At 58.1% G+C, this 57671-nt stretch carries 47 protein-coding genes and 1 riboswitch (1 of these 48 running past the window's edge); of the genes, 13 read left to right on the top strand and 34 right to left on the bottom strand.

Translation table 11 applies throughout. The features are described 5' to 3' along the window. The 5 genes from AACV31_RS06060 to dnaB form a co-directional block, all read right to left on the bottom strand. A protein-coding gene (locus tag AACV31_RS06060) for a secondary thiamine-phosphate synthase enzyme YjbQ (protein WP_007764589.1) crosses the window boundary here: on the bottom strand, window positions 1-323 show its 5' portion. The gene continues 100 nt to the left of window position 1, outside the view; only the first 323 of its 423 coding nucleotides appear in the window; the start codon lies at window positions 321-323; its stop codon lies beyond the left edge, outside the window. A gap of 128 nt (window positions 324-451) precedes the next feature. Then, window positions 452-2080 carry a ShlB/FhaC/HecB family hemolysin secretion/activation protein gene (locus AACV31_RS06055; RefSeq protein WP_202623589.1) on the bottom strand — a complete coding sequence of 543 codons (1629 nt, stop codon included), beginning with the start codon at window positions 2078-2080 and terminating at the stop codon, window positions 452-454. A gap of 465 nt (window positions 2081-2545) precedes the next feature. Next, window positions 2546-3739: an aromatic amino acid transaminase gene (tyrB, locus tag AACV31_RS06050; protein ID WP_165156547.1), complete on the bottom strand. Its 1194-nt coding sequence runs from the start codon at window positions 3737-3739 to the stop codon at window positions 2546-2548. A gap of 195 nt (window positions 3740-3934) precedes the next feature. Then, on the bottom strand, window positions 3935-5014 hold the full coding sequence (gene alr, locus AACV31_RS06045; RefSeq protein WP_161589541.1) for an alanine racemase: 1080 nt from the start codon (window positions 5012-5014) through the stop codon (window positions 3935-3937). Between the two features lie 173 nt (window positions 5015-5187). After that, window positions 5188-6594, bottom strand: coding sequence for a replicative DNA helicase (gene dnaB, locus AACV31_RS06040; RefSeq protein ID WP_007764598.1), 1407 nt, complete (start codon window positions 6592-6594; stop codon window positions 5188-5190). Window positions 6595-6714: 120 nt separating this feature from the next. Here dnaB and AACV31_RS06035 point away from each other — a divergent pair, with 120 nt between their 5' ends. Further along, window positions 6715-7698, top strand: a complete 984-nt coding sequence (locus tag AACV31_RS06035; protein WP_161589542.1) for a quinone oxidoreductase — start codon at window positions 6715-6717, stop codon at window positions 7696-7698. Window positions 7699-7879: 181 nt separating this feature from the next. Here the strand turns inward: AACV31_RS06035 and pspG are convergent, their stop codons facing one another. The 4 genes from pspG to AACV31_RS06015 all read right to left on the bottom strand — a co-directional run bounded on the left by pspG (window position 7880) and on the right by AACV31_RS06015 (window position 11291). Continuing rightward, window positions 7880-8140, bottom strand: a complete 261-nt coding sequence (gene pspG / locus AACV31_RS06030; RefSeq protein WP_007764605.1) for an envelope stress response protein PspG — start codon at window positions 8138-8140, stop codon at window positions 7880-7882. 131 nt (window positions 8141-8271) lie between these two features. After that, window positions 8272-9267, bottom strand: coding sequence for a tRNA dihydrouridine(20/20a) synthase DusA (dusA, locus tag AACV31_RS06025; RefSeq protein ID WP_161589543.1), 996 nt, complete (start codon window positions 9265-9267; stop codon window positions 8272-8274). A gap of 90 nt (window positions 9268-9357) precedes the next feature. Next, window positions 9358-10638 carry a conjugal transfer protein TraF gene (locus AACV31_RS06020; protein WP_161589544.1) on the bottom strand — a complete coding sequence of 427 codons (1281 nt, stop codon included), beginning with the start codon at window positions 10636-10638 and terminating at the stop codon, window positions 9358-9360. Window positions 10639-10784: 146 nt separating this feature from the next. Further along, a complete protein-coding gene (locus tag AACV31_RS06015) occupies window positions 10785-11291 on the bottom strand; it encodes a cupin domain-containing protein (protein WP_015742659.1) in 507 nt (168 codons plus the stop codon). 110 nt (window positions 11292-11401) lie between these two features. Between AACV31_RS06015 and zur the strand changes: the two genes are divergently transcribed. Beyond that, complete coding sequence (gene zur, locus AACV31_RS06010) at window positions 11402-11917, top strand: zinc uptake transcriptional repressor Zur (RefSeq protein ID WP_007764620.1); 516 nt, start codon at window positions 11402-11404, stop codon at window positions 11915-11917. Window positions 11918-11996: 79 nt separating this feature from the next. Here the strand turns inward: zur and AACV31_RS06005 are convergent, their stop codons facing one another. The 4 genes from AACV31_RS06005 to AACV31_RS05990 form a co-directional block, all read right to left on the bottom strand. Next, the gene (locus AACV31_RS06005) at window positions 11997-12206 is read right to left on the bottom strand and encodes a CsbD family protein (RefSeq protein ID WP_004388591.1); all 210 of its coding nucleotides are present in this window, start codon (window positions 12204-12206) and stop codon (window positions 11997-11999) included. A gap of 204 nt (window positions 12207-12410) precedes the next feature. Then, window positions 12411-13724: an MATE family efflux transporter DinF gene (gene dinF, locus AACV31_RS06000; RefSeq protein WP_165156545.1), complete on the bottom strand. Its 1314-nt coding sequence runs from the start codon at window positions 13722-13724 to the stop codon at window positions 12411-12413. Between the two features lie 126 nt (window positions 13725-13850). After that, window positions 13851-14459, bottom strand: coding sequence for a transcriptional repressor LexA (gene lexA, locus AACV31_RS05995; RefSeq protein ID WP_007702314.1), 609 nt, complete (start codon window positions 14457-14459; stop codon window positions 13851-13853). 108 nt (window positions 14460-14567) lie between these two features. Next, the gene (locus AACV31_RS05990; RefSeq protein ID WP_004388588.1) at window positions 14568-14936 is read right to left on the bottom strand and encodes a diacylglycerol kinase; all 369 of its coding nucleotides are present in this window, start codon (window positions 14934-14936) and stop codon (window positions 14568-14570) included. A gap of 132 nt (window positions 14937-15068) precedes the next feature. On the opposite strand from AACV31_RS05990, the gene plsB reads away from it, so the two are divergent. Next, window positions 15069-17495 (top strand): glycerol-3-phosphate 1-O-acyltransferase PlsB, encoded by a 2427-nt coding sequence (gene plsB / locus AACV31_RS05985; protein ID WP_007764631.1) that lies wholly within the window; start codon window positions 15069-15071, stop codon window positions 17493-17495. A 269-nt stretch (window positions 17496-17764) separates the two neighbouring features. Here plsB and ubiA read toward each other — a convergent pair whose 3' ends face one another. From ubiA to malK, 5 genes are all read right to left on the bottom strand, one after another. Next, the gene (ubiA, locus tag AACV31_RS05980) at window positions 17765-18637 is read right to left on the bottom strand and encodes a 4-hydroxybenzoate octaprenyltransferase (protein ID WP_041923980.1); all 873 of its coding nucleotides are present in this window, start codon (window positions 18635-18637) and stop codon (window positions 17765-17767) included. Continuing rightward, window positions 18637-19146 (bottom strand): chorismate lyase, encoded by a 510-nt coding sequence (ubiC, locus tag AACV31_RS05975; RefSeq protein WP_007764634.1) that lies wholly within the window; start codon window positions 19144-19146, stop codon window positions 18637-18639. Before ubiC ends, ubiA begins: the two co-directional genes overlap by 1 nt. A gap of 182 nt (window positions 19147-19328) precedes the next feature. Continuing rightward, complete coding sequence (gene malM, locus AACV31_RS05970; RefSeq protein ID WP_032806855.1) at window positions 19329-20276, bottom strand: maltose operon protein MalM; 948 nt, start codon at window positions 20274-20276, stop codon at window positions 19329-19331. A gap of 117 nt (window positions 20277-20393) precedes the next feature. Beyond that, on the bottom strand, window positions 20394-21740 hold the full coding sequence (locus AACV31_RS05965) for a maltoporin (protein WP_161589548.1): 1347 nt from the start codon (window positions 21738-21740) through the stop codon (window positions 20394-20396). Window positions 21741-21783: 43 nt separating this feature from the next. Continuing rightward, window positions 21784-22893, bottom strand: coding sequence for a maltose/maltodextrin ABC transporter ATP-binding protein MalK (gene malK / locus AACV31_RS05960; protein WP_007764642.1), 1110 nt, complete (start codon window positions 22891-22893; stop codon window positions 21784-21786). A gap of 368 nt (window positions 22894-23261) precedes the next feature. Between malK and malE the strand changes: the two genes are divergently transcribed. The 5 genes from malE (at window position 23262) to AACV31_RS05935 (ending at window position 28450) form a co-directional block, all read left to right on the top strand. After that, window positions 23262-24452, top strand: a complete 1191-nt coding sequence (gene malE / locus AACV31_RS05955) for a maltose/maltodextrin ABC transporter substrate-binding protein MalE (RefSeq protein ID WP_041923983.1) — start codon at window positions 23262-23264, stop codon at window positions 24450-24452. Window positions 24453-24685: 233 nt separating this feature from the next. Further along, window positions 24686-26230, top strand: coding sequence for a maltose ABC transporter permease MalF (malF, locus tag AACV31_RS05950; protein WP_165156543.1), 1545 nt, complete (start codon window positions 24686-24688; stop codon window positions 26228-26230). Between the two features lie 11 nt (window positions 26231-26241). Next, the gene (gene malG, locus AACV31_RS05945; RefSeq protein WP_007764669.1) at window positions 26242-27132 is read left to right on the top strand and encodes a maltose ABC transporter permease MalG; all 891 of its coding nucleotides are present in this window, start codon (window positions 26242-26244) and stop codon (window positions 27130-27132) included. A 209-nt stretch (window positions 27133-27341) separates the two neighbouring features. Continuing rightward, window positions 27342-27983, top strand: coding sequence for a glutamate racemase (locus tag AACV31_RS05940; protein WP_165156541.1), 642 nt, complete (start codon window positions 27342-27344; stop codon window positions 27981-27983). 11 nt (window positions 27984-27994) lie between these two features. After that, window positions 27995-28450, top strand: a complete 456-nt coding sequence (locus tag AACV31_RS05935; RefSeq protein WP_165156585.1) for an acyltransferase — start codon at window positions 27995-27997, stop codon at window positions 28448-28450. A gap of 124 nt (window positions 28451-28574) precedes the next feature. Here the strand turns inward: AACV31_RS05935 and AACV31_RS05930 are convergent, their stop codons facing one another. The 5 genes from AACV31_RS05930 to pgi all read right to left on the bottom strand — a co-directional run bounded on the left by AACV31_RS05930 (window position 28575) and on the right by pgi (window position 34388). After that, on the bottom strand, window positions 28575-30671 hold the full coding sequence (locus AACV31_RS05930; protein WP_165156539.1) for a YjbH domain-containing protein: 2097 nt from the start codon (window positions 30669-30671) through the stop codon (window positions 28575-28577). After that, the gene (locus AACV31_RS05925) at window positions 30671-31405 is read right to left on the bottom strand and encodes a capsule biosynthesis GfcC D2 domain-containing protein (RefSeq protein WP_165156537.1); all 735 of its coding nucleotides are present in this window, start codon (window positions 31403-31405) and stop codon (window positions 30671-30673) included. Before AACV31_RS05925 ends, AACV31_RS05930 begins: the two co-directional genes overlap by 1 nt. After that, on the bottom strand, window positions 31405-32040 hold the full coding sequence (locus AACV31_RS05920; protein WP_007764686.1) for a YjbF family lipoprotein: 636 nt from the start codon (window positions 32038-32040) through the stop codon (window positions 31405-31407). The genes AACV31_RS05925 and AACV31_RS05920 overlap by 1 nt, the downstream gene beginning before the upstream one ends. A gap of 68 nt (window positions 32041-32108) precedes the next feature. Next, a complete protein-coding gene (gene yjbE / locus AACV31_RS05915; RefSeq protein WP_015742674.1) occupies window positions 32109-32357 on the bottom strand; it encodes an exopolysaccharide production protein YjbE in 249 nt (82 codons plus the stop codon). A gap of 381 nt (window positions 32358-32738) precedes the next feature. Continuing rightward, window positions 32739-34388 carry a glucose-6-phosphate isomerase gene (gene pgi, locus AACV31_RS05910; protein ID WP_165156535.1) on the bottom strand — a complete coding sequence of 550 codons (1650 nt, stop codon included), beginning with the start codon at window positions 34386-34388 and terminating at the stop codon, window positions 32739-32741. A gap of 553 nt (window positions 34389-34941) precedes the next feature. After that, a riboswitch (Lysine riboswitch) is annotated at window positions 34942-35135 on the top strand. A gap of 113 nt (window positions 35136-35248) precedes the next feature. Here pgi and lysC point away from each other — a divergent pair. Next, complete coding sequence (lysC, locus tag AACV31_RS05905; RefSeq protein ID WP_007764691.1) at window positions 35249-36601, top strand: lysine-sensitive aspartokinase 3; 1353 nt, start codon at window positions 35249-35251, stop codon at window positions 36599-36601. Window positions 36602-36623: 22 nt separating this feature from the next. On the opposite strand, the gene AACV31_RS05900 is transcribed toward lysC, so the two are convergent. From AACV31_RS05900 to AACV31_RS05890, 3 genes are read right to left on the bottom strand one after another with little or no spacing between them, the layout of a single operon-like run. Next, complete coding sequence (locus AACV31_RS05900; protein WP_161589553.1) at window positions 36624-37409, bottom strand: nucleotidyltransferase domain-containing protein; 786 nt, start codon at window positions 37407-37409, stop codon at window positions 36624-36626. A 14-nt stretch (window positions 37410-37423) separates the two neighbouring features. Next, window positions 37424-38650: an RtcB family protein gene (locus AACV31_RS05895; protein ID WP_075199599.1), complete on the bottom strand. Its 1227-nt coding sequence runs from the start codon at window positions 38648-38650 to the stop codon at window positions 37424-37426. 2 nt (window positions 38651-38652) lie between these two features. Continuing rightward, window positions 38653-39786: a slipin family protein gene (locus tag AACV31_RS05890; protein WP_165156533.1), complete on the bottom strand. Its 1134-nt coding sequence runs from the start codon at window positions 39784-39786 to the stop codon at window positions 38653-38655. Between the two features lie 476 nt (window positions 39787-40262). Between AACV31_RS05890 and rtcR the strand changes: the two genes are divergently transcribed. The 3 genes from rtcR to AACV31_RS05875 all read left to right on the top strand — a co-directional run bounded on the left by rtcR (window position 40263) and on the right by AACV31_RS05875 (window position 43326). Next, complete coding sequence (gene rtcR / locus AACV31_RS05885; protein ID WP_161589556.1) at window positions 40263-41855, top strand: RNA repair transcriptional activator RtcR; 1593 nt, start codon at window positions 40263-40265, stop codon at window positions 41853-41855. Window positions 41856-42018: 163 nt separating this feature from the next. Beyond that, window positions 42019-42963 (top strand): ketopantoate/pantoate/pantothenate transporter PanS, encoded by a 945-nt coding sequence (gene panS, locus AACV31_RS05880; protein WP_007764709.1) that lies wholly within the window; start codon window positions 42019-42021, stop codon window positions 42961-42963. 90 nt (window positions 42964-43053) lie between these two features. Further along, window positions 43054-43326, top strand: coding sequence for a DUF3811 domain-containing protein (locus AACV31_RS05875; RefSeq protein WP_007764711.1), 273 nt, complete (start codon window positions 43054-43056; stop codon window positions 43324-43326). A 30-nt stretch (window positions 43327-43356) separates the two neighbouring features. Here the strand turns inward: AACV31_RS05875 and AACV31_RS05870 are convergent, their stop codons facing one another. The 4 genes from AACV31_RS05870 to metH all read right to left on the bottom strand — a co-directional run bounded on the left by AACV31_RS05870 (window position 43357) and on the right by metH (window position 50098). After that, a complete protein-coding gene (locus AACV31_RS05870) occupies window positions 43357-43680 on the bottom strand; it encodes a helix-turn-helix domain-containing protein (RefSeq protein ID WP_075199595.1) in 324 nt (107 codons plus the stop codon). A 2-nt stretch (window positions 43681-43682) separates the two neighbouring features. Further along, window positions 43683-44027 carry a type II toxin-antitoxin system RelE/ParE family toxin gene (locus tag AACV31_RS05865; protein WP_161589567.1) on the bottom strand — a complete coding sequence of 115 codons (345 nt, stop codon included), beginning with the start codon at window positions 44025-44027 and terminating at the stop codon, window positions 43683-43685. Between the two features lie 119 nt (window positions 44028-44146). Continuing rightward, the gene (locus AACV31_RS05860) at window positions 44147-45778 is read right to left on the bottom strand and encodes a Na/Pi cotransporter family protein (RefSeq protein ID WP_105538312.1); all 1632 of its coding nucleotides are present in this window, start codon (window positions 45776-45778) and stop codon (window positions 44147-44149) included. 636 nt (window positions 45779-46414) lie between these two features. Beyond that, a complete protein-coding gene (gene metH, locus AACV31_RS05855) occupies window positions 46415-50098 on the bottom strand; it encodes a methionine synthase (RefSeq protein WP_161589557.1) in 3684 nt (1227 codons plus the stop codon). A gap of 197 nt (window positions 50099-50295) precedes the next feature. Between metH and iclR the strand changes: the two genes are divergently transcribed. Beyond that, window positions 50296-51132, top strand: a complete 837-nt coding sequence (gene iclR, locus AACV31_RS05850) for a glyoxylate bypass operon transcriptional repressor IclR (protein ID WP_015742688.1) — start codon at window positions 50296-50298, stop codon at window positions 51130-51132. A 42-nt stretch (window positions 51133-51174) separates the two neighbouring features. Here the strand turns inward: iclR and aceK are convergent, their stop codons facing one another. The 4 genes from aceK to metA form a co-directional block, all read right to left on the bottom strand. Next, on the bottom strand, window positions 51175-52965 hold the full coding sequence (aceK, locus tag AACV31_RS05845) for a bifunctional isocitrate dehydrogenase kinase/phosphatase (protein WP_161589558.1): 1791 nt from the start codon (window positions 52963-52965) through the stop codon (window positions 51175-51177). Between the two features lie 258 nt (window positions 52966-53223). Further along, window positions 53224-54531: an isocitrate lyase gene (gene aceA, locus AACV31_RS05840; protein ID WP_165156531.1), complete on the bottom strand. Its 1308-nt coding sequence runs from the start codon at window positions 54529-54531 to the stop codon at window positions 53224-53226. A gap of 31 nt (window positions 54532-54562) precedes the next feature. Further along, on the bottom strand, window positions 54563-56161 hold the full coding sequence (gene aceB, locus AACV31_RS05835) for a malate synthase A (RefSeq protein WP_165156529.1): 1599 nt from the start codon (window positions 56159-56161) through the stop codon (window positions 54563-54565). Window positions 56162-56433: 272 nt separating this feature from the next. Continuing rightward, window positions 56434-57363, bottom strand: coding sequence for a homoserine O-acetyltransferase MetA (gene metA, locus AACV31_RS05830; protein WP_105538309.1), 930 nt, complete (start codon window positions 57361-57363; stop codon window positions 56434-56436). Window positions 57364-57671: the final 308 nt, after the last annotated feature.

Genomic DNA, 57671 nt, shown 5'->3' with positions numbered 1-57671 from the left:
CGCCCTTGTCTGACCGGCAACGTTAAGGAAACGCCCAGCGTGGAAGATTTAATATGCGCAGGCATATCGTCCGGCCCCTCAGCGTCATGCTCATATTGCGCGTCCTCAGATACGGCACGGAGGAAATGGCGCTCCATGTCACGACGAACGGACGGATCGCAATTTTCATTCAGCGTCAGTGAGGCTGAGGTGTGCTGAAGCAGCAGATGCAGTAACCCGGTCTGAAGGCGCGCCAGCTCAGGAAGCTGACCGACAATCTCGTCTGTCACCAGATGAAAACCTCGCGATTTTGCGCTCAGTGTCAGGGTCTTCTGAAACCACATACGCTGCTCCCTTAAGAATAGTGATCTTCTAAGTGTGCAGACTGAGCGGCAAAAGGCAAAATTACACAGACGTTATGACGAAAATTTACGCATACGCCTGACCGACGCCAGCCGAAAAAGGCGGGCCGTCAGTATTGCCATTGCAGGGCGAAGCCAAGCGTGACGGGGCTGGTATGCAGTTCTTCTGGCCTGATAAGCGGCACGCCAGCAAACAAATCATAGCCAAATTTGCCTTTGACGCCGCGCACGCCCAGCGCCGCGCCCGCCAGCTGCTTGCCGCTCCAGTAATCGTTTTCCGAGCCTTTCACCTCGCCATAATCCACCCCGAGATAAGGCTGCATCCCCCACTGCGGCAGGTTGAGAGCGATATCGTTGCGCAGATACCAGCCTTTATCGGCATAAATTGTGGTTTCGCCGTCAAAGCCGCGTACCGTCCAGCGGTTGCCGATGGTGAATTTATCCGGCTGCGTCAGACGATCCGGCGACGTCTGCGACATAAAATGCGGTTCGTAGCTCAGCGCAAGGTTGCTGAATCTGAACGGGAACGCGCCGTCGACGCCCAGCGTGATAATACGCGCCTGGGCGTCAGCGTTGCCGACGGCCTCTTCAGCGTCCTCTTGCTCATTAAACCAGGGTGCCGCTTTCTGGTAGCCCAGGTTGCCCTTGATCTGACCGAACGGCAGATACGCCAGATGCTCCAGCGACAGCTTCCAGTTGCTGGTTTTGCGGCGCTGCACCGCAATTTCCTCATCGTTAAGGCGATACACAGAATCGCGGTTGAAGATTTTTAACCCCAGTGTTGTCTTCTGGCTGGCGCTGCGGTAAATCACCCGGCTGAGCTGGGCGCTCTGGTATTTTTCGTCGCCGCTGTAGAGATAACTGAATGCGCCGTCGTGGATAGTCTGGGTGTAACGGTATTGGCTGGCGTAGAGTTCCAGTAACCAGTAGCCCCAGGGAACCGAGTAAAACGCCGAGACGTTATCGCTGCGGTGCCCATCTTCATTTTTAAACGCGCCGCCCCAGGCGACGTAAAACATATCGTTAAGCGAGCTCAGATTATCAAGATAAAGCGCCATCCCGCCCTGCGCGCGCCCGGTATATTTACTGCCGGAATCATCCGCCCAGGCACCAAGCCGCCAGTGTTTGGGTTGGGTACGCGTCACTTCCACCTGCGTCTCGCCCGGTTGCTTTCCGGGGAGCAAATGAATGGACGCACTTGAGCCGGGGATACGTTGTACATTCTCCAGGCCCTGCTCAAGGCCGCGCAAATCGAGTACGTCGCCAGGCAGATCGGGAAAGTTATTTATGGCATGAATGTATTTTCCGCCGTCCCCCTTAAAAACGATATCGCTAATCGTACCCGGCAGAATATGAAGTTTAAGCGTGCCGCTTTTAAGATCCTGCCTGGGAATTAATACGCGCGTCGTAATATAGCCATGCTCTATCAGGCGATTTTGCACCGCTTTATGAATGATTTTAAGCCCGTTAATACCCACACATTTTCCCTTCACGCTGCGTATTACATCCTGGAACGTTATCCAGTGCGCCACCGCGTTTTTATTCTCAAGCTGAATAGCATTAATCGGGTAACAGGGCTGCTCTTCAGGCAGGGCCAGTCCTTCTTCAGGTTTCTCCGTCGTGCTGGAAAGCAACGATTTGCTTTCAGGGGCCAGACTTTCACGACGCGCTTCGTCTTGCTGTTGCTGGTTTAATGCCTGCGTGCTGGCAACGACTTGCGCATTAACCGGTGAATACATGCCAGACAGCAGTAGCAGGAGCGCGGTATATCCGCGTAAACGACAGACATTCACAGTTATTCCTTAATCATCCCTGATTTCTGGCTGGCGGTTTACATTACCGCGCCAGCAGTCCGATGAACTGACGACCCAAAAAGAATGCTCAGGTATATAGCGATGTCCGGATCTCTACAAAATAAACGTGTAAAAAAGTACGAACAGGATGACTAATGAATAAAACAATAATATCTGCACAGAAAATAATAACGGCGTCAGCCCGTTATTACACGTTTAACTAATTGGTCAGAATAATAAATACTCACCAGAAATGCGGCCTGCATTTTCACAGTGAATATCACTCACCTTAAAAGAAGGAGAAAACTTGTTTCACCGGCGTTACAAATTGCCGGGTGACTGATAAGAATTGGCGTAAGGCAGAACCACATCAGAAAGAAAAGCGCTGCCAGGCAGCGCTTTTAAAACACGTTACATTACGGCGGCAAACGCCTGCGCCACCTGTTTTACGTTACGGCTATTGAGGCCCGCCACGCACATGCGACCACTGCTAATCAGGTAAACGCCGAACTCGTCACGCAGGCGGTCGACCTGCGCGGCGCTGAGGCCGGTATAGCTGAACATTCCGCGCTGCTTAAGCAGATAGTCGAAATTACGCCCCGGCACTTCCGTTTTGAGGACATCCACCAGCGCCTGGCGCATCTCCAGAATGCGGCTGCGCATCGCTTCAACCTCGGCGAGCCACTGCGTTTTCAGCGCGGCATCATTAAGCACCGTCGCCACCACCTGCGCGCCGAAATTCGGCGGGCTGGAGTAGTTGCGGCGCACGGTCGCTTTCAGCTGGCCCAGAACTCGCGCAGCGGTGTCTGCATCGTTACAGATTACCGACAACCCGCCCACGCGCTCGCCATAGAGCGAGAAGATTTTGGAGAATGAGTTGCTGACCAGCGCCGGGAGGCCTGCGCTGGCGATAGCGCGAATGGCATAGGCGTCTTCGTCCATGCCAGCGCCAAAGCCCTGATAGGCGATATCCAGGAACGGGATCAGCTCGCGCGCTTTCAGCACCTCGACGACAGCATCCCACTGGGCATTAGTGAGATCCGCGCCGGTCGGGTTATGGCAGCACGGGTGCAGCAGCACGATATCGCGCGCAGGCAGGGTGTTGAGCTTTTCCAGCAATGCCTCGAAACGCACGCCGTTGGTGGCTTCGTCAAACCAGGGGTAAGTGCTTACTTCAAACCCGGCGCCGCTGAAGATGGCCACGTGGTTTTCCCAGGTCGGATCGCTCACCCAGACACGGGACTGCGGAAAGTAGCGTTTAAGGAAATCTGCACCAACCTTCAGCGCGCCTGAGCCGCCCACCGTCTGGATGCTGGCGATACGGCCTGCGGTCAGCGTCGGGTGATCGGCGCCGAACAGCAGCGGCGCAATCGCGCTGCGGTAGTGGTTGAGCCCTTCCATCGGGAGATAAAGCGAGGCGCCGTGCGGCTGCGCGTTAAGGCGCGCTTCTGCCTGAGCCACGGCCTGTAGCTGCGGGATAATCCCCTGTTCGTTGTAATAAAGGCCGATACTCAGGTTTACTTTGTCGCTGCGCGGATCTTCTTTAAAGCGCTCCATCAGCGAAAGGATGGGGTCGCCGGCGTAGGCGTCAACATTCTGAAACACGCTTGGTTCTCCAGATTTACGGTGTGATGTGTCTTCACAATAAACCGGATAGCGCGGCAGATCGAGAGGGATATGGCGGGTGCGCTGCGTTCAGGAACATGGCGGGTGCGCTGCGCTTACCCGCCCTACAGAAGAAGCCCGGTGTTTGTAGGGTGGGTAAGCGCAGCGCACCCACCGTCAGCCATTCACACGCCGTCACTCCAGGTAACGCATCGCCACTCTGGAAGTGAGCCGCGTAACAAGTTCGTAAGCACTCACTCCGGTGATTTCGGCGATACGTTCTACCGGCAGCGCTTCGCCCCACATCACTACCGTGTCGCCTGCTTTCTCGGGCGCATCGGGACCTAAATCGACGCAAATCATATCCATCGCCACGCGCCCGACAATCGGCACTTCGCGGCCATTGACTAACACCGGCGTGCCGGTGGGCGCGCAGCGCGGATACCCATCGCCATAGCCCATCGCCACGACGCCGAGCCGCGTGTCGCGCTCGCTCACCCAGGTGCCGCCGTAGCCGACGGGCTCGCCGGCTTTATGATCGCGCACGGCGATAAGGCTTGAAGTCAGCGACATCGCGGGCTGAAAGCCAAGCTCCGCGCCCCACGGGTGGGTATCGAGCGGCGACACGCCGTAGAGAATAATACCGGGGCGGACCCAGTCGAAATGCGACTGCGGCCAGAACAGGATCCCGCCGGACGCGGCAATCGAGCGCTTGCCCGGTTTGTCGTGCGTGAAGCTGTTGAAAATATCGAGCTGGCGCTCGGTAGCGCCGCAGTCTGGCTCGTCGGCGCGAGCGAAATGACTCACCACGTTCACCGGCTGGCGCACGTTTTTACAGGCCGCGAGCCTGTCGTAAAACGCCTGCGCCGCTTCCGGGCGCACGCCCAGACGATGCATGCCGGTGTCGAGCTTCATCCAGACAGTCACAGGCTCTGACAGCGCCGCCTGCTCCAGCGCCGCCAGTTGCTCTTCGCTGTGTACTGCCGTGTGTAGCCGTTGCGCGGCAATCGTCGGCAGATCGCTGGCGTTAAAAAAGCCTTCGAGCAAAAGAATGGGTTGGGTAATGCCGCCTTCGCGCAGGCGCAGCGCCTCTTCGAGGCGGGCCACGCCGAACGCATCGGCATCAGGGAGAGTACGGGCGGTCTCAAGAAGACCGTGTCCATAGGCGTTTGCCTTCACCACCGCAACCAGTTTACTGGCAGGCGCCAGTTCACGCAGGCGTTGCAGGTTGTGACGCAGAGCGCGGCGGTTTACTACCACAGTTGCCGCTTGCATTGACTTTCCTTGCAGTTATTTTGGTGTATTAACTTTTAAGCTACAGACAATTTGGCGTTATTGGCGCAGCGAGTTTGGGTGCGGCCAGCGCGCAGCCACCGGAGCGTACTGAAGTACGTGAGGATGGCGAGCACTGCCCAAGCCCAAAATCGCAAGTGAAATAGCCAAATTAATTATTCGTCGTCGTACTGGGGACCCGCGTAGTTATCAAACCGCGACCACTGCCCGTTAAACGTCAGGCGCACCGTGCCTATCGGGCCGTTACGCTGCTTACCGATAATAATCTCCGCGATGCCCTTTAAGTCGCTGTTTTCGTGATAAACCTCGTCACGATAGATAAACATAATCAGGTCGGCGTCCTGTTCGATAGAGCCGGATTCACGCAGATCCGAGTTTACCGGACGTTTATCGGCGCGCTGCTCCAGCGAGCGGTTAAGCTGCGAGAGCGCCACCACAGGCACCTGAAGCTCTTTGGCCAGCGCTTTCAGCGAGCGGGAAATCTCGGCGATTTCCAGCGTACGGTTATCGGAGAGCGACGGCACGCGCATTAGTTGCAGGTAGTCGATCATAATCAGGCTTAAGCCGCCGTGCTCGCGGAAAATACGGCGCGCGCGTGAGCGGACTTCCGTCGGCGTCAGGCCCGAGGAGTCGTCTATATACATATTGCGCTTCTCAAGCAGGATGCCCATGGTGCCGGAAATGCGCGCCCAGTCCTCGTCATCGAGCTGACCGGTACGAATACGCGTCTGATCCACGCGGGAGAGCGACGCCAGCATACGCATCATGATCTGCTCGCCGGGCATCTCAAGGGAGAAGATCAGCACCGGTTTATCCTGCAGCATCGCGGCGTTTTCGCACAGGTTCATCGCGAACGTGGTTTTACCCATCGACGGACGCGCCGCTACGATGATCAGATCCGAACGTTGCAAGCCCGCGGTCTTTTTATTGAGATCCTGATAACCCGTATCAACGCCCGTCACGCCGTCATGCGGCTGCTGGTAAAGCGATTCGATACGCGCGACGGTGGCTTCGAGGATCTGATCGATACTCTTTGGGCCTTCGTCTTTATTGGCGCGGTTTTCGGCTATCTGGAACACGCGCGATTCGGCGAGATCCAGCAGATCTTCGCTGCTGCGGCCCTGCGGATCGTAACCGGCGTCGGCAATCTCATTGGCGACAGAAATCATGTCGCGCACGACCGCGCGTTCACGCACGATATCCGCATAGGCGCTGATGTTGGCGGCGCTTGGCGTGTTTTTAGAAAGCTCCGCGAGATACGCAAAACCGCCGACGCTTTCCAGCTGTCCCTGGAGCTCCAGCGATTCGGAAAGCGTAATCAGATCGATGGGTTTGCCCATCTCCTGCAGGCGATGCATTTCGGTGAAGATCATGCGGTGCTGGCGGGTATAAAAATCCTCGGCCACGACGCGCTCAGCCACATCGTCCCAGCGCTCGTTATCCAGCATTAAACCGCCCAACACCGACTGTTCCGCCTCCATGGAATGCGGCGGCATTTTCAGCCCGGCGACCTGCGGGTCACGCGGTTCAGTAGGTTTGTTGAAGGGTTTATTTCCTGCCATAGTGAATGGAGTTACCAAAAATCATCATCAGAGAGAATGAGGAGTGTATCTGATCTGAGTCGTTTTGTACTCAGTTTGCACGCTCCCGCGTTCATGCCCGACACTTAACAAGGAGTTCCTATGGCGACGCGTATTGAGTTCAGCCAGCATGGCGGACCAGAAGTGTTAAAAGCGGTGACGTTTACCCCGGCCGCCCCGGACGAACTGGAAGTGCAGGTGGAAAACAAAGCCATCGGCATCAACTATATCGACACCTATATTCGCAGCGGTCTCTACCCGCCTCCGGCGCTCCCGGCGGGCCTTGGCACCGAAGCCGCGGGCATCGTGACGAAAGTCGGCAGCGGCGTGACGCACCTGAAACCGGGCGATCGCGTCGTCTATGCGCAGTCGGCGCTCGGCGCTTACAGCTCGGCGCATAACGTGCCGGCGGATAAAGCCGTCGTGCTTCCGGATGTCATCTCCTTTGAACAGGCGGCGGCCTGCTTTTTAAAAGGGCTGACGGTTTTTTATCTCCTGCGCAAAACCTACGAAATCAAACCCGACGAGATGTTTCTGTTCCATGCCGCGGCGGGCGGCGTCGGGCTTATCGCCTGCCAGTGGGCGAAAGCGCTGGGCGCGCGGCTTATCGGTACTGTCGGTTCTGCGGAAAAAGCCCAGCGGGCGAAGCAGGCGGGCGCCTGGCAGACCATCAACTACCGTGAAGAAAGCGTGCCTGAAAGGCTGCGTGAGCTGACCGGCGGCAAAAAAGTCCGTGTGGTTTATGACTCGGTGGGCAAAGAAACCTGGGAGTCGTCGCTCGACTGCCTGCAACGCCGGGGGTTGATGGTGAGCTTCGGCAACTCCTCCGGCCCGGTCACCGGCGTGAATCTCGGGATTCTTAACCAGAAAGGCTCGCTTTACGTCACCCGGCCGTCGCTAAACGGCTATCTGACCAACCACGCCGAGCTGGAAGAAGCCAGCAACGAGCTCTTTTCGTTGATTGCCAGCGGGGTTATCAAAGTGGAGGTGGCGGAAGGCCAGAAGTTCGCGCTCGAAGACGCCGCACGCGCCCATAAGACACTGGAGAGCCGCAGTACGCAAGGCTCCAGCTTATTGATTCCGTGAAAGAATTAGGGCTTCCCGCAGGAAGCCCTTTCTTTTTTATTGTTCGCGCCGCATGTAGGGTACAGCGCTGATGAATTCGGTAACTCGGCTGACATAGTGACAGATAGACTTAGCAAAGAACATGCTTTGCCGCCCAAAGCGGGCCGGAAAGTTGCGAGGTTGTGATCAACCCCGCAACTTATTAGTAACGCCAGCGATTCGTCCGGCTGTAACGTGAGGTGCGACGATAATCCGGCACTTTCGGCGCCTTCACCGTGCGGATCACCCACACCACCGCCACCGCCAGCAGCAGCCACGGCAGCACTTTTATCATCAGCGCGAATATGCCGCCGAAAAACATCACCAGCGTCGCCACCATCAGCGCGGCGATAATCCCCAGCAACGACACGCCGGTCGCCAGCAGCATCAGGAAGAAAGCCACCACAAACAGCAGTTCAAACATTGTCGTTCTCCTTAAAAACGTTATGCCCTGCTATTACAAGTTTCGTGCCAGAATTAACTTATTGAATTAAAAAGAAACGCCCCAGGCGGGTACCTGAGGCGTTAGTGAAATTGACCATATTCTGGCGAATCTTAACGTTTATCGGCCACCAGCTTTAGCGCCTGCTCCAGCACGTTAATACCGGCGCCGGGCTTGTGGGCGTTTTCGCTGAGATAGCGGCGCCACTGTCGCGCGCCAGGAATCCCCTGGAAGAGCCCCAGCATGTGGCGGGTGACATGGCCAAGATAGGTGCCTTTCGCCAGCTCGCCCTCAATATACGGATACATCGCGCGCACAACAGCCACCGGATCGGCATCCGGCGTATCAAGCCCGAAGATTTCGCGATCGACCGACGCCAGCAGGCCTGGATTCTGATACGCCTCGCGGCCCACCATCACGCCGTCCATATGCGCCAGGTGCGCTTTCACGTCGTCCAGCGTTTTGATGCCACCGTTGATAGACATCGTAAGCTGCGGGAAATCGCGCTTTAACTGGTAAACGCGCGGGTAATCCAGCGGCGGGATTTCGCGGTTTTCTTTCGGGCTCAGGCCAGAGAGCCACGCCTTGCGCGCATGGATAATAAAGGTGTCGCACCCGCCCTGCTCCGCCACGGTGCCGACGAAATCGCAGAGGAATTCGTAACTGTCCTGGTCGTCGATGCCGATACGGGTTTTGACCGTCACCGGAATGGACACCATGTCGCGCATCGCCTTCACGCAGTCAGCGACAAGCTGCGCCTCGCCCATCAGGCAGGCACCGAAACGGCCATTCTGAACGCGGTCAGACGGGCAGCCAACATTGAGGTTAATTTCGTCATAGCCGCGCGCCTCGGCGAGCTTTGCGCAGTGCGCCAGCGCCGCCGGATCGCTCCCGCCCAGCTGCAACGCTACCGGATGCTCCTCATCGCTATAGGCAAGATAGTCGCCCTTGCCATGGATGATCGCGCCCGTGGTGACCATTTCGGTATACAGCAGCACCTGCGATGAGAGCTGGCGCAGGAAATAGCGGCAATGGCGATCGGTCCAGTCGAGCATCGGCGCGATGGAAAAGCGATGGGCGGGAAAAGCGTTACGGGATGTGGACGTCATAATAGCTAAGCGAGTCGAAGTTCGGGCTGAAAAAGGGGCGCTACTATAGCACAAACTTCAGGCAGGGGCGCATTGCGCCCCTGCACACGGTCAGAAGGTCAGGCTCAGCTGCGCGCCTGCGCCCCAGGTTTCGTTTTCACCAACGATGCCGGTCAAATCGACATGCACGCGGTTAAACGGCGCGAAGCCGACACCCGCGGTAAACACATCGCTCTCGTTATCCTTCACGTCTGCCCGATAACCGGCGCGCACCGCCAGCCAGTTAAGCGGACGCACCTCGGCCCCGACGCCGACGAACTGCGAGTTCTCTTCGCTCTTAAAGCCTTTGGTTTCCGTCAGATCGCCATCGGCGCTCAGCGTCACCATGTCGTTATGCCAGGCCACGCCTGCAGTAACCAGCGGCGAGATCTGATAGGTATCTTTATACCCGTTGACCTCTTTGGTCTCGATATCGCGCGACACCAGGTTCTGCCCGCTCACGCCCACGGTCCAGTTAGGGCCGAAATCCGCCGCCACGCCGGCGTCGACGTTGAAACCGTTGTCGTCGTTGCGATAGCGCGTGCTGTTCAGATCGCCGCTGTCATAGTTATAAATCGAGGCGGTGTAGTTATAGAGCCAGGTTTTTTGCAGCTTCGGCGTGACGCCGACAGAGACCGGCACGTCGCCCACCTGGAACCGGTGCGCAAACGCCACGCCATAATCGGAAACGATCGCCGCGCGGCCAAACGCCGTAGAGGTCAGGCGATCGGTGATGGTGTCTGAGCCGTTGATTGCCGCGTTAATGATTTGGGTTCCTGCGTAAACGTCGTCGTTCTGGATCCGGCGCAGGTAGTCGATGTCACTTTGATCCACGCGGGTGCTGATGCGGGCATGCGCATAGGCTTTCGCCACAAACGCCACCGCGAGCACATCGCTCGGGATACTCACTGCGATGCCGCCCGCCGCGCGTGCGCTTGCCGTTTTACCGCGCAGGTATTCCAGCTCGTCGCCAAGCTCGCCCGCCGCGCCCTGGAACTGGCGCAGTGTGCCGATCGGATCGGCGGCGATATCGCCAGGCGTCAGGCTGTTCACGACATCGCGGTAATAATCGACGCGATCGCTGATATGGTCGATCTCATCTTCAAGATTGTCTTCGTCGGTAATTTGCGCCTGTAAGGCCGGAAGAATAACGGTAACGTCATCTTCCGGTTGAGAGCGCGCCAGCAGCGCCGGGTTAATCAGCACGCCGCTGCCGTAATCGGCTGACGCCACGCCGGTGCCACCCATTGCATCGTTACGGGCCTGCGCCCAGGTATTTGCCGCACTCGCCTGATTGGCCATCACCAGAGAAAGGGCGACGGCTGCCACTGAAGGTTTGATTATATTTTTCACTGTTTACCTGCTTATTAGCAACATGAAGGACATCCTCTGTCGGTTCATGACAGAGACGATTTCTGTTGTGAAGAACGCACTACGCCAGAGGTTGAGGCTTTAACTCAACGGCAATGCCGGGCTCGTTTCGCGATCGCCCTCATTATTTATAGATTAGGGTTCTTAATTCGTGTAGGTAAGCCGTCGTGCGGGCCAAAAAATTGTGGCGGGTGGTCTATCCACCGATCCGGGCGGGTGGCCGCATAGGGGCCATTAAGCGGGTAGTAAATTCGGTTTTCCGGTTTATTCGCCTCGCCCACGACCAGTAGCCGCACTTCGCTGTCGGTATTATTGATAAAGGTGTGGCAAAGGCCGGTACCCGCCGGGAAGCCGACGCTGTCGCCCGGCTTTAAAGGCCACAGCTCGCCATTGAGCCAGACCTCCGGAAACCCTTCGAGCACATAAACAAACTCTTCTTCACTGCTTTCCGCATGGGGGTAAGAGGTACGACGCCCTGGCGGCAGGCGCTCATGGTGAATGCCAAGCCGCGTAAGCCCGGTGCGTTTCGCCAGCGGCGCGCCGATAGACATTAATTCATTGCTGTCGGGGTAGCCCGCGTCGTCGTTACCTTCCACATCCTGCCAGTGACAAATACATTCAGGCCGCGTTTGCATATAAACCTCCAGAGAACATTCCCTAAAAAGGTATAACACAGCCGGGATGTCGGTGTTTTGGCAGGTTCATGATAAAGTGATGACTCAGACCCAACTCATAGAGGATGCCGATGGATACGACGATTACGCAGGAAGTTCTGGCGCAAGCTGAAAAGCTCTGCCAGCAACGTAATGTGCGCCTGACTCCGCAGCGCCTCGAAGTGCTGCGCCTGATGACCATCCAGCCGGGCGCCATCAGCGCTTACGATCTGCTCGATTTATTGCGTGAAACGGAGCCGCAGGCAAAGCCGCCGACCGTGTATCGCGCGCTCGATTTTCTCCTGGAGCAGGGGTTTGTGCATAAGGTGGAATCCACCAACAGCTATGTGCTTTGCCATCTGTTTGATAACCCGGCGCATACTTCAGCGATGTTTATCTGCGACAGATGTGGCGTGGTAAAAGAAGAGGCAGCAGAAGGCGTGGAAGATATTATGCATGCACTGGCGGCCAGAATGGGCTTTGCGTTGCGCCATAATGTGATTGAAGCGCATGGGCTGTGTGCGGTGTGTGCGGAAGTTGAGGCGTGTCGCCATCAGGGACAGTGTGGTCACGACCACAGCATTACCGTGAAAAAGAAAGGACGTTAAATGAGGGTGGGTGGTACATCCTTGTACCGTTGGGCAGGGCAGCCTCAGAGGGAAAATACCGTTTGAGGTGGTGGCCCGATTACCAGCGGTAATCGTGGCGGCTTTCCCAGTCAGTCACTTCCTTGTCGGCCTCATCTTTTGCGTAACCGTAACGTTCCTGGATTTTACCTACCAGCTGGTCACGTTTCCCTTCGATGATGGTCATATCATCGTCGGTTAATTTACCCCATTGCTCTTTCACTTTACCTTTGAACTGTTTCCAGTTACCGCCAGCTTCATCTCTGTTCATAGACGTCTCCTTAACATTCGGTAGTGAATCAGTCTCACAGGTTTTCCTGTGGGGGTTCAGCTCGGGTCATGTCATCATTTGCTGAACGTACTACTCAGTTTAGACGTCAATTTCACCTCTGGCGGGATATTCAGAATCTTTAACCATAACGAAGCGCTGGAACCGACGATTTTTCTCTTGTCCGCAGCGATGTAATTCCAGCGATCACGCTGAATCCAGCAAGCGACCGCGACGCCATAAATAACCGAGCGACAGCCCGCGCAGCGCCAGAAAAACGGTAAGCGCAAGCCACAATCCATGGTTGCCAAGCCGCGGCAACGTCAGGAGCGTCAGGCCAAAGCCGAGCGCCGCGACGCCCATACTGTTGCGCATCTCCGCCCCGCGCGTCGCGCCGATAAACATCCCATCCAGCAGATAACACCAGACGCCGACCACCGGCAAAATCACCTGCCAGAAGAGATAGGGCTGCGCCAGCGCCTGCAATGACGGCAGTGAGGTTAACAGCGACACAATATACTGACCCGCCACGGCATAAAGCAGCGCGAATGCCAGCGCGACCATGCCCGCCTGGCGGCACGCCGCGCGCCAGACGCTGTGCAACTGCGATTTATCCCGCGCGCCGAATGCCTGCCCGGCATGGGCTTCCACCGCATACGCGAAGCCGTCGAGCGCATAAGCCGTGAAGGTTAACAGCGTCATCAGAATGGCGTTAACGGCGACAATATCGCTGCCAAGCCGGGCGCCAAACACGGTGACCGAGGCAAAGCAGATCTGCAACAAGAGCGAGCGCAGCATGATGTCGCGATTAAGCTTAAGCAGCCTGCCGATGCCGCCGCGCCATGCGGTTTTCAGCATCGACAAGGTAATGCCGCGCAGACGCAGCACGCGGGCCGCCATCATCAACCCGATGCCGAGCGTCACATATTCCGCTATCGCCGTCGCCAGCGCCGCGCCCTGGACGTTAAGGCCAAGCCCCATGACGAACCAGAGATCGAGCGCAATGTTAAGCAAATTCCCGACCACCAGCAGGATAACCGGCGCGCGGGCGTACTGAACACCGAGCAGCCAGCCCAGCAACACCAGGTTGGCAAGCGACGCGGGCGCGCTGAGCCAGCGAATCTCCAGAAACCGTCTGGCCTGCGCCAATACGGCGTCGCTGCCGCCGGTAATATGCAGCGCCAGATGAATGAGCGGCTCGCGCAGCGCGATAATCAGCCCCCCGGCAATAAGCGCCAGCGCCATGGGCTGCACCAGCGCGCGGGCCAGCGCTGCCGGATCGCGCGCGCCAAACGCCTGGGCGGTTAACCCGGTGGTGCTCATACGTAAAAAGAGCAGCAGCATAAACAGGAAGCTGGTGGCCGTCGCGCCAACGGCGACGCCGCCCAGATAGACGGGGCTGTCGAGATGACCAATCACGGCGGTATCCACCAGGCCCAGCAACGGCACGGTGATATTGGAGAAAATCATTGGCAGCGCGAGGCGCCAGAGAGCTTTATCGGTAGGAGTGAGAAAAGGCATATGGCGTTCCGATGCCGTTACGCGAAGAAGGAAAAGTATAAAGCGCATGAGTTGCGCGGAGGAGCCATTACCGTAACCGGGGCGGGCCAGTTACGGTAATGCGGCGTCAGGAAGCCGGGAAGGGCCTCAGAGCCATTCGCCGTTACGGATCACGCCGACCGCCAGACCTTCGATAGAGAAGTTATGCTCGCGCAGATCGACAACGATAGGTTTGAACTCGTTGTTTTCCGGCAACAGCTCAACGACATTACCCTGTTTTTTCAGGCGTTTTACCGTTACTTCATCATCAATACGCGCGACCACAACCTGGCCGTTGCGCACATCCTGCGTTTTATGAACCGCTAACAGGTCGCCGTCCATAATCCCGATATCTTTCATCGACATCCCGCTAACGCGCAGCAGGAAATCGGCGTTCGGCTTAAACAGGCCTGGATCAACCTGATAGTGGCCTTCGATATGCTGCTGCGCCAGCAGCGGCTCGCCCGCGGCGACGCGCCCCACCAGCGGCAGGCCGGTTTCTTCTTCCTGCAGCAGACGAATACCGCGCGACGCGCCGGAGACTATTTCAAGTACCCCTTTACGCGCCAGCGCCTTGAGGTGTTCTTCCGCCGCGTTTGGCGAACGGAAACCCAGACGCTGCGCGATTTCCGCACGTGTAGGCGGCATGCCGGTCTGGCTGATATGATCCCGAATGAGATCAAACACCTCTTGTTGCCTGGTAGTTAATGCTTTCATTCCGCCCCCTGGGTGCATATACAGTTATGCTGTGAGTATATACAGCTAAAGGTGATTTTAAAACCATAACCGGTTAAAAAAGCGCTTCTTTCGCGATTTCTGGAAAACTTATCGCAAATGCTGCCAGAGCAGCGTGACCCACACGACCAGCGCGAGGATAATCGACAGCAGGACCGCGGCGGAGCCCATATCCTTGGCGCGCCCCGAAAGTTCATGAAATTCAGGGCCGATGCGATCGACCACCGCTTCGATGGCGCTGTTGAGTATTTCAACGATCATCACCAGCGTTACGGAGCCAATCAGCAGCACGCGGGTGATCGGGTCTACATCCAGCCAGCAGGCGATAAGAATGGCCGCTATCACGGCGACCCCTTCCTGGCGAAATGCAGCTTCATTTTTCCAGGCGGCGCGTAATCCCTTCCAGGAATAGCCGGCAGCGTTAATAATTCGGGTTAACCCCGTGGTGTTATTGGCCATGACAAGAAACCTTTTTTAAATTCAGGCGTCAATGCTAATGCGCTTCGATAAAGAAGCACCACAGAAATTCTATGGAGTTTCTGATATTCTTGCGCCGCAATTGCATTATTAACCAGAGGCTTTACATCGTTTATGTCCGGTTGGCCACGAATTTACTACAAATTACTTAATTTACCATTAAGCGTGCTGGTAAAAAGCAAGTCCATCCCGGCGGCGCCCTGCCCCGAACTTGGGCTCGATACGTCACGCCCCATCATGTATGTGTTGCCGTATAACTCGAAGGCGGATCTCCTGACGCTGCGGGCCCAGTGCCTGGAGCACGATCTGCCGGATCCGCTGGAACCGCTGGTTATCGACGGCACCGAACTGCCGCGCTATGTGTTTATCCATGGCGGCCCCCGCGTGTTTACTTACTACACGCCAAAGGAAGAGTCGATCAAGCTGTTCCACAACTATCTCGATCTGCACCGCAGCAACCCGGACCTCGACGTCCAGATGGTGCCGGTGTCGGTCATGTTCGGCCGCTCGCCGGGGCGCGAAAAAGGCGAGGAAAACCCGCCGCTGCGCATGCTCAACGGCATTCAAAAATTCTTCGCCGTCTCCTGGCTGGGCCGCGACAGCTTTGTGCGTTTCTCACCGCCTGTGTCGCTGCGCCGCATGGCGACCGAGCACGGTACCGATAAGCGTATCGCCCAGAAACTGGCCCGCGTGGCGCGGATGCATTTCGCCCGCCAGCGCCTCGCCGCCGTCGGCCCGCGCCTGCCTGCGCGCCAGGATCTCTTCAACAAGCTGCTCTCGTCAAAAGCTATCGCTCGCGCCGTTGAAGACGAAGCGCGCACCAAAAAAATCTCGCACGAGAAAGCCCAGCAGAACGCCGTCGCGTTAATGGAAGAGATCGCCGCAAACTTCTCTTACGAGGCGATTCGCCTTACCGACCGCGTGCTTGGTTTTACCTGGAACCGTCTCTACCAGGGCATTAACGTCCATAACGCCGAGCGAGTGCGCCAACTGGCCCACGACGGCCACGAGATTGTCTATGTGCCCTGCCACCGCAGCCACATGGACTATCTGCTGCTCTCTTACGTGCTCTATCATCAGGGGCTGGTGCCGCCGCATATCGCCGCAGGCATTAACCTGAACTTCTGGCCCGCCGGGCCGATTTTCCGCCGTCTGGGCGCGTTCTTTATTCGCCGCACCTTTAAGGGCAACAAGCTTTATTCTACGGTGTTTCGCGAATATCTCGGCGAGCTATTCAGCCGTGGCTACTCGGTCGAGTATTTCGTGGAAGGCGGGCGCTCGCGCACCGGTCGTCTGCTCGACCCGAAAACCGGCACGCTGTCGATGACCATCCAGGCGATGCTGCGCGGCGGTACACGCCCGATTACGCTGGTGCCGATTTACATTGGCTATGAGCATGTGATGGAAGTGGGCACTTACGCGAAAGAGCTGCGCGGCGCCACCAAAGAGAAAGAGAGCCTGCTGCAGATGCTGCGCGGCTTAAGCAAGCTGCGTAACCTGGGCCAGGGTTATGTGAACTTCGGCGAACCGCTACCGCTGATGACCTTCCTGAACCAGCACGTGCCGGAGTGGCGCGATTCCATCGACCCGATCGAAGCCGTCCGCCCGGCGTGGCTGACCCCGACGGTGAATGAGATTGCCTCACAGCTGATGGTGCGCATCAACAATGCGGGCGCGGCTAACGCCATGAACCTGTGTTGTACCGCGCTGCTGGCGTCGCGTCAGCGTTCGTTAACGCGCGAGCAGTTAACCGAACAGCTGGATTGCTACCTGAGCCTGCTGCGTAACGTGCCGTACGCCTCAGATGCCACGGTGCCGGACGCTACGGCGACGCAGCTCATCGAGCACGCGTTGCAGATGAACAAGTTCGATGTCGAGAAGGATACGATCGGCGATATCATCGTGCTGCCGCGCGAGCAGGCGGTGCTGATGACCTATTACCGCAATAACATCATGCATATGCTGGTGTTGCCTTCGCTTATCGCCGCTATCGTGACGCAACATCGTCGCATCAGCCGTGAAGCGGTGCAGCAGCAGGTTGAACTGCTGTTCCCGATGCTGAAGACGGAGCTGTTCCTGCGCTGGGAAAAAGAAGAGGTGTCAGCGGTTGTCGACGCGCTGATCAATGAGCTGGCGCAGCAGGGGCTGATCCTTGCCGACGACGTCTGGCTACAGGTGAACCCGGCGCGCTCCCGTACGCTGCAACTGCTGGCCGCAGGCGTGCGCGAAACGCTGCAACGCTACGCGATCACCTTCTGGCTGCTGAGCGCTAACCCGTCCATCAACCGCGGAACGCTTGAGAAAGAGAGCCGCACCGTGGCTCAGCGTCTTTCCGTGCTGCACGGCATTAACGCGCCGGAGTTCTTCGATAAAGCGGTGTTCTCAACGCTGGTGCTGACCCTGCGTGATGAAGGTTATATCAGCGATACCGGCGATGCCGAACCGGCGGAAACCATGAAGGTTTATCAGATGCTGGCGGAGCTGATGACGTCCGATGTGAGGCTGACAATCGAGAGCGCGGCGGCACAAGCGAGCGCGTGATTAAGCGTAATCGTTGGCAGTGAAAAGGCGGGGAAACCCGCCTTTTTTATTGGCGCGCAGCGTGGCGGCTGGCATTGATGGCGATCGTTGATGCTGGCGGGTGCGCTTCGCTTACCCGCCCTACGGATTATCAGGACGGTCATTGATATCAACGGCGGTTACCCGTCCCGGATCGTCTTCTTAGCGGTTATCGTAGGGCGGGTAAGCGCCAGCGCACCCGCCGTCACAGCACTACCGCGAATAAAAAAACGGGTTTCCCCGCTTCTCTTTCAGAATTTCAAATAACTCAGCGCCAGGCCAATAAATACTAACAGCCCTACATAGTTATTATTCAAAAAGGCGCGGAAACAGGCGTCGCGGTCGCGTCCGGCAATGATTTTCTGCTGCCAGATAAACAGCGCGCCTGCGCCTGCAAGGCTTGCATAATAAAACGCGCCCAGCCCGTTCAGCCAGCCCACCACGCCCAGCAGCGCCAGCACGGCAATCTGCAATAGCCCGATAATCAGCTTATCGTGGCGTCCGAAAAGAATAGCCGTCGACTTTACGCCGATTTTCACGTCATCGTCGCGATCGACCATCGCGTATTCGGTGTCGTACGCCACCGCCCAGCAGATATTCGCGAAAAACATCAGCCAGCAGCTTAACGGCAGCGACTCGCTCACCGCGCAAAACGCCATCGGAATCGACCAGCCAAACGCCGCGCCAAGCACGACCTGCGGCAGATGGGTATAGCGCTTCATGAAAGGGTACATCCAGGCCAGCGCCAGCGCCGCGACCGAGAGCAAAATGGTTTTCACATTCAGCGTCAGCACCAGCAAAAACGACAGCAGCACCAGGATGACGAACAGATTGCGCGCCTCTTTTTCGGTCACATCGCCGCTCGGCAGAGGCCGGTGCGCCGTGCGCTTCACGTGCCCGTCAAATTTGCGGTCGGCATAATCATTCACCACGCAGCCTGCGGCGCGCATCAGCCAGACGCCCGCCACAAACACCGCCAGGATCCACAGCGGCGGCACGCCGGGCGACGCCACCCACAGCGCCCACAGCGTCGGCCAGAGCAGCAGTAACGCGCCGATCGGCTTATCGGTGCGCATCAGGCGGTGATAGGCGAGCAGCTTATTCTGCGTCAGGCTCCACTCCATTATTTTTCCTCTCCGTACAAGGGTGATGCGGGTAAAAACAGTTCGGTCAGCAGCAGCGGCTTGCCGGACAGCCTCAACAGGGAGCGACGCCCCCAGAGCGCCTCGCTGCGGCCCGGCTGGATAAAGTCACGCGTAAGGGTGGATGAGGTAAACAGATAACGACCCAGCGGCGTGGTGCCAAGCTGCTGCAACGCCAGTTCTGGCCCACACAGTGTAGACTCCGGCACCAGCGTGCGCCCGACCAGCCACGGTACGCCGTCGCCGCACAGCAGGATTTCGCGCAGCCAGTAGCGCGGCTCATGAGGTAAAAATGCCCCCTCTTCCTCCAGCGCCTCAGGGCCGACAAAGCCTTCAAACAGCATCTCGACCGTCACGCGATCGCAAAAACTCTCGAAACGGCGGGTCATGGAGTCTTCCAGCATCAGCCAGTCGAGCAGTGCGCTATCAAGCGTGCTGATATCGTCAAAAAAGGACAACGCGCGCAGTTGTCTCAGCGCGGGATGGGACATGCGTGACTCTCCGGGGCCAAAAGTGGACGTATTGTAACGCAGAACCGGCAAAACGGGGGCGGGGAAACAAGGAGTACGAACAAAAGCGCAACATGGGTGCAACAGAACGGCATGCTGCGCCAGGAAAAAAGGTGCGCGCAAGCGCACCAGGTGTTGCAAACATCAGCAGCGTGGGGAGACTGTCACCCCTTGCCTTTTACGCTGCTGATAAAAGTCTGACGAGCCGTGGTGGAGCCGAGGCGCTCAGCTTCATCCAGCAGTTTCAGCGCTTTATCGACATCGCCTTTAGCGACGGCGTCCTTAATGGCGCGATTGAAATAGGCTTCGGTGTCGTTAAGTACCGGTTCGCGCTTCGCGGCGGGCGCTGGCGCAGCAGCCGGTGCGGCAGGCGCCGGAGCGGAATAGGCGGTTGCAGGTGCTGCGGTGTTGCCGACCGTCACAGACGACGGGCCGGAGGAGCCAAACAGCGGGCCGACCAGAACGCTGGATGCGGAGTTAGTGCTTACTTTCACTTTAAGCTTGCCGTCAGGCGTGTGACGGGCCACTGGATCGGCGATATCCGGCACGGCGTTACCCACCCCTTTGGCGTAAGCCTTCGCCGGGTTGGTCATGGTCGTCGTCTTCTGCAGATCCTGCGGCGTGGTAAAGACCAGCAGATACAGTTTCTGCTGTCCCAGCGCTGGCGTCAGCTTGATGACGCCTTCGAGGCGGTCTTCAGACACCACGCCCGGCTCCTGATAGGTAAAATAGCTGCTCGGGAAGTAGGCGGCAGGCGTTAAGTTCTGATCCAGCACCAGCACGTTCGGGGCATAAATGCCGGTCTGCTTGTTCGCAAGGCTGGTAAGCGTAATGGTCAGTTCGCCGATGTTCGCCGGCACGCTATAGGCGGCGACTTTACCGGTAATGCCCGGTACGTTGAGGGTCTGCCCTACGGCGGCGAGATCGGTCGTCTGGGTCTGCGACTGCGCGACAGGCGTCCAGGTCAGGCGCTGTAACTCACCCGCCGGAACAGACGGCGCGGCGGAGGTGTTCTGCGGCACGATATTCACATCAGCGAAACTGACGGCGGGCAGGCCTGCAAGCAGCCCTGCGCTTAAGCATAATGCGACGAGACGTTTTTTCATTTTTATTACCTCGGATGGAAAGGGAAACGGTAGCCAGGCAATAGCGCGCTTCCCGAAAATCGGTACTTTTCAATGAGGGTTAAGAGGGGCTTGCGCCCCTCTTGTTACTGCAATTACGCGTGATTACCACCAGATTTCCATCTGGGCGCCGAAGCTCCACTCATCGCTGTCGCCGCGACCGAAGCTGCCACCGTTAAAGCCATCTTTAACCGCGTAGCCATAGTTGGCGTTATTGCTCGGGTTGCCCTCACGGTCATAGCCCCATTTTTCATCCCACTTGGCATAGGTTGCGAACACACGCAGCGCCGGGCGAGACCAGATGCTGTCGCCTGCCTGCCACTGTTGCGCCAGGGTGATTTTGTACTGGTTGTTGGTTTCGTCAGTACGCTGGGATTTCACGTTGTCATAACCAACTTCCAGCAGGGTGCTCATGATAGGCGTCCATTTGAACATCGGGCGCACGCCTACGGTCCACCAGCGGGTGCCGTTGTTGTTATCCCAGTCGATGTCCTGGTACATACCGACATACATCATGTCCCAGCGATCGCCCATGGAAATTGAGCCGTGGTCGATTAAACGCAGCATGTGACCGTTGTTGTTCTGCGCATACGCGAACTTAGGATCGGTGTCGCTGATGCCAATGCCAGAACCCTGAGACAGGCCTTTACCCTGAGAGGTCAGTGCGTCTGTCGCATACTGAACGACAAATTTGTTAAAGCCGGTACCGATAGTCTGAACGTGTTCTGCGGTGAACATCCAGCCATCTTTGGTCGCGTCGTCAGCCAGATAGTAGTCGTCACGCGCGTTGGCACGGCCGTAGTCGACACCCAGTTCCAGCGTACCGCCCGGGTTCACTTCCAGGCTGCCTAAGCGAACGTCAAAAACGTCGTTAGCCGTGCTCTTGTTATAGTCATAAATGCTGTCGCTCTGGAAGGTTGCGGAGCCGCCAGCTTCAGAGGAGCGGGTTGCCGCAACAGAGAGCTTACCAAAGCCCAGATCGACGTTTTCAAGACCTGCGCCCGGGCCGGAGATATCCCAGTAGTAGAAGTCGATCATGTGAACGTCGTGACGCTGATAGAAGCGTTTACCGGCCCAGATGGTTGAACCCGGCAGCGCGTCAATCAGGTTTTTACCCTGTACGTTAGCTTCGCGGAACGCCGGGCTGGTCGCTTCCCAGTCGTTCTGCTGCGCAACGGAATAGGCCACGTTAGTATCGAAATAGAAGCTCTTGTCGCCTTCTTTCCATACTTCCTGACCGAACTTCAGTTCCGCATAGGTTTCACATTCGTTACCCAAACGGTATTTAGCGCCGGCACCTGTTGCCTGGAAGCACTGCTGTTCGCCACCACTACCGGTCCAGCCGATGCCGGAACGGGCGTAACCTTTGAAGTCCACAGCGGAGGCCTGAGCGGCGAAGATGCCCGCCATCACGGCCACAGCCAGAGGGAGTTTACGCAGAGTTATCATCATTCTATCTCCTGAGATCATTGCTTTTCTTTGTAAGCGGGGGCGCTTAAACGCCCGGCTCTTTATGCAACCGACGACAGGCGGTGCCATCTTCCCGAAAAAGATGACAACGCTCCGGCGGCAAGCCGATAGCGAATGTGGCGCCCTCTTCTACCAGCACGACGTCATTCTGGCGGTAGACCAGGTTCTGACGCAGCGCAGGGATTTGGATATGAATCTGAGTCTCATGACCTAACTGTTCGACCACCTGCACATCGCCTTCAAGCGTTACATCGGCGATATCGCTCGGCAGGAGGTGTTCGGGGCGGATGCCAAGGGACATGTTGGCCCCCACCTGAACATGGGTACTTTCCACCGGCAGCCAGACCAGCTGGCGGTTCGGCAGTTCCACCTGCACCTGATCGATAGCGGTGGCGGTGACTTTCACCGGCAGGAAGTTCATTTTCGGCGAGCCAATAAAGCCCGCGACGAAGCGATCGGCCGGGTAATGATAGAGTTCCAGCGGCTTGCCCACCTGGGCGACGCGGCCTGCGTCCAGCACCACGATTTTGTCAGCGAGCGTCATCGCTTCGACCTGATCGTGGGTGACGTAAATCATGGTGCGCTGAAGGCGCTTATGAAGACGGGAGATCTCAATACGCATCTGCACGCGCAGCGCGGCGTCCAGGTTTGAGAGCGGCTCATCGAGCAGGAACACGGAAGGCTCCGCCACCAGCGTACGGCCAATAGCCACACGCTGACGCTGGCCGCCGGAAAGCGCCTTCGGGCGACGGTCCAGCAGGTGCGCCAGTTGCAGCACTTCCGCCACCTGCGTGACGCGCTGGTTGATGGTTTCTTTACGGGCGCCTGCCAGCTTCAGGCCGAAAGACATGTTTTCGGCCACGGACAGATGCGGATAGAGCGCGTAAGACTGAAACACCATCCCCACGCCGCGCTCGGCAGGCGGCACGTCATTCATACGCTTGCCGCCAATATGCAAATCGCCGCTGGTGATGGTCTCAAGCCCGGCAATCATACGCAGCAGCGTTGATTTTCCGCAGCCCGACGGCCCGACAAATACGACAAACTCGCCTTCGGTAATGTCGAGGTTGATATCTTTCGACACCACAACGTCGCCCCAGGCTTTTGTTACGTTGCGAAGCTGAACGCCTGCCATTCCCTTCTCCCTTGTTTACTTCACCCGATTTCACGGGAAAAACACGTTGACGGCACTATGCCCTTCAGATGAAGGCAAGCCATCCTCCACCCCTGCCTTTTTTATGGGGGAGGAGACGGGAGGATGAGGGGGCGGCAGCTGTCCTGCGGCCGGGCGGCCCCCGGCGATTTTCGTGATGCAAGCGGCAAAAAACGCAGCGGTTTTCTGTGCGCGGGGCCACAGAAAATCCACTTATGTTACGTAGATCACACTACGAAGCGGTGGGGCGTAGAGGAAAGGAGGATGAGAAGCGCTTGCCAGATGCCCAGACTGTTACACGTAAAGCCAATACGTGTATCCACGCGCAAACCACTAAAAGGATAGGAGTTATGAAAATTAAAAGCGGCGTACGCCTCCTCGCCCTCTCAGCGCTGACGACGGCGCTCTTTTCTGCCTCTGCTCTGGCCAAGATCGAAGAAGGTAAGCTGGTTATCTGGATCAACGGTGATAAAGGCTATAACGGCCTGGCCGAAGTGGGTAAGAAGTTTGAACAAGACACCGGCATTAAAGTCACTGTTGAACACCCGGACAAACTGGAAGAGAAATATCCGCAGGTAGCGGCAACCGGCGACGGCCCGGACATTATCTTCTGGGCGCACGACCGTTTTGGTGGCTACGCGCAATCTGGCCTGCTGGCGGAAATCACGCCGGAGAAAGCATTCCAGGACAAGATTTATCCGTTCACCTGGGACGCGGTGCGCTATAACGGCAAAATCATTGCCTACCCGGTTGCCGTGGAATCGCTGTCGCTGATCTACAACAAAGACCTCGTACCAAATCCGCCGAAAACCTGGGAAGAGATCCCGAAACTCGATAAAGAACTGAAGGCGAAGGGCAAGAGCGCGCTGATGTTTAACCTTCAGGAACCGTACTTCACGTGGCCGATTATTGCCGCTGACGGCGGTTATGCCTTTAAGTTTGAAAACGGCAAATATGACGTGAAAAACGTCGGCGTCGACACCGCGGGCGCCAAAGCGGGCCTGAACTTCCTGGTCGAGCTTATCAAAGATAAACACATGAACGCTGACACCGACTACTCCATCGCGGAAGCGGCGTTCAACAAAGGCGATACCGCCATGACCATCAACGGTCCGTGGGCGTGGGCCAACATCGACAAGAGCAAAGTTAACTATGGCGTGGCGCAGCTGCCGACCTTCAAAGGCAAGCCGTCTAAACCGTTCGTCGGCGTGCTGAGCGCGGGTATCAACGCGGCCAGCCCGAACAAAGAGCTGGCGAAAGAGTTCCTGGAAAACTACCTGCTGACCGATCAGGGCCTGGAAGCGGTGAATAAAGACAAACCGCTGGGCGCCGTCGCGCTGAAATCTTACCAGGAGAAGCTGGAGAAAGATCCGCGCATCGCCGCCACCATGGCGAACGCGAAAACCGGCGAAATTATGCCTAACGTGCCGCAAATGTCTGCGTTCTGGTATGCCGTACGTACCGCGGTAGTGAACGCCGTCACCGGTCGTCAGACCGTCGATGAAGCGCTGAAAGACGCACAAACCCGTATCGCCAAGTAAGCGATAGCGGCAAACGGCGGGTGGCGCTTCGCTTACCCGCCCTACCAAACCATTCACAGAGACAGACGGTGGGTAAGCGAAACGCCCCCACAAACGCCAGGTAGGGTGGGTAAGCGTAGCGCACCCACGAACACAAGCAGGCGGGTAAGCGAAACGCCCCCGCCACACCCTGTAAAGAGTTGCATCGTGGCACGGCCACACCTACGTTTTCATCGTTGTTGAGGATTATCCCCATGGATGTCATTAAAAAGAAACACTGGTGGCAAAGCGACGCGCTGAAGTGGTCGGCGATTGGTCTGCTGGGCTTACTGGTGGGTTACCTTGTCGTTTTAATGTACGCACAGGGGGAATACCTGTTCGCCATCATGACGCTGATTTTAAGCTCGGCTGGCCTCTATATTTTCGCGAATCGCCGCGCCTATGCGTGGCGCTATGTGTATCCGGGGCTCGCGGGCATGGGGCTGTTCGTGCTCTTCCCGCTGGCCTGCACCATCGCCATCGCCTTTACCAACTACAGCAGCACCAACCAGCTCACCCAGGAGCGCGCGCGTGACGTGCTGATGGACCGTAAATACCAGGCGGGCGAAAGCTATGCCTTTGGCCTGTATCCCGCAGGCGAGCAGTGGCGACTGGCGCTCACTGACGGTGCCAGCGGCAAATACTTCCTCTCAGAGCCGTTTAAATTTGGCGGCGAGCAGAAACTGAAACTTACCGCCGCGCCGGCCCTGCCGGAAGGCGAACGCGCCAGCCTGCGCGTGATCACTCAGAATCGCCAGGCGCTGAACCAGATAACCGCCGAACTGCCTGACGAAAGCCAGCTCGTCATGAGTTCGCTGCGCCAGTTCTCCGGCACCCGTCCGCTCTATACGCTCGCCGGTGACGGCACGCTCACCAACAACCAGAGCGGCGTGAAGTACCGCCCGAATAATGAGATTGGCTTTTATCAGTCGGTTAACGCCGATGGCCAGTGGGGCGATGAAAAGCTGAGCCCCGGTTATACCGTGACGATTGGCTGGGATAACTTCTTACGCGTCTTTGCCGATGAAGGCATTCAAAAGCCGTTTATGGCGATTTTCGTCTGGACGGTCGTCTTCGCGGCGCTGACCGTCGTGCTGACCGTGGCGGTCGGCATGGTGCTGGCGTGCCTGGTGCAGTGGGAATCGCTGAAGGGCAAAGCCATCTACCGCGTGTTGCTTATCCTCCCCTATGCGGTCCCGTCGTTTATTTCTATCCTGATTTTCAAAGGGTTGTTCAACCAGAGTTTTGGTGAGATCAACATGATGCTGAGCGCGCTGTTTGGCATCAAACCGGCGTGGTTTACCGACCCGACCACGGCGCGCACCATGATCATTATCGTTAACACCTGGCTTGGCTACCCGTACATGATGATCCTGTGCATGGGGCTGCTGAAAGCAATTCCGGACGATCTGTATGAAGCCTCTGCGATGGACGGCGCAGGCCCGTTCCAGAACTTCTTTAAAATCACGTTCCCTTTGCTTATCAAGCCGCTAACGCCGCTGATGATCGCAAGCTTCGCGTTTAACTTTAATAACTTCGTGCTGATCCTGCTGTTGACCAACGGCGGCCCGGACCGCATCGGCACCACGACGCCTGCGGGCTATACCGACTTGCTCGTGAGCTACACCTGGCGTATCGCCTTTGAAGGCGGCGGCGGTCAGGACTTTGGCCTCGCAGCGGCTATCGCCACGCTTATCTTCCTGCTGGTGGGCGCGCTGGCGGTCGTGAACCTCAAAGCCACGCGCATTAAGTTTGATTAAGGAGATCCCACATGGCTATGGTTCAACCCAAATCGCAAAAGCTGCGTCTGCTGGCGACACACCTGCTGCTGCTGGCCTTTATCGCCGCCATTATGTTTCCGCTGTTGATGGTCGTGGCGATTTCGCTGCGCCCCGGCAACTTCGCGACCGGGAGCCTTATCCCGGATCAAATCTCCTGGGAACACTGGCGGCTGGCGCTCGGTTTCAGCGTAGAGCACGCCGATGGCCGCGTAACGCCGCCGCCGTTCCCGGTGCTGCTGTGGCTGTGGAACTCGGTGAAAATCGCGGTCATTACCGCGGCAGGCATCGTGGCGCTCTCCACTACCTGCGCCTATGCCTTCGCCCGTATGCGTTTCCCGGGTAAAGGCGCGCTGCTCAAAGGCATGCTGATTTTCCAGATGTTCCCGGCGGTGCTGTCGCTGGTAGCGCTCTACGCGCTGTTTGACAGGCTCGGCCAGTACATTCCGTTTATCGGGCTTAACACCCACGGCGGCGTGATCTTCGCCTATCTGGGTGGTATCGCGCTGCATGTCTGGACTATCAAAGGCTATTTCGAAACTATCGACGGCTCGCTTGAAGAAGCGGCGGCGCTGGATGGCGCGACGCCGTGGCAGGCGTTCCGGCTGGTGCTGCTCCCGCTGTCGGTGCCGATCCTGGCGGTGGTGTTTATTCTTTCGTTCATCGGCGCGATTACCGAAGTACCGGTCGCCTCGCTGCTGCTGCGCGATGTCGACAGCTACACCCTGGCGGTGGGCATGCAGCAATATCTCAACCCGCAAAACTACCTGTGGGGCGATTTCGCGGCGGCGGCCGTGCTGTCAGCCATCCCGATTACCGTGGTCTTCCTGCTGGCGCAGCGCTGGCTGGTGAGCGGCCTCACGGCGGGGGGCGTTAAAGGTTAAGCCTCTTCATCGTTATTTTGCCACTGTAGTACCATTGTATCCCTGACTAAGAAGTCACTTTTGGCGGCCCTCGTGCCGCCTTTTTTTATGCGCGTTTGCCCAGCCCGGACGTTAAAAACGTCACGAGCGTCTATAGTTAAAGGTTCAGGTTTCGCCTGGCCCGTAAGAGGCCCGCGCATCGTAACGCTTACTGATAACAGGGAAAGAAAATGAAAATAGCCTGCCTGCATACGGCGCAAAGCAACGTGGCGGTTTTTGATGAGGCTGCCCGCGCGCTGAATCTTCCGCAAGACGCCTTAACCCATAAAGTGATGCCGCACCTGCTCGAACAGGCGCAAGCCGCAGGCGGCGTCACGCCCGAGATTGAAAAAGAGACGATAGCCGCGCTGGCGGATCTGCGCACCGACGCCGACGTGGTGCTGCTGACCTGCTCGACGCTGGGCTCGGCTGCCGATTTCCTGGCGCAGGATCCAGGCATTATGCGTGCTGACCGCGCGCTGGCGCAGGCGGCGGCCACCGCCGGACAGCCGGTGATGGTGCTCTGCGCCGCGCCGACCACGCTGCACCCCACCGCCGCGCTGTTTCGCGCCACGCTCGCTCCTACTACGCCGCTTGGGGTTGAGATTATCCCGGACGCCTGGGCGCTGTTTCAGAGCGGCCAGCACGAGGCTTTTCATCAGCGCATCGCCCAGGCCGCTGAGCAGGCGTTCGCGCGCGGCGCAGGTTGCGTGGCGCTGGCGCAGGCTTCCATGGCGGGCGCGGAGCGTTATTTCAGCCATCCCAAACTGCTCACCAGCCCACGCGCCGCGCTGGCGCAGATTGTCGCGCGCGTTGAGCGGGAGCGCGCGTGATGACGACGCCCGTGCCTGAACTGCGCGAAGTGGCCGTGCGCGATGTGACCGTCGGACGCGACGTGGTGATTTATCAGCCCGCCAATGTGTATGGCTGCGAGCTGGGCGATGAGGTCTTTATCGGCCCGTTTGTAGAGATCCAGCGCCATTCCCGCATCGGGCGCGGCACACGGGTGCAGTCGCATACGTTTATTTGCGAGTACGTGACCATCGGCGAAGCGTGTTTTATCGGCCACGGGGTGATGTTCGCCAACGATATGTTTCGCGACGGCAAGCCGGATCCGAACAGCGAAAACTGGGGGCGGATTGTGATTGGCGATGGCGTATCGATTGGCAGCAATTCGACCATTCTCGCGGTGTCGATTTGCGACGGCGCGGTCATTGGCGCAGGCAGCGTGGTGACAAAGTCGATTACCGAGAAAGGGGTTTACGCCGGCAACCCGGCGCGGTTGTTGCGGCGGCTGTAAGCGTAAAATCGTGTGGCGGGTGCGCTGCGCTTACCCGCCCTACGAAATCCCCGAGGGTGGTTACTTTGTAGGGTGGGTAAGCGAAGCGCACCCACCGTCCCCTGGACCTGATCCCACCGTACGCTTACCGGAAATTCAGGCTCTTATCGCTGGTCATGCTGTAGAGATCGAACTTACGGCCCAGCATCTGGCCGCCGTCACGGGTGAGCGGCGTCCAGCCGATCGCGGCGCGGCTGCGGGTCGGGCTGGTGGTGAAGAGATCAAACGGCACCGACACATAGACGCCTTTGGTGAAATCGCCCTCGCCGTACTCTTCCGGCGACACGTTAGTGATAGTCGCGTACGCGCCCACCACAATCCCGCTGTCGAAGTGCTTCGAGACTTCCAGCGTGCCGCCTTTATCCCCCGCCAGATACTGTCCGACGCTCGCTTTAATCAGCACATCCTGCGCAAACGGCGGCGTCCAGTACGCGGTCAGGTGACCGGTTTTCACGCTGTAGTCGGTAAATTTCATCATGTTCTGCGGGCTGGTCCAGTCACGCTGCTTCACGTAGTTGCCATTGACGCCAAACGCCCAGTTGCTGTCCACCGGACGCCACAGCACTTCCGCGCCGGCACCGGCATACATGGTTTCCAGATAGCCTGCGTAGATCTGGCCGTAGAAATCGCCGCCCAGATGCTGGAAGTAGTTCGCCTGCAGGTTGTTAACGTAATAGTTGTTCTCCACGTATTCACGCACGCGGGTACGCACGCGCGGCAGCGGCGAGCGGTCTTTCGGGTCGGTGTAGCTGAACTTGTCGTAGTTATTCGCCAGGTTCACAAACACGCTGCCGGAGGTCAACAGGTGGTCGGTCATCCACCAGTCGGCGGTGCCCATCAGGCCCAGCTGATACATGTAGAAGTTTTCCGGGCCGCCGATGGACTGGTTCAGCACTGGGTTGATCGCGACGTTAAAGCGCGATTTCTCGATATACCAGCCCTGCTCCGGGTTTTCCGCTTCAACCGGCGTCATGCGCTGCTGCGCGAGCGGCGTCTCATGGCCAAGCGGTTCGCCTTCCAGATGACGCTTCAGGCTCGCCACGTCGGTTTCCGTGGTGACCTGCGGCATATTGAGCCGCGTTTCGGTCACGCGGATGCGGTTCACGCCTTCCGGCAGGTCATTCATGATAATGCGGTTGGCGCGCTCGATCCCTTCGCGCGAATCACGGTATTTATACTGCTCGCCCGTCACGTAGAGCGTATCGCCCTTCACCTGAATCTGCGGGTCGTTCAGGCCCGCGTTGTATTTCAGCGAGGTGAGCTGGTTCGCCACCACGCTGTGTTGCAACATCGCGTCCTGCGGCTGCGGATCGTACTCAGGGCGGCGGTTATCGTTATAGGACGGGCGCAGATCGTTAAAGTTGGTGCGCAGCGTAAAGCCGAACATCACGGTGTTGCCGCGCTCGTAGCTCAGGTTAACGTCCGCCCAGTCGGCGACGCGATAAATCGCGCCCACGTTGAATTTGCTTTTCTGATCGATTTTGCCCGCGAAGTCCTGGGTGTAGTTGTTGCCTTCATACTCCAGCTTCAGGCGCAGCGGCTGCCACGGCGTCTGGTATTCGATACCGCCGAAAATCGCCGCCGGGCCGTGGAACATGGTGCTGCCGTCAATCGAGCCCGCGCGCTGGTAGCTCGGGTCGCGGTAGCAGAATTTATCGTCGTACTGGCAGAACGGGTTCTTCACGTTGCCGTTCGTTCCCAGATAACCCCAGCCCAGACCGAGCGAGAAATCAAACGGGCCCCAGGCTTTGCTGGCGACAAGATATTCGGCGTCAAACAGCCCCGTACCGCCGATATCGCGCGCGCCCACCGCCACCTGCGGCAGCCAGTAGCCCTCTTCCCACAGGCGCAGCTTGAGATCGAACGCCTTATCTTTGTAGGTCTGATCGCCGGAGAACGCATCCACGTTAGAGTATTCACGGGTACGCACGTCGGTGTAGCGCAACGTGGTTTCAAGCCACGGGAAAAGCTGAATGGAGGCTGAGTAATAGCGATACTGATCGTTATCGTGATAGTTAAGACTCAGCTCACCCTCGCGCGCCATGCGCGCCGTCGGCGTCTGCATCAGGCCGACGCCGCCGAAATCTGTCTGCGAAGGGCCGACCGGCGCCGGATACGTTTCGGCATGACAGGCGGAAGCGACCGCCAGCGCCAGCAGGCTGAAGTAGTAATGTTTTTTCATTAATCCGGCACCCGATGCGTCAGAGAAGAGATGATTTGCTCGTTCAGCCCGTCATACGCTGAGGTAAACGTATGGTCAGCGAAGCCGACATACAGAATGCTGCCGGGCATCGGCTCAACGTGGCGCTTATTCCAGTACGCCACCGGCACCTTTTCCACGCGCCCGGTCGGCTGAATCAGCCAGGCGTAGCTGCGCTCGGCGCCGCTCAGACGGCTGACCTCATCCAGGTAATCGGTCACTGGCTTACCGGGGGTAAACGTTTTTTTGCCAGGCGCGCTGACAAGCCCGACGAGCGTAATGGTGGACGGCTGCGGGCCCACCCATAACTCGTAGTCGCCTTCCAGCGGCGGGTTATTGTGTGGACGCACCCGCACGCGATCCGGGTCGAGGATCACTCTCTGACGGCCTGTCACTTTGATGGCCTGTAACTGCTGGCGCACGCCATTAATCGCCGCGCCGTCATCGCCGCTTTCTTCTGCGGCAAGAGACGCCAGGCGATTGAGCAGCACCTGATGCTGCGCCTGCGCCTCAACGCTTGCCTGACGTTCGCTGATAACCGCGCCCAGCCACCAGCTGCCGGTTAACTGCGGTTGAGAAACCAGATCGGCGAGATGTTTCGCGCCGGAGACTTTTAGCGGCTGTGCATGGTCCCGATAAACGGTAATGGTGCCATCGGCGAAAGCGCAAAAGCTGCCGAGGCTAAATATCAGCGAAGCGATAAGTGTGGTTTTCATTATTTCGCTGCCTTCAACAGAATGGTGGTGACCGGAAAATAGCCCGCACCCAGATATTGTTTTGACTGACGAATCTGTCCATCGCTGTCCACCCAGAAGCGGTTGTGCCAGGTGGCGGCTTCTGTGGTCACTTCTTCATCCAGAATGCGCACCGGCGTGATGTCGCTGCCCACTTTCAGGGTATCGGTACCGTCCCAGGTGAAGGTGGAACGGGCGGTGGCGTAACGCACCTGATGACGCTCGGTCCAGCCCATAGTGCGGGTCCAGCTGGCGCCGTCGATAATCTGGTTGGCATGCACCAGCGGGTCGGCGGCCAGATTATTGATGTCTATCAGGTTGTCGGCGAGGCTTAAGGTTTTAACGACGCGCCCGTGCTGCGTCACGATGGTCGCGCGGTCCTGCGTCACCCATTTTTGCTGGCCGTTTTCAGAAAAAGCGAGAACCACAAAGAGTTGCGGGCCGTTATTCAGCGTCATGTACTGGCTGGCGTAGGGCATGTTCTGGATATCGTCATCCGTAAGCTGCACGCCATCCGGGCCGAAAATACTTTGCCTGAGTGAGTTGCCGAGTCCCTTGGTCGTGGTGGAGCAGGCCTGAATCATCAGGCACATCAACACAATCGCGAGTCGCTTCACGATATTTCCCCAAAAAAAGTCAAAATAACCACACCGTAGTGTGGTTATGGTTAAAGCCCCCGAAGGGTTTACTGAGTGGTCGTGCTGGTGGTGGTGGTGGTAGTGGTCCCGGTATTGGAACCATCGCCGCCGCCGGTGGCGGCAAGCGCCACACCGACAACTGACCCTACAGTGCTTGACGCGCTGGCGCTGGAGCTGCCAACCGACACGGAGGTCGCTGCTGAGCCTGCCGCTTCACCGACGCTAACCGGTGCAGCCTGGGCTGAGACAGCGCCAAGCGCTGCAATGGCGAAAACGCCACTAAGGATTTTCTTCATATCAATTTCCCTTCATTGAATGAATGGAGATTTACCCGAAAAGCTTTTCAGGCGCTTCCGAGTATACACAACAACCTCTGTCGGTTTACGACACAGGGAAATAGGCACAGGGTTTTAGGATAATTAGACAAACCGCGCAGGATGGCGTAATGGATTTTATATAAATCCCCTGTTTTTCAAGTTGTTATAATATATCCCTGCAAAACGGAAATCCGGTTTATCTGAAAGGCTTCAGACGTGTAGAGGCCAGACAAGGCGATTTTCGGATTAACCTCAAGATTAAAGAGTAGCGGGACGCGGGCGAACAACAAGATTTATCTGAGAAAAAAATGCCGGCATATTGCCGGCATCATTACGCTTATTTTTCACGCTTATTTAAAATCAGCCGCGCCAGGCTTTATAACGGTTAATTAAGCCGTTGGTCGAGCTGTCATGGCTGTCGACTGATTTATCATCGCCCAGCTCCGGCAGGATGCGGTTAGCGAGCTGTTTGCCCAGCTCCACGCCCCACTGGTCGAAGGTGAAGATATTCAGAATCGCGCCCTGGGTGAAAATTTTGTGCTCATAGAGCGCAATCAGCGCGCCCAGGCTGAACGGGGTAATTTCACGCAGCAGGATGGAGTTGGTCGGACGGTTGCCTTCAAACACTTTGAACGGCACCACGTTTTCCAGCTGTGCCGGATCTTTACCCTGATCGCGGAACTCTTGCTCTACGACGTCACGGGATTTACCGAACGCCAGCGCTTCGGTCTGGGCGAAGAAGTTAGAGAGTAGCTTCGGATGATGATCAGACAGCGGGTTATGCGTGATGGCCGGCGCGATGAAATCGCACGGGACCAGTTTGGTGCCCTGGTGGATCAACTGATAGAACGCGTGCTGGCCGTTGGTGCCCGGTTCGCCCCAGATAATCGGGCCCGTCTGGTAATCCACGGCGTTGCCGTCACGGTCAACGTATTTGCCGTTGGATTCCATGTTGCCCTGCTGAAAGTACGCCGCGAAGCGGTGCATGTACTGGTCGTACGGCAGAATCGCTTCGGTTTCCGCACCAAAGAAGTTGTTGTACCAGATGCCAATCAGCGCCAGCAGCACCGGCAGGTTTTTCTCAAACGGCGTGGTGGAGAAGTGTTTGTCCATCTCGTGCGCGCCGGAGAGCAGCTCGACAAAGTTGTCGTAACCTACGGACAGGATGATAGAGAGACCAATCGCCGACCACAGGGAGTAACGGCCGCCGACCCAGTCCCAGAACTCAAACATGTTCGCCGTATCGATACCGAAGTCGCCAACCGCTTTCGCGTTGGTGGAGAGCGCCGCGAAGTGCTTCGCTACGTGCTTTTCGTCACCGGCGGTTTTCAGGAACCAGTCGCGCGCGCTGTGGGCGTTGGTCATGGTTTCCTGGGTGGTGAAGGTTTTGGACGCCACCAGGAACAGGGTGCTTTCCGGGTTCACCTTTTTCAGCACTTCGGCGATGTGGGTGCCATCGACGTTGGAGACAAAATGCATGTTGAGGTGGTTTTTGTACGGGCGCAGGGCTTCGGTCACCATGAACGGGCCGAGGTCAGAGCCGCCGATACCGATGTTCACCACGTCAGTAATAGGCTTGCCGGTGTAGCCTTTCCACTCGCCGGAAATAATCGCCTCGGAGAATTTTTTCATCTTCTCCAGCACGGCGTTCACTTCCGGCATCACATCTTTGCCGTCAACCAGAATCGGCGTATTGCTGCGGTTGCGCAGCGCCACGTGCAGAACGGCGCGGTCTTCGGTGCGGTTGATTTTCTCGCCGGAGAACATGGATTTAATGGCGCTCGCCAGATCGGTCTCTTTCGCGAGATCCAGCAGTTTGCTGAGCGTTTCTTCCGTGATGCGGTTTTTGGAGTAGTCCACCAGCATCTGATCGTTGAAGGTGGCGGAGAATTTACCGAAGCGGTCAGCGTCTTTGGCGAAGAGGTCTGCGAGGGTGACCTCTTTCATCGCGTCGAAGTGATTTTGTAGTGCCTGCCAGGCAGAAGTCTGCGTTGGGTTGATGTTTTTCATAGCAATACTCTTGTGATTTGAGAATTGTGACTGCGGTCGATTGTAGCGCCAGTCACTGAAATTGTGATGATTTTTATCATAAGGCCGGACGCCAGCCTCCCAGGCGACAAGAGAAAAGTATAGTCGTTATAAGTTATTTTCCTGGCAGCCTGCGTAATATGAAAAATCCCCATGACCGTATCGTTGACAACCCCCCGGCCAACCCTTTATTTATGAATAAGTACCGGCCCGACGCGCCCTGCGCACGCCTGGCCGGTCTTTTTTCCGCGGTTTCAGCAAACGTTCACGCAGCCTGAAGCCGCCAGTGACGCCCGCTTTTTGTTTTCCGTGTTGCGGCGATAAGACAACCGCACGGCGTCAGCGTTTTTCAGAGGAGTTCGGGGTGTGGCAAGGCGGTAAGCGAGCGAATCCCGAGCAGAACATAAACACGATTTTCAAACGGTTTGGGGTTACGCGAAGGCGGCGACGCAGCGAATCCCCGGGAGCATACAAAAGTATGTGACTGGGGTGAGCGAGGAAAGCCAACACACGCGTAGCCACAAACAGGAAGAAAATCAAAGGAAGAGGCGCGTCGGCCAGGTAACGTGTGCGAGGAACCCGTCCCACGACCACACGTGAGGGGGAACGACGCCGAGGTGGCGTGCTGTCTGGTAAGGCGCGTCATCGGCTGCAGGGGCTGAATCCCCTGGGCTGTCACCCGAAACGACGGCAGTCGAACGTTTCGCAAGGTGGAGCGCTTCTGGGTGTATCGTAACGTTGGTGTTGTCCTCCTGCGTCCGCCCCTTTGCTGCGCTTTCCTTGTGCCCAGGCTGAACAGATTCCGCCATACATGATGAATGGCGCCCTGACACGAGGTTGTTATGACAGATTCTTTAGTGGTCGCTAAATTTGGCGGCACCAGCGTGGCGGATTTCGACGCCATGAACCGCAGCGCCGATGTCGTCCTGGACGACGGCCACGTCCGTCTGGTGGTGCTTTCCGCTTCCGCCGGGATCACTAATCTGCTGGTGGCGCTGGCAGAAGGACTCGAAGCGACCGAGCGTTTTGTGAAGCTCGACGCTATCCGCAAAATTCAGTACGACATCCTGGAGCGCCTGCAAAACCCAACGGTGATCCGCGAAGAAATTGACCGTCTGCTGGAAAACATCGGCACGCTTTCAGAAGCCGCGTCGCTCGCGACCTCAACCGCGCTCACCGACGAGCTGGTCAGCCACGGCGAATTAATGTCCACCCTGCTGTTTGTCGAGATCCTGCGCGAGCGCGGCGTGGACGCGCGCTGGTTTGACGTGCGTAAAGTGATGCGCACCAGCGACCGCTTCGGCCGCGCCGAGCCGGATGTCGCGGCGCTTGCCGAACTCTGCACGCAGCAACTCGCGCCGCGTCTGGCGGAAGGGCTGGTGATCACCCAAGGGTTTATCGGCAGCGAAGCCAAAGGACGCACCACCACGCTTGGCCGTGGCGGCAGCGACTATACCGCCGCCCTGCTCGCCGAGGCGCTGAAAGCGCGCCGCGTGGATATCTGGACGGATGTGCCGGGCATTTACACCACCGATCCGCGCGTGGTGCCCGCCGCGAAACGCATTGATGAAATCGCGTTTGAAGAAGCCGCCGAGATGGCGACGTTCGGCGCGAAAGTGCTGCACCCGGCGACGCTGCTGCCCGCCGTGCGCAGCGACATTCCGGTGTTTGTCGGCTCCAGTAAAGATCCGAAAGCGGGCGGCACGCTGGTGTGCAACAAAACCACCAACCCGCCGCTGTTCCGCGCGCTGGCGCTGCGCCGTAAGCAAACGCTGTTGACGCTCCATAGCCTGAACATGCTGCACTCGCGCGGTTTCCTCGCGGAAGTGTTCAGCATCCTGGCGCGGCATAATATTTCGGTCGATCTCATCACCACCTCGGAAGTGAGCGTGGCGCTGACGCTCGACACCACCGGCTCGACCTCGACCGGCGACACGCTGCTCACTCAGGCGCTGTTGACCGAGCTCTCCTCGCTCTGCCGCGTGGAGGTGGAAGAAAACCTGGCGCTGGTGGCGCTGATTGGCAACAACCTCTCTAAAGCCTGCGGCGTCGGCAAAGAGGTGTTTGGCGTGCTGGAGCCGTTTAACATCCGCATGATTTGCTACGGCGCGTCGAGCTATAACCTCTGCTTCCTGGTGCCGGGCAACGATGCCGAACAGGTCGTCCAGAAGCTGCACCAGAATCTTTTTGAATAAGTAAAAAAATGGCCTGACATTGTCAGGCCATCACCGTTTCATAAAGCAGCTTATCTAACAGACTCGCCTGCGCTTTTTCGCTGTGCGGCAGCTCAGGCGGGGTTTCGCCGCGCGCCAGTTCTGCGGCGATAAACGCGTGTATCCGCGGCATCGCCGCGCCATACTCAGCCTCGCCCGCACGCTGCTTTCTCGCCAGCAGTACGTCGATTTCTTCCCGCAGCAGCGGATCGCTCACCGTGCCATCCAGCAGCGTGCGAAAACGCATCGGCGGCGCGCCCTTACCGGCTTCCACCCAGCGCACCGCCAGCAGCGGGCGCAGCACGTAGAAATATTTCTTCAGTCGCACCGTCTCGCCCTGCAAATAACTGTGAAAGTTTTTGCGGGCCATTGAGTAGTAGTGCCAGCGCGCCCGTTCAGCCGAGAACCAGAGCGGCACCTGATCGCGCAGCGCGCCGATTGTAGTCTCATCCTGCCGGTAGACTATCGGCGAATCGAGCCACTCGATAAGCGTCGGGTTCGCCCGCTTGAGCAGCCCGAGCGCTTTGCGCCACTCCCAGCCGCAGACGTCGAGCGTGTCGTCGATGGGCAGTTCGATAACATCGCGCGGCGCATCGACCCGTAAATACCACTCCGGCGGATGCACATAGAGAAAGCGCACGTCGTAGTCGCTGTCCGGCGAGGCAAAGCCCCAGCCCCGGCTCCCCGATTCGCAGGCGTAAAGCACCTTCACGCCATACTTTTTCTCCACCTCGTTTAACACCTGCCGCACGCGCTCGCGCATGGCGGCATCCACACCATTCAGTTCCATGTTGTTACCCTTCATTATCCTTTAACGCATACCACCTGACGCAGCGTATGCACGATCTCCACCAGCGACGATTGCGCGGCCATGACGGCCTCGATGTCTTTATACGCCATCGGGATCTCATCGATCACCTCGCTGTCTTTACGGCACTCAACGTGCGCCGTCGCGCGAATGTGATCTTCCACCGTGAAGCGTTTTTTCGCCGCGGTACGGCTCATGGTGCGCCCTGCGCCGTGGCTGCATGAACAGAAGCTCTCTTCGTTACCCAGCCCGCGCACGATAAAGCTTTTGGCGCCCATGGAGCCCGGAATGATCCCCATCTGGCCTTTCTGCGCCGATACCGCCCCTTTGCGCGTCACCAGGATCTCTTCGCCAAAGTGCGTCTCTTTCTGCACATAGTTATGGTGGCAGTTCACGGCCTCCTGCTGCGTCATAAACGGCTTTGTAATGATGGCAGAGAGCGCCGCCAGCACGCGGTTCATCATCACTTCACGGTTCTGGCGCGCGAAATCCTGCGCCCATTCGACCGCCTCGATGTAATCGGCGTAATGCTTGCTGCCCTCTTCAAAATAGGCGAGATCGCGGTCCGGCAGATTCGCAATGTGTCGCTGCATATCTTTCTGCGCAAGCCCGATGAAATGGGTGCCGATGGCGTTACCCACGCCGCGCGATCCGCTGTGCAGCATCACCCAGACGCGCTCCTGCTCATCAAGGCAGATCTCGATAAAGTGGTTACCCGTACCGAGCGTTCCCAGATGCTGATGATTATTGGTTTTCAACAGGTTGGGATATTTATCCGTCAGGCGCTTAAAGCGCGATGCAAGCGGCGCCCAGTGATGATCCACATCCTGCGGCGTGTTCGACCACGCGCCTTTATCACGCTGACCGCGTCCTGTGGTGCGCCCGTGCGGGACGGCCTGCTCGATGGCGCTGCGCAGCCCGCTCAGGTTATCCGGCAGATCGCGCGCCACCAGCGACGTGCGCACCGCGATCATCCCGCAGCCGATATCCACACCTACCGCCGCCGGGATAATCGCCCCTTTGGTCGGGATCACGCTGCCGATGGTCGAGCCTTTACCCAGATGCACATCCGGCATCACAGCGAGATGTTTAAAAATAAAAGGCATTTTCGCCGTTTTCAGCAGTTGCTCACGCGCTTCCGGCTCTACCGGCACGCCGTGGGTCCACATTTTTACCGGCGCGCCGTTAGCCTGCGCCAGCGTCTGATAGTGATTTTCTTGCATTGTCATACCCCTTTAATCTGTACCAGCCCGTGCAGCACCTGATCCAGGCCGCCGAATACGGAGATCTTATCGATACGCTCCGCCACTTTTTCCAGGGTTTCGAGCTCTTTCAGTCGCAGCGCGACCGGGTTGTTTTCCATCACTTTCGCGGTGTTCAGCAGCGAACGGGTCGCGGCGGTCTCTTCACGACGGCGGATAACATTGGCCTGCGCGGATTTCTCCGCTTCCACCAGCCGCGACAAAATCGTTTTCATGTCGCCCGGCAGCACGATGTCTTTTACGCCGGTCGAGGCCACTTCGATACCAAACGGCGCCATGCGTGCGATGACCTGCGCGCTCACTACGTCGTCGATAACCTGTTTATTTTCCAGCAGCTCATCGAGCGTGCGGGTGCCGACCGCCTCGCGCAGCGCAAACTGCAGCTCGCGGTATAAATGCTCCAGCGGTTTAGTGAGCTGGCTGTAGGCCTGCAACACCTCCTGGTAGCGCCAGTTGGCCCCCAGATTAATGCGCAGGTTCACTTTATCTTTGGTCAGGATCTCCTGACCGGACACTTCCATCGCCTGAAGGCGCGTATCGATGACTTCCGCCTCCACCAGATGGTTGATTTTCCAGTACGCGCTTAAGCCTGGCGGCAGCAGCGGCTGGGTGACGCCGTCGATTTTCAGCACGCCCACGTGCCAGGCGGGCACATTGACGGTCAGGATGGCGTCGCGCCCTTTCACCGCCGCATCGCGACCGCGCGGTTGCAGCACCGCGGTCATTATCTCCGTCGGCACCTGCACGTCGCTGGTATCCATATGCGCGGCACGCAGGCTGTCGCCGTCGCGCCAGAAGAGACGGCGCGCGCCTGGCGGGATAATTTCCACCAGCACGTTATTGCGCCACAGCGCCGCGGTTTCGTTATCGGCGGTATCGACCGCCAGGCAATACGTCTCTACCCATTCTGGCTGAAAACGGCGCAGATAGTCGGCCAGTTCAGGCGCCACGTCGCCGCTGTTCATCTCCACCAGCGTCACGTCCGGTTTGTTAAACCACGGCAGGCGATGCTCGCCCGCTTCCAGCACCTGATAAAAATCGCCCTGTTTTGCCAGTAAACCCAGCTGGCCCTTACGAATCGTCACTTTGTTATTCATTTTTTTCCCTTACTGTTGTGGCTGACGCGAATAACGGCGCGAAGCGGGAGGGGGAAGCAACCTCTGTTCCGGTCTTTTCTGCCTGCCGCCCGGCGCCGTTACCGGCGTCAGTGTGTGGCGGTCGCTAACGACTCAACCGCCGGGGTACTGCTTCTAATGTTTCTCTGGAAGGAGAACGAAAATTCAGGAGTCGAACCTGATAAAACCGACAGTTTTCCGCGTCATTGCACTGGCGGAACGCCCCCTGGATAACGTGTTACCGTTCCTGGTGCGCCGGCGGGGTCATAAGCCCCTGCATACCCAGCGTGCTGACAACGTCATAATTGCCAGAAGCGTGCCAGTTTCGCTTAAGGGAAAAATAAATTTTTAATCTATTGATTATTAATGATTAAATATTTAATGCGATGCGCGACGGCCATAACAGAAAGGGTTATGATTTATCTTTCCATATCGTTATTTATCTTTAAGGATAAAACATGCAAAAGCGTCGCGTGGTGATTGGCATGTTGGGCACCGTGCTGGACCGGCGCGGTAAACGCGCCAACCGCTGGAATAAATGGCGCCCGTCCGTCGCGCTATGCCAGCAGCCCGGTTTACCTGTCGACCGCTTTGAACTGCTGTATCAGGCGAGTGACGTGTCGCTCGCAGAGCGGGTCATGGAAGATATCGCGATCGTTTCCCCGCATACCGAAGTGCGCCCACACACCGTGGTGATGGACGATCCGTGGGATTTTGAGGAGGTGTACGCCGCCCTGCTGGATTTCGCCACGCGCTATCCCTTTGATACCGATAACGAAGAGTATCTGGTGCATATCACCACCGGTACGCACGTAGCGCAGATCTGCTGGTTCCTGCTGACCGAAGCGCGTTATCTCCCGGCGGCGCTGTTACAGACCAGCCCCGATCGCCACGGCGAGGATGAAGAGCAGAAAACCATCGGCACGGCGTCGGTCATTGACCTTGATTTAAGCCGCTATGCCACGCTGACGAGCCGTTTCCAGCGCGAGCAGCAGCAGTCGATATCGTTTCTCAAATCCGGCATCGATACCCGTAACGCCACCTTTAACCGCCTGATCGACCAGATCGAGCGCGTGGCGCTGCGATCCACCGCGCCCATTCTGCTGACGGGGCCGACCGGCGCGGGGAAATCGTTTCTCGCAAAGCGCATTTACCAGCTGCGCCAGGCGCGGCATCTGGTACAGGGAAAGCTGGTGTCAGTGAACTGCGCGACGCTTCGCGGCGATAACGCGATGTCGACGCTGTTTGGCCACGTGAAGGGCGCTTTTACCGGCGCGCAACAGGCGCGGCCAGGGCTTTTGCGCGAGGCCGACGGCGGCGTGCTGTTTCTGGATGAGATAGCCGAGCTGGGGCTCGATGAGCAGGCGATGCTGCTAAAAGCGATTGAGGAAAAAACCTTTTTCCCGTTCGGCTCGGATAAAGAAGTGCAGAGCGATTTCCAGCTGATCGCCGGTACGCACCGCGATATGGCGACGTGGGTCGCTGAAGGGCGCTTTCGCGAAGATCTCTACGCGCGCATTAATATGTGGGCCTTTGCGCTGCCGGGCCTCGCCGAGCGCCGTGAGGATATCGCGCCGAACGTCGAATATGAGCTACAGCGCTTCTCGGCGCAGCAGCAGACGCAGATCCGTTTTGATAAAACCGCGCGTGAAAATTATCTCGCCTTCACCTGCTCGCCACAGGCGCGCTGGCCGGGTAACTTTCGCGAGCTGGGCAGCTCGGTGGCGCGCATGGCGACGCTTGCCGAACAGGGGCGTATTACCGACGCGTTAGTCGAGGAAGAAATCGCCCGCCTTAGCGCAAGCTGGCGGCCGCTCGCTAGCCCCGCCGCCGCGCTGCCCGTCGATACCGCGACGCTCGATCTCTTCGACCGCGACCAGCTGGCGGCGGTTGTTGCCGTGTGCCGTCGCAGCGCCTCGCTCTCGGAGGCCGGACGCACGCTGTTTGCGGTTTCGCGCCAGAAGAAAACCACCCCCAACGACGCCGACCGCCTGCGTAAATATCTGGCGCGCTTTGGGCTGAGCTGGGAGCAGGTTAAAGCCCCTGAATGAGGGCTTTTCATCATAATTTGTTTGAATAACTTTCCTTCGCACGATAAACAATACCAATGGCCGGGCTCGATCCCGGCCTGTTTATAACGACACAACACAACATTCTCTCCCGGCGGATGCCGCGTTACGGCGACGGCTCACTACGGGGTGCAAGGAAAACACGATGCTCGCGACACTCACCCGGCTGTTCCCGCTCTGGGCGCTGCTGCTCTCGGTTATTGCTTATTACACGCCCTCCACGTTTACGCCCATCGGCCCGTGGGTCAGCACGTTATTGATGCTGATTATGTTCGGCATGGGCGTACACCTGAAACTCGACGATTTTAAACGCGTGCTGTCGCGGCCCGCGCCGGTAGCGGCAGGGATTTTCCTGCACTATCTGGTGATGCCGCTGGCCGCCTGGCTGCTGGCGATGCTGTTCCATATGCCGCCGGATCTCTCCGCCGGAATGGTGCTGGTGGGGAGCGTGGCGAGCGGCACGGCGTCTAATGTCATGATCTATCTGGCGAAAGGCGATGTGGCGCTGTCGGTGACTATCTCGTCGGTTTCAACGCTGGTGGGTGTGGTGGCCACGCCGCTGCTGACGCGTCTCTATGTTGACGCGCATATCCAGGTGGATGTGATGGGGATGCTGCTGAGTATCCTGCAAATCGTGGTGATCCCGATTGCGCTCGGGCTTATCGTGCACCATCTGTTCCCGCGCGTGGTGAAAGCGGTGGAGCCGTACCTGCCCGCGTTTTCGATGCTGTGCATTCTGGCGATTATCAGCGCCGTGGTGGCGGGCTCCGCTTCGCATATCGCGTCCGTCGGGCTGATGGTGATTGTGGCGGTCATTCTGCATAACAGCATCGGCCTGCTCGGCGGTTACTGGGGCGGACGCCTGTTTGGCTTTGACGAATCCACCTGCCGGACGCTGGCGATTGAAGTGGGGATGCAAAACTCCGGGCTCGCCGCCGCCCTCGGCAAACTCTATTTCTCGCCGCTCGCGGCCCTGCCTGGCGCGCTGTTCTCGGTGTGGCATAACCTCTCCGGCTCGCTGCTGGCGGGCTACTGGTCCGGCAAACCGGTGGACGGAAACGAAAAAAACGCGCAGCGTACCTCGCGCTGATCAAATAAGCCCGGAAAAACCGGGCTTATTTACTGAGTTACCTGCGGCGTTGCGTTACACTGGCGGCTCACCCCCTGAGGAGTCGCCCTTATGTCCCTGCCCCGACTGACCCAGAAAGAGATGACGGAAAGCGAACAGCGCGAGTTAAAAACCCTGCTCGACCGCGCCCGTATCGCTCATGGCCGCCCGCTCACGAATTCGGAAGCCAACCACGTCAAAAAAGAGTATATCGACAAGCTGATGGCGCAGCGCGAACAGGCGGCGAAGCAGACGCGCAAGCAGAAAAAAGCGCAGTCGTATAAACCGGATAGCGACGCGACCTTTTCATGGTCTGCCAGCACGCACGTGCGCGGCAGACGTTAGGCCGCCATCGCCAGCGTCTCCCGAACGGTGTTATGCCGACGGATAGACCAGGCGCATAGTCCCGCGTGCCTGTGGTGCTTCGCCGACGACGATACTGATATCCTGTCCCAGGCGCATCAGGCAGGCCATCATTTTCGTTTCACTGATGCCGCGAAACTGGCCGCGCAGGAGCTGAGAGAGTTTCGGCTGGGTCATTCCCAGAAGGCGGGCCGCCTCCTGTTGAGTTAAGCCGCGCGCTTTGAGAATGTCACTAATCGCCATCGCCAGCTGCGCTTTTAGCTGCATCTCCTCGGCGTCGATAAGCCCGAGATCGTCATAAACATTTCCATTACTGCATTCAATGTCTGCTGTCATTTTCAGCCTCCGGCGTGACGTTGCGCAGCTTTCAGCCGCTGTTCAATTTTTTCCATCTCCGGTCGGGGCGTGGCAATCCCGGAAGGGGATTTTTTCTGGAATACATGCAGGACATAAATCGCCTCGCCCAGACGAACGGTATAGACCGCCCGAAAGGCATTCCCCTGATAATCCTCCACGACCTCAAGCACACCCGCGCCGCCAAAACCTTTAAGCGGCCTGGCCTGCGGATGGCGTCTGCCCTGCTGCGCAAGATAAAGCGCATAGCCAAAAAGATCCTGTACATCCTCCGGCAGCGCCTGAAGATCTTTTCTGGCCTGCCCGACCCAAAACAACGGTTTTATCATGTAGCGTTCCCTCTGATTATACCTATATGGGTATAAAAAACAGCGTCCGGCCTTCACGATAAAATAAAAAACCCCGCCGTCAGCGAGGTTTTTTGTCATCTTACGGCATGTCTTCCAGATTATTCTTCCAGCCGCTCCTCATCGTCGTCCGGCTGTTCGAGAATACTGTAGGCCACAGCGCAGAACAGCGAATTCAGGCGCTTCATATCGCCAAGTAACCCCAGATGCAGGGCGCTGGTTTCAATACTCTGCACGTTTTGCTGATGCAGCCGGTCCACATGCGCATGGGCGTAGCGGCGGTTGAGGATGCGAAAACGGTGTTTGTGGCGCCGCAGGCGTCGGGCGCTCGGTACGTCGCCGGCGAAAAAGACCGACAGGCTGAGCTTCAGGTTGGCGGTGAGTTTCTCCAGCAGGGTATCCAGCTCTTTCACGCCTTCGGGTGAAAACGCGCGGCGCGCGGCCAGCGATTTGTTCGCCACTTCGCTGCCCATGCGTTCAAGAATATCCGCCGCCTGTTCGAGGTTCAGCGACATCTCGATGATTTCCGCCCAGCGTTTCGCCTCTTCTTCCGCCAGATCTTCTTTCGGCATGCGCGCCATATAGAGCTTAATGGCGGTGTAGAGCACATCCACGTCGTCGGCGAGCCGTCGCAGCGTTTTCTCCTGGCGCGGTTCGCCGTGCATCACTTTGCCATAGACCTCCAGCATCTGCTCCAGCACGTCGCCGATGCGCAGCGTTTCGCGCGCGGCGTTGGCAAGGCCCAGCGCCGGCGTGTCCAGCGCGCTCGGGTCAAGGTGCCGGGGCTTCATGCGCAGATCGGTTTCCGGGGTATCCGGAATAATGCGCTGGCAGAGCCGCGCCATCATGCCCGCGAAAGGCACCATCACGAGGCAGCGGATGAGGTTGTAAAAGACGTGGAAATAGATAACCAGTTCCGACTCTTCCACCGGTAGCCTGTGCAGGGTTTGCGCCAGAAGAGGCACGAAAGGAAGCACCAGCAGGCTGCCCACCAGCTTAAACAGCAGGCTGCCGAGCGCCACGCGCCGCGCCGCAGGGCTGGCGGCGCCGTTATTGAGCATCGCCAGCAGGCCGGAGCCGAGGTTTGCGCCAATCACCAGACAGAGCGCGACCTGAAATGAGATGACATCCGTGGCGGTGAGCGTCGCGGTCAGCAGAACCGCCGCCAGGCTTGAGTAGCTGATGACCGCGAATACGGCGCCTATCAGGGCGTCGAGCATGATATCGCCGGTGAGCGAGGCGAAAATCACCTGCACGCCGGAGGCCTGGGTGATGGGCGTGACCGCCTGCACGATAAGCTCCAGCGCCTGCAAAATCAGCCCAAGGCCGATAGCAACGCGCCCCAGCTGGCCTGCACGGCTCTGTTTGCGGCCAAGAAAGAAGATGACGCCGATAAAAATCAGCAGCGGCGAGAGCCAAGAGAGATCGAACGTCAGCACGCGCGCCATGAGCGCCGTACCGACATCAGCGCCGAGAACAATGACCAGCGCGGGCGTCAGCGCCACCAGATCCTGCGCGACAAACGAGGTGACCAGCAGCGTGGTGGCGTTGCTGCTCTGCACCAGCGCCGTCACGCCAATGCCCGCGCAGAAAGCGAGCGGTTTTTTCTCAACGCTGCGGCTGAGTACGCTTCTTAAGCGCGCGCCGAAGACGCGCATGACGCCGGTACGCACGATGTGAGTGCCCCAGACCAGCAGCGCCACAGCAGAAAGCAGGTGTAACAGCGTTAACACGGCTTCTCCTTATCGTTGTGTTTTCCCAGGAAGCAGACACGATGCCGCTCCTTTGATGAGTATAAGTAATTAACCAGAGGAAGTATTGGAAGGTGGGGATATCAGGAGGCCGCCAGGCGGGTGATGATTGAGGGAACGGCGGGTGTCGAATGGGCGCGGGAACGGCGGGTGCGCTGCGCTTACCCGCCCTACATGTTCGCCTTACGGGTTTCATCCGTTGTAGGGTGGGTAAGCGGCGCGCACCCACCGCGTATTCCTCTTACGGGTTTAATCCGTTGTAGGGTGGGTAAGCAGCGCGCACCCACCGCGTGTTCCTCTTACGGGTTTAATCCGTTGTAGGGTGAGTAAGCTCAGCGTACCCACCCTGCGTGTTCCTCTTACGGGTTTAATCCGCCGTAGGGTGGGTAAGCGGCGCGCACCCACCGCGTGTTCGCCTTACGGGTTTAATCCGTTGTAGGGTGGGTAAGCGCAACGCACCCACCGCGTGTTCGTCTTACGGGTTTAATCCGCCGTAGGGTGGGTAAGCGCAGCGCACCCACCGCGTGTTCCTCTTACGGGTTTAATCCGTTGTAGGGTGGGTAAGCGCAGCGCACCCACCGGAAAGCGGATGGCGCTGCCAGGCAAGAATGCCGGACGCTAATCCGCGTCGTAGCCGAGGTTCGCCGCGAGCCACCGCTCCACCTCGCTCACGCTCATCCCTTTGCGCCGCGCGTAATCCTCCACCTGGTCGCGCTGGATCTGCGCTACGGCGAAATATTTGCTTTCCGGGTGGCTGAAATACCAGCCGGAAACCGACGCCCCCGGCCACATGGCGTAGGATTCGGTGAGCTTCATGCCGATGCGGTTTTCCACGTCGAGCAGTTCCCAGATGGCCGATTTCTCGGTGTGCTCCGGGCAGGCCGGATAGCCAGGCGCCGGGCGGATGCCCTGATAGTTCTCGCGGATGAGCTCCTCATTGCTGAGGTTTTCATACGGCGCGTAGCCCCACAGCACTTTACGCACGCGCTCATGCAGATACTCGGCGAACGCTTCCGCCAGACGGTCCGCCACCGCTTTCACCATGATTTTATTGTAATCATCGTGCTGCGCGTCGAAGGCGTCCGCCAGCGCGTCCTCCTCCAGCCCGCCGGTCACGGCGAACGCGCCGAGGTAATCGGCTTTGCCGCTGTGTTTAGGGGCCACAAAATCCGCCAGACAGTAGTTCGCAAAGCCCACTTTCTCGGTCTGCTGGCGTAAGTGATGACTTACTGACAACACCTGCGTGCGCGTCTCGTCGCGGTAGATTTCGATATCGTCGCCGACGCGATTCGCCGGGAAAATGCCCACCACGCCGCGCGGCGTCAGGGATTTTTCGGCACTCAGTGTGTCGAGCATCTCGTTGGCGTCTTTGAACAGGCGTTGCGCCTCTTCGCCCACAACCTCATCTTCCAGAATGCGCGGGTATTTCCCGGCCAGCGACCAGGTCATAAAGAACGGCGTCCAGTCGATGTAATTACGCAGCGTCTCGATGCTCGCCACCACCTCTTCCACGCCCAGACGGTGCGCGGCGGGCGGCGTGTAGCTTTCCCAGTCGAACGCCAGATCGTTTTCACGCGCGGCGGCGAGCGTCACCGGCGGCGTGCGCGGCTTTTTGCGCCCGTGCTGAATACGCACGGTTTCATACTCTTTGCGGGTGCGCGCGACGAAGTCGTCGCGCAGCGTGTCGGAGAGCAGCGAAGAGACCACGCCCACGGTGCGTGACGCGTTCTGGACATAAACCGTCGGTCCGCTGTAGTTCTGCTCGATTTTCACCGCCGTATGCGCTTTCGAGGTAGTCGCGCCGCCGATGAGCAACGGCAGGGTAAAGCCCTGGCGCTCCATCTCTTTCGCCACGTTCACCATCTCATCCAGCGACGGCGTGATAAGCCCGGAGAGCCCGATGATATCGGCGTTCACTTCACGCGCCGTTTTCAGGATTTTATCCGTCGGCACCATCACGCCGAGATCGATAATCTCGTAGTTATTACACTGCAACACCACGCCGACGATGTTTTTGCCGATGTCATGCACGTCGCCTTTCACGGTCGCGAGCACGATTTTGCCGTTGCTCTTGCCCACTTCCTTACTGGCCTGAATGTATGGCTCCAGGTACGCCACGGCCTGCTTCATGACTCGAGCGGATTTCACCACCTGCGGCAGGAACATTTTCCCCTCGCCGAACAGATCGCCGACCACATTCATGCCATCCATCAGCGGGCCTTCAATCACCTGAATAGGACGTTCCGCCTGCTGGCGCGCCTCTTCGGTATCCTGCTCGATAAACTCGGTAATGCCTTTCACCAGCGAATATTCGAGGCGTTTTTTGACATCCCACGAGCGCCACTCGGCCTGCTGAGCGTCAGCGGCGCTGTCCGCTTTGCTGCCGCGGTATTTTTCGGCAAGCGCCAGCAACCGCTCAGTGCCGTCGTCGCGGCGGTTAAGGATGACGTCTTCCACCGCGTCGCGCAGTTCGGCGGGCAGATCGTCGTAAATCGCCAGCTGTCCGGCGTTAACGATGCCCATGTCCATGCCGTTGCGGATGGCGTAGTAGAGGAACACGGCGTGGATCGCCTCACGAACCGGGTCGTTGCCGCGAAACGAGAACGAGACGTTGGAGACGCCGCCGGAGATCAGGGCATGCGGCAGCTCGCGTTTAATGTCTTCACACGCGCCGATAAAATCCTGCGCGTAGTTGTTGTGCTCATCGATGCCTGTCGCCACCGCAAAGATATTCGGGTCGAAAATAATATCTTCCGGCGGGAACCCGACTTCTTCGGTGAGGATGTTGTACGCCCGGCGGCAGATTTCAATTTTGCGCTCGCGGGTATCGGCCTGGCCCACTTCGTCAAACGCCATCACCACCACCGCGGCGCCGTAGCGGCGCACCAGTCTGGCGTGGTGCACAAACGCCTCGACGCCCTCTTTCATGGAAATTGAGTTAACGATGCCTTTGCCCTGAATGCATTTCAGGCCTTTCTCGATAACATCCCATTTCGAGGAGTCAATCATGATTGGCACGCGGGCGATATCTGGCTCGCCCGCGATGAGGTTAAGGAAACGCACCATCGCCGCTTCGGCGTCGAGCATCCCCTCATCCATGTTGATATCGATAATCTGCGCGCCGCTTTCGACCTGCTGACGCGCCACATCCAGCGCTTCGCTGTATTTCTCTTCTTTGATTAAGCGCTTAAATTTGGCCGAGCCGGTGACGTTGGTGCGCTCGCCGACGTTCACAAACAGGGAATCGTCGCCGATGTTGAGCGGTTCAAGGCCCGCCAGGCGGCAGGCGACGGGGATCTCCGGCAGTTTACGCGGCGGTAAGCCCTCCACCGCGCGGCTCATGGCGGCGATATGCGCCGGCGTGGTGCCGCAGCAGCCGCCGACGATATTTAAGAAGCCCGATTCCGCCCACTCGCGGATTTGCGCGGCCATCACGTCAGCGTCTAAATCATATTCGCCAAAGGCGTTCGGCAGGCCCGCGTTGGGGTGCCCGGTGACGTAACACTCGGCGATGCGCGACAGCTCCGCCACATACTGACGCAGTTCATCCGGGCCCAGTGCGCAGTTAAGACCGAACGTGAGCGCATCGGCATGGCGCAGAGAGTTATAAAACGCTTCGGTGGTCTGGCCCGACAGCGTGCGGCCCGAGGCATCGGTTATCGTGCCGGAAATCATCATCGGCAGCTCAACGCCGAGCGCCTCGAACTCCGTCTTCACGGCGAAAATCGCGGCCTTGGCGTTAAGGGTATCGAACACGGTTTCGATAAGAATCAGATCCGAGCCGCCTTCAATCAGCGCGCGCGTGGATTCGCGGTAGGCGTCCACCAGCTGATCGAAAGTGACATTACGGAAGGCCGGGTCGTTCACATCAGGAGAAATCGAAGCTGTACGGTTAGTGGGCCCTAACACACCGGCCACATAACGCGGTTTTTCCGGCGTGCGCGCGGTCCATTCGTCGGCGCAGGCGCGGGCCAGTCGCGCGGCTTCGTAGTTGATTTCCGCCGACAGCGATTCCATCTGGTAATCCGCCATCGCGATGGTCGTCGAGTTAAACGTGTTAGTCTCGATGATATCGGCGCCCGCTTCGAAGTAGGCGTAGTGGATCGCGGCAATGATATCTGGCCTGGTGAGCACCAGCAGGTCGTTGTTGCCTTTAAGATCGCACGGCCAGTCGGCAAAGCGCTCGCCGCGGAAATCCTCTTCATCCAGACGATAGCTCTGGATCATGGTGCCCATACCGCCGTCCAGCACCATAATGCGTTCAGCTAATTGCCGGCGCAGCTGCTCAGATTTGCTACTCACATATGCTCCTGATACTCGACTCAACCCAGGCCACCAAGGCCAACAAACCATACTGGCATAAAGCGATCGGGCGGGAAAGGCGCGCGGCGGCAACGTGAGACATGTTCATAATTGACTGCTCCGATGAGTTGCCTGGCGGTTGCATTATCGCCAAATAAAACGAAAATGATTTCCACGATACAGAAAAGGAGGCCGCTATGGTCGCTACCGTACCCGCTAAACGTGGCAAAAAGCCCCGCAACGCCGCCACTACCGCCGCCCCGCAGGCGACGGGCCAGGTGCAGTCGCTCACGCGCGGCCTGAAGCTGCTGGAGTGGATAGCCGAATCGCAAGGTAGCGTGGCGCTGACGGAGCTGGCGCAGCAGGCCGGATTGCCGAATTCCACCACTCACCGCCTGCTTACCACCATGCAGCAGCTGGGCTTTGTGCGCCAGGTGGGCGATCTCGGCCACTGGGCTATCGGTGCCCATGCCTTTATTATCGGCAGCAGTTTCCTGCAAAGCCGTAACCTGCTGGCGATTGTGCATCCGATTCTGCGCACGCTGATGGAAGACTCCGGCGAAACCGTGAATCTCGCGGTGCTGGATAAGAGCGATCATCAGGCCATTATTATTGACCAGGTGCAGTGTACTCAGCTAATGCGCATGTCAGCACCGATTGGCGGCAAGCTGCCGATGCACGCCTCCGGCGCCGGGAAAGCGTTTTTGTCGCAGTTAAGCGATGAGGATGTGTCTGCACTGCTGCACCGTCAGGGGCTGAAAGCCTATACGCATGCGACGCTGGTGGCGCCTGCGCACCTGAAAGACGATCTCGCCCAGACGCGCAAGCGCGGCTACTCCTTTGATGATGAAGAGCACGCGCTCGGCCTGCGCTGCGTGGCGGCCTGTATTTACGACGAGCATCACGAGGCGTTCGCCGCGATTTCTATCTCCGGCCCGATTTCACGCATGACTGACGATCGCGTGACGGAGTTAGGCGCGCTGGTGATCCGCGCGGCGAAAGAAGTGACGCTGGCTTACGGCGGCGTTCGTTAATCGGCTGACGGGCGTCAGACGTTTTCCCCTGACGCCTTCGCCTTATCCCTCGCCCACGACCGAGGGCGCGATATTCGCAACGGCTGCCTCAGGGTGGCCGTTGTGGTTTTTCCAGCGCACGCAGAAACGCTGGCGTCGGCGGTACGCGTACACATCCTCCACATACCCTTCACGAATGCGCGTCTGTAGCGCGCGCCAGTAGCTGGCGCTGAACAGATCGCTGTGCATTTCTTCAAACAATGGGCCGATTTTCGGGTCGGCGCAGAGCCAGTGGCGAAACTCCTCCGGAAAGACGTCGCCGGGCGCCACGCTGTACCAGGGCTCGGCGCTGAGTTCGTCCTCCGGGTAGCGCGGCGGCGGGATATCGCGAAAATTCACTTCGGTCATGTAGCAGATCTCATCGTAATCGTAGAAGACGACCCGCCCGTGGCGCGTGACGCCGAAGTTTTTAAACAGCATATCGCCGGGGAAGATGTTAGCGGCGGCGAGCTGGCGGATGGCGTTGCCATACTCTTCGATAGCGTCGCGCAACTGCTGGCCCGTCGCCTGCTCCAGCCACAGATTGAGCGGCACCATACGGCGCTCGATATAGAGATGGCTGACAGAAATTTTATCGCCCATGTCGGTGAGCTTCTGCCCGACCTCCTGGCGCAACAGCGCCATCAGATCCGGGCTGATATGCCGTTTTTCAATGACGAAGTTTTCAAACTCCTGGGTATCCGCCATGCGCCCGACGCGGTCGTGCTCTTTCACCAGCTGGTAGCAGGCGCGTACGTGCGCTTCGCTCATCTCCTTTTGCGGGGCGAAGCGGTCTTTGATGACTTTAAAGACCCGGTCGAACCCCGGCAGCGTGAAGACCAGCATCACCATGCCGCGAATGCCCGGCGCCTCGATAAACTGCTCGTCGGCGTGACGCAGATAGTGGAGATATTCGCGGTAGCTTTCGGTCTTGGCGTGTTTCTGACAGCCAATCGCCATATAGAGTTCGGCCGTGGTTTTACCCGGCAGGATCTCGCGCAGCCACTCCACGAGGGCGGCGGGCAGCGGCGCGTACACCATAAAGTAGGAGCGTGCGAAGCCGAAAACGATGCTCGCCCCGGCGCTGCCGGTGAGGCAGGTGTCGACAAACAGTTCGCCGTCGTCGCTGCGGTGGACAGGCAACAGAAAAGGCAGCGTGGCGTCGGGCAGGCGTAGTTTACCCACCAGCCAGGCGGCTTTGTTGCGGTAGAAGAGTTCGTTCGCCACTTCCAGATGCGCCTGCGCGAGGCGCGCCGGGCCGAGCGTTTCGTTGAGATGCGCGATGATGTAGCGGACATCGCGCGTCAGATCCTGCCACGGCAAGCGCAGAGGGAGATCGGAGAGCAAAGTCGTCAGCAGCGGCTCCCAGCCCTGCTCCGGAAAAAACGTTTTTGCGAGCGGCCGCGGCATGGTGCGAAAGCGTCGCTCAGGCTGGGAGCTGAAAATAAACAACCGGTCCGGCGTGAGCGAGCGGTGATCGTAAAGCCTGCAGTAAACCGAGTTAAAAAAGCTTTCGGCGATTTCAAAGCGCGGGTAATCGGGAAGCAGATCGGTGTAATGGCGCTTCACGCGCAGCAGAAAATCGGGGTCGGTGGCTTTCCCTTCCATAATGCAGCGCAACTGCTCCACCACCAGCCCGACATGGTGATCGTAGAGATGGATACGGCTTTTCATCGCCTGCTGGACGGCGTGCCAGTCGGCCTGTTCAAAGCGGTGTTGCGCGCCCGCCGTGATTTCCAGAAAACGACCGTATTGCGCATCAAACCCTTGCAGGATGGTTTGGGCGATGAGTAGCTCGAGTCCACGCGACGGCATAGGCAGGCTCCGTGTGTGAAAATAAAAGGTATGGCAGACCATGCGCCTCCGCCATAAGCATGTGGTGGATGCGCTGCGCTTATCCACCCAGGACAAAATCCAATGGGCTGTGGGGCGGGTAAGCGGCGCGCACCCGCCGCTGACAATTGGTGGATGCGCTGCGCTTATCCACCCTGGACAACATCCAATGGACTGTAGGGCGGGTAAGCGGCGCGCACCCGCCGCTGACTCCCGGTGGATGCGCTCCCTGAGACAGCGTCAGAACTGCGCTTCTTCGGTCGAGCCGGTTAACGCCGTCACGGACGACACGCCGCCCTGGATAATGGTCGTGACATTATCGAAGTAACCGGTGCCCACCTCCTGCTGGTGCGACACGAAGGTGTAACCCTCTTTGCCCGCGGCAAATTCCGGCTGCTGCACTTTCTCGACGTAATGCCGCATCCCTTCGCCCTGGGCGTAGGCGTGGGCGAGATCGAACATGTTGAACCACATGCTGTGAATGCCCGCGAGCGTAATGAACTGGTATTTGTACCCCATCGCCGACAGGTCCTCCTGGAAAGAGGCGATGGTTTTGTCGTCGAGCTTTTTCTTCCAGTTGAACGACGGCGAGCAGTTATACGCCAGCAGCTTGCCGGGGAAGCGGGCGTGGATGGCTTCGGCGAAGCGTCGCGCCTGGTCGAGATCCGGCGTGGAGGTTTCGCACCACACCAGATCCGCGTACGGCGCATAGGCCAGCCCTCGGCTGATCGCCTGCTCGACGCCCGCGCGGGTACGGAAGAAGCCTTCGCTGGTGCGCTCGCCGGTAATGAATTCACTGTCATACGGATCGCAGTCGGAGGTGATGAGATCCGCCGCATCGGCATCGGTGCGCGCAATCAGCAGCGTCGGAACGCCCATGACGTCTGCCGCGAGCCGCGCTGCGACCAGCTTCTGGATAGCTTCCTGGGTGGGCACCAGCACTTTGCCGCCCATATGGCCGCACTTTTTCACCGAGGCGAGCTGATCTTCGAAATGTACCGCCGCCGCACCGGCTTCAATCATCGCTTTCATCAGCTCGAACGCATTCAACACGCCGCCAAAGCCCGCCTCGGCATCGGCTACGATCGGCAGAAAATAATCGACATAGCGCGGATCGCCAGGCTCAATGCCCGCCGCCCACTGGATCTGATCGGCGCGACGAAACGTGTTGTTGATCCGCTCCACCACCGCCGGCACGGAGTTCGCCGGATAGAGGGACTGATCCGGATACATGCTGGCGGCAAGGTTGGCGTCTGCCGCGACCTGCCAGCCGGAAAGATATACCGCCTCGATCCCCGCCTTCGCCTGCTGCAATGCCTGTCCGCCAGTCAGCGCGCCCAGGCTGTTGACGTAGCCCTTTTTCGACTCGCCGTGCAGCAGACGCCACATTCTTGCCGCGCCAAGCTGCGCCAGCGTGCATTCCGGATTGACCGAACCGCGTAATTTCACCACGTCCTGCGCGCTATAAGGACGGCGAATGCCCTCCCAGCGCGGGTTTGTCCATTCCTGCTCTAACTGCTGAATCTGTTGGGTACGTGTTGTTGTCATGGCAGATGCTCCGTGTTGTTGTGGTGTAGGATCAGGCCAGCAGGCGATAGCCCGGCAGCGTCAGGAAGTCGATGAGGTCGTCGGACGTGGTGATTTGCTCCATCAGGCGGGCGGCCTCGTCAAAACGGCCGTGGCTGTAGCGCTGCTCGCCAAGCTCCTCCTGAATCACCCGCATCTCTTCGGCCAGCATCTGGCGGAAAAGCGCTTTGGTGACTTTGCTGCCGTTGCTGAGCGTTTTCTGGTGGTGTATCCACTGCCAGATGGAAGTGCGTGAAATTTCCGCCGTCGCGGCATCTTCCATCAGCCCGTAAATCGGCACGCAGCCGTTGCCGGAGATCCACGCTTCGATGTATTGCACCGCCACGCGAATGTTGGCGCGCATCCCCTCTTCCGTACGCTCGCCAGGGCATGGCTCAAGCAGTTGCGCAGCGGTGATGGGCGCGTCGTCTTCCCGCAATACATGCAGCTGATTTTTACGCTCGCCCAGCGCGGCATTGAAAACAGCCATGACCGTATCGCCAAGACCGGGGTGGGCAATCCAGGTGCCGTCGTGACCATTCGCCGCTTCCAGCTCTTTATCTGCCTTCACTTTGTTGAGCACCCAGTTATTGCGCTCGGTATCTTTACTCGGGATGAACGCCGCCATGCCGCCCATCGCGAACGCGCCGCGGCGGTGGCAGGTTTTAATGAGGAGCCGTGAATAGGCGCTCAGGAAGGGTTTATCCATGGTGACGGATTGCCTGTCTGGCAGGACGCGGTCCGGGTGATTCTTGAGGGTTTTGATATAGCTGAAGATGTAATCCCAGCGACCGCAGTTAAGCCCGACGATATGGTCGCGCAGCGCGTGCAGGATTTCATCCATCTGGAAAACCGCGGGCAGGGTTTCGATAAGGAGCGTGGCTTTGATGGTGCCGCGCGGCAGGTTGAAGCGATCTTCGGCGTAACTGAAGACGTCGCTCCACCAGGCCGCCTCCTGCCAGGACTGTGTTTTCGGCAGATAGAAATAGGGGCCGCTGCCTTTTGCCAGCAAATTTTTGTAGTTGTGGAAGAAGTAGAGCGCGAAATCAAACAGGCTGCCGGGCACAGGCTCGTCGCGCCAGGTGACATGTTTCTCCGGCAGGTGCAGGCCGCGTACACGGCAGACCAGCACGGCGGGATTTGGCTTGAGCTGATAAATCTTGCCCGCCTCGTTGGTCCAGGCGATCGTGCCTTTAATCGCATCGCGCAGGTTGATCTGCCCCTCGATCACTTTACTCCACGCGGGCGCCAGTGAATCCTCGAAATCCGCCATAAACACTTTAACGTTCGCGTTGAGCGCATTGATGACCATTTTGCGCTCAACCGGGCCGGTTATCTCGACGCGCCGGTCGACGAGATCCTCAGGAATGCCGCGAATTTTCCAGTCGCCATTTCTAATGGAAGCCGTTTCCGAAAGAAAGTCAGGCAGCTTTCCGCCATCAATTTCTTTCTGTACCTGCTGACGTGCAGCAAGCAGACTGTTGCGTTGCGGCGTAAAGCGCGCCACCAGTTCGGTAAGAAAGTCGACGGCTTCCGGCGTCAGGATCTGCCGTTCCTGCTCGCCAAAAGGCTGGCTGAAAGCCAGTTCTGCGGTCATTGCCTGTTGATTCATAGCAGCGCTCCTCGGTTTTGATCCAAAAGATTCCCCATAGCAGGCGTACGCGATCTCTTACGTTCAGATTTCGTACAGCATCATTAAGACTACTCATTCTTTTTCCAAAATCAAAAACAATTTCCATTTTAATATAGATATTGATTTAACTATTTGATTAGAAAGTAAATAAACTATCCCTGATGAATGAATCAATTTTCAAAAACAAAAAAGGCACCCGAAGGTGCCTTATGAGGAGTGCTGAAACGCTTAAGGATCGCGCATGCAGGAGATTATTCGAGGGTGGGATTCATATGGCGCAGATCGTATGGCGTGATCTGATACACATAGTAATTGAGCCAGTTGGTGAAAAGCAGATTACCGTGGCTGCGCCAGGTCGCGCGCGGCGTTTTCGTCGGGTCGTCGCCGGGAAAATAGTTATACGGCACCCGCGGCGCCAGACCGGCTTCAACATCACGGAAATATTCGCCGGCAAGCGTTAAGGCGTCGTACTCCGGATGACCGGTAACGAACGCGATACGTTTGTCTTTACTGGCGAACAGGTAAGCGTCGCCCTCTTCCGATTCGGCCAGAATATCGAGATCGGTATAGTCGCGGATAAGCGCCGCCGGGAAATCAGCATAGCGCGAATGTGGCGCCAGGAAAGAATCGTCAAACCCTTTGGTCAGCAACGCGTGCGGCTGCGTGATGTGGTGCTCGTAAACGCCGGAGATTTTCTCCTGCCGCGTCTGCTTGGGAATGCCATAGAGGATATTTAACGCCGCCTGTACGGCCCAACAGACAAAAAGCGTGGAGGTCACATGCTCTTTCGCCCACTCGAGCACCTGCTGGATCTGCGGCCAGTAGGCGACATCGTTAAATTCTACCAGACCCAGCGGGGCGCCGGTGACGATGAGACCATCGTAGTTGTCGTCGCAGATATCTTCGAAATTACAATAGAAGTTGTTGAGATGCTCCGCAGGTGTGTTGCGTGATTCACGGCTGTCGATACGCAGCAGGCGGATATCCACCTGCAGAGGGGAGTTAGAGAGAAGCCGCAGGAACTGATTTTCCGTTTCGATTTTCTTGGGCATCAGATTCAGGATCAAAACCTTGAGCGGTCGGATCTCCTGAACGCTGGCGCGTGATGTGGTCATCACGAAGACATTTTCCTGACGCAGAAAATTGACGGCTGGTAACTCATCAGGCACCCGAATCGGCATAACCTTTTCCTCACAACATACGTTTATACGTTTAGACATCCAGACAGCCAACAATAACCAGGAATGGCGCGAATGTCGAGCGGGAGTATGAAAGGTGAAAATGTTTCACGGGGAATGATGCTGCGTTGTTAAGTATAAGAGGCCGGTAGAAAGGCGTGAGCGATGGTGAAGCCGTGTGTGTTGTCTATGATCAGTAAGGCATAGACACAAAAAAAGCCCCATGCTTTCGCACAAGGCTTTTTTACCTATAAAAGCAAAAACCCCTCAGCGGTGCTGAGGGGTTCTTTAATTGATGCCTGGCAGTTCCC

Origin of the sequence: Cronobacter sp. EKM101R, from assembly GCF_963888145.1 — a bacterium.
GTDB classification, from domain to species: domain Bacteria; phylum Pseudomonadota; class Gammaproteobacteria; order Enterobacterales; family Enterobacteriaceae; genus Cronobacter; species Cronobacter turicensis.
This window is presented reverse-complemented; position numbering and strand designations above follow the sequence as displayed.

What these genes read in the sequence shown, in the direction of transcription:
- AACV31_RS06055 (WP_202623589.1), bottom strand. Translation starts at nt 2,080, where the DNA reads ATGTATTCACCGGTTAATGCGCAAGTCGTTGCCAGCACGCAGGCATTA.
- alr (WP_161589541.1), bottom strand. Translation starts at nt 5,014, where the DNA reads ATGCAAGCGGCAACTGTGGTAGTAAACCGCCGCGCTCTGCGTCACAAC.
- dnaB (WP_007764598.1), bottom strand. Translation starts at nt 6,594, where the DNA reads ATGGCAGGAAATAAACCCTTCAACAAACCTACTGAACCGCGTGACCCG.
- AACV31_RS06035 (WP_161589542.1), top strand. Translation starts at nt 6,715, where the DNA reads ATGGCGACGCGTATTGAGTTCAGCCAGCATGGCGGACCAGAAGTGTTA.
- pspG (WP_007764605.1), bottom strand. Translation starts at nt 8,140, where the DNA reads ATGTTTGAACTGCTGTTTGTGGTGGCTTTCTTCCTGATGCTGCTGGCG.
- dusA (WP_161589543.1), bottom strand. Translation starts at nt 9,267, where the DNA reads ATGACGTCCACATCCCGTAACGCTTTTCCCGCCCATCGCTTTTCCATC.
- AACV31_RS06015 (WP_015742659.1), bottom strand. Translation starts at nt 11,291, where the DNA reads ATGCAAACGCGGCCTGAATGTATTTGTCACTGGCAGGATGTGGAAGGT.
- zur (WP_007764620.1), top strand. Translation starts at nt 11,402, where the DNA reads ATGGATACGACGATTACGCAGGAAGTTCTGGCGCAAGCTGAAAAGCTC.
- AACV31_RS06005 (WP_004388591.1), bottom strand. Translation starts at nt 12,206, where the DNA reads ATGAACAGAGATGAAGCTGGCGGTAACTGGAAACAGTTCAAAGGTAAA.
- dinF (WP_165156545.1), bottom strand. Translation starts at nt 13,724, where the DNA reads ATGCCTTTTCTCACTCCTACCGATAAAGCTCTCTGGCGCCTCGCGCTG.
- lexA (WP_007702314.1), bottom strand. Translation starts at nt 14,459, where the DNA reads ATGAAAGCATTAACTACCAGGCAACAAGAGGTGTTTGATCTCATTCGG.
- AACV31_RS05990 (WP_004388588.1), bottom strand. Translation starts at nt 14,936, where the DNA reads ATGGCCAATAACACCACGGGGTTAACCCGAATTATTAACGCTGCCGGC.
- plsB (WP_007764631.1), top strand. Translation starts at nt 15,069, where the DNA reads ATGTCCGGTTGGCCACGAATTTACTACAAATTACTTAATTTACCATTA.
- ubiA (WP_041923980.1), bottom strand. Translation starts at nt 18,637, where the DNA reads ATGGAGTGGAGCCTGACGCAGAATAAGCTGCTCGCCTATCACCGCCTG.
- ubiC (WP_007764634.1), bottom strand. Translation starts at nt 19,146, where the DNA reads ATGTCCCATCCCGCGCTGAGACAACTGCGCGCGTTGTCCTTTTTTGAC.
- AACV31_RS05965 (WP_161589548.1), bottom strand. Translation starts at nt 21,740, where the DNA reads ATGATGATAACTCTGCGTAAACTCCCTCTGGCTGTGGCCGTGATGGCG.
- malK (WP_007764642.1), bottom strand. Translation starts at nt 22,893, where the DNA reads ATGGCAGGCGTTCAGCTTCGCAACGTAACAAAAGCCTGGGGCGACGTT.
- malE (WP_041923983.1), top strand. Translation starts at nt 23,262, where the DNA reads ATGAAAATTAAAAGCGGCGTACGCCTCCTCGCCCTCTCAGCGCTGACG.
- malF (WP_165156543.1), top strand. Translation starts at nt 24,686, where the DNA reads ATGGATGTCATTAAAAAGAAACACTGGTGGCAAAGCGACGCGCTGAAG.
- malG (WP_007764669.1), top strand. Translation starts at nt 26,242, where the DNA reads ATGGCTATGGTTCAACCCAAATCGCAAAAGCTGCGTCTGCTGGCGACA.
- AACV31_RS05940 (WP_165156541.1), top strand. Translation starts at nt 27,342, where the DNA reads ATGAAAATAGCCTGCCTGCATACGGCGCAAAGCAACGTGGCGGTTTTT.
- AACV31_RS05930 (WP_165156539.1), bottom strand. Translation starts at nt 30,671, where the DNA reads ATGAAAAAACATTACTACTTCAGCCTGCTGGCGCTGGCGGTCGCTTCC.
- AACV31_RS05925 (WP_165156537.1), bottom strand. Translation starts at nt 31,405, where the DNA reads ATGAAAACCACACTTATCGCTTCGCTGATATTTAGCCTCGGCAGCTTT.
- yjbE (WP_015742674.1), bottom strand. Translation starts at nt 32,357, where the DNA reads ATGAAGAAAATCCTTAGTGGCGTTTTCGCCATTGCAGCGCTTGGCGCT.
- pgi (WP_165156535.1), bottom strand. Translation starts at nt 34,388, where the DNA reads ATGAAAAACATCAACCCAACGCAGACTTCTGCCTGGCAGGCACTACAA.
- lysC (WP_007764691.1), top strand. Translation starts at nt 35,249, where the DNA reads ATGACAGATTCTTTAGTGGTCGCTAAATTTGGCGGCACCAGCGTGGCG.
- AACV31_RS05900 (WP_161589553.1), bottom strand. Translation starts at nt 37,409, where the DNA reads ATGGAACTGAATGGTGTGGATGCCGCCATGCGCGAGCGCGTGCGGCAG.
- AACV31_RS05895 (WP_075199599.1), bottom strand. Translation starts at nt 38,650, where the DNA reads ATGCAAGAAAATCACTATCAGACGCTGGCGCAGGCTAACGGCGCGCCG.
- AACV31_RS05890 (WP_165156533.1), bottom strand. Translation starts at nt 39,786, where the DNA reads ATGAATAACAAAGTGACGATTCGTAAGGGCCAGCTGGGTTTACTGGCA.
- rtcR (WP_161589556.1), top strand. Translation starts at nt 40,263, where the DNA reads ATGCAAAAGCGTCGCGTGGTGATTGGCATGTTGGGCACCGTGCTGGAC.
- panS (WP_007764709.1), top strand. Translation starts at nt 42,019, where the DNA reads ATGCTCGCGACACTCACCCGGCTGTTCCCGCTCTGGGCGCTGCTGCTC.
- AACV31_RS05875 (WP_007764711.1), top strand. Translation starts at nt 43,054, where the DNA reads ATGTCCCTGCCCCGACTGACCCAGAAAGAGATGACGGAAAGCGAACAG.
- AACV31_RS05870 (WP_075199595.1), bottom strand. Translation starts at nt 43,680, where the DNA reads ATGACAGCAGACATTGAATGCAGTAATGGAAATGTTTATGACGATCTC.
- AACV31_RS05865 (WP_161589567.1), bottom strand. Translation starts at nt 44,027, where the DNA reads ATGATAAAACCGTTGTTTTGGGTCGGGCAGGCCAGAAAAGATCTTCAG.
- iclR (WP_015742688.1), top strand. Translation starts at nt 50,296, where the DNA reads ATGGTCGCTACCGTACCCGCTAAACGTGGCAAAAAGCCCCGCAACGCC.
- aceK (WP_161589558.1), bottom strand. Translation starts at nt 52,965, where the DNA reads ATGCCGTCGCGTGGACTCGAGCTACTCATCGCCCAAACCATCCTGCAA.
- aceA (WP_165156531.1), bottom strand. Translation starts at nt 54,531, where the DNA reads ATGACAACAACACGTACCCAACAGATTCAGCAGTTAGAGCAGGAATGG.
- aceB (WP_165156529.1), bottom strand. Translation starts at nt 56,161, where the DNA reads ATGAATCAACAGGCAATGACCGCAGAACTGGCTTTCAGCCAGCCTTTT.
- metA (WP_105538309.1), bottom strand. Translation starts at nt 57,363, where the DNA reads ATGCCGATTCGGGTGCCTGATGAGTTACCAGCCGTCAATTTTCTGCGT.